Below are 57,671 nucleotides of genomic sequence, written 5' to 3' on the forward strand. Positions count from 1 at the left end.
CCCCGCGCCCCCCCCCCCCCCCCCCCCCCCCCCCCCCCCCCCCCCCCCCCCCCCCCCCCCCCCCCCCCCCCCCCCCCCCCCCCCCCCCGCCCCCCCCCCCCGCCCCCCCCCCCCCCCCCCCCCCCCCGCGGCGCCCCCCGCGGGGGGGGGGGGGGGGGCCCCTCGTCGCGAGATCACTGGCGCTTGTCGGCGGGCGACTGCGTTTCCTTCTCGTCGAGCTTGCGGAGCTGCTCGCTGAGGTAGCCCTTGAGGTTCGAGCGGTAGTCCGTCTCGAAGCCCTTGAGGCGGTCGATCTCGCCGGTGAGCGACGTGCGGCGGGTCTCGAGGTCGGCGAGGATGCCCTTACGGCGCTCCTCGGCCTCCGACACGAGGCTCGTCGACTTCTCGGTACCGGTGCGCACCAGGTCATCGTGCTGCTTCTGGCCCTTGCTCACGAGGTCGTCGTGCTGCTTCTGGCCCTTGCTGACCAGGTCGTCATGCTGCTTCTGGCCGGTCGTGACGAGCTCGTCGTGGCGCTTCTTGGCCGAGCTGAGGAGCTCTTCGCTCTTCGAGTTGGCCTCCCCGACGACCTTCTCGTGGTGGGCCTTCGCCTCGCTCAGCAGGCGGTCGCGCTCGTTCTCGCCGTCCTTGACGTGCTGGTCGTGCAGACGCTGGGCGAGGGCGAGGACGCCCGCGGCGTCGCCGGCACCCGCGTTTGCGCCGTTGTCGCTCGGGGCCGCCAAGGCGGCCGCGTCGCTCTGCTGCTGGTTCTTCGTCGAGCGCAGTTCGTTCTCGAGTTCACTGACCCGCTTGCGCGCCGCCTCGAGCTCGGACTGAGCCGTGGCCGCCTCACGACGAGCGGTCTCCGCAGCTTCCTTCGCCGCATCGCGCTCGCTCGTCAGGTCGCCGACCTGCTTGTTCAGGGCGTCCGAACCGGACCCGTCGTTCTTGACGGGCTGCTGCGACGTGGACGACGTCTCACGGGCCTTGGCGAGTTCGGCCTTGAGACGCTCGATCTCAGCCTTGTCCGCGTCGGACGAGCCCTGCCCCCCGGCAACCGGCGTGAGCGCCGGGACGGCTGCAGCACCGCGCGTAGCGGTCTGCCCGGCCATCGTGGCGTCGGACTCGGCCCCGCCCTGCCCGCGACGGCAGTCGTCGAGCTTGTCGCTCAGGGTGTCGTTCTCAGCGTTCAGTCGGCGCAACTCGACGACGATCTCGTCGAGAAAGTCGTCGACCTGAATCTCGTCGTAACCGCTGCGCCCGAAGCCCTTGGGTTTCGAGAACTCCTTCTTCACGACGTCTTCTGGCGTCAGCGCCATGTGTTCACCTCAGTAACGCTCGAGCCACGGGCACGCCCTGTGGCTACGGATCATGCCCGGCACGGAAGCCGGACAATCGACAATACTCCTACGCTCACCTTAGGAGATTCGCGGCCACTTGCACAGCCAGGGCCAGAATGATGAAGGCCAGATCGAGGGCGATGCCTCCCAAACGCAGGGGCGGAACCACCTTCCGGATGGCCTTCAGGGGCGGGTCCGTCAGCGTGTAGACGAACTCCGCGACGACGAGAACCGGTCCCTTCGGGCGCCATTCGCGCGCGAAGAGCTGGATCCAGTCGAAGACCAGTCGTGCGATGAGCACGACGAAGTACAGATCGAGCAACGTGGCCACGGAGTGGCGAACAACGTCCATGTTTCCTCCGCATGGTCATCGGGTCGATTGGGCCAACGTAAGAGCAGGGCCGCGCCTTCCCGGTTCGGGAAGACGCGGCCCCACCGACGTCGGACGCCGGGTGTCAGCTCTGGTTGAACAGGCCTCGCGTCGCCTTGGCGACCTCGGGGCCGGAGGTCGAGACCTCGACGTTCTCCGGGGACAGGAGGAAGACCTTGCTCGTGACGCGCTCGATCGAGCCGTGCAGGCCGAAGACGAGGCCGGCGGCGAAGTCGACGAGTCGCTTGGCGTCCGTGTCGTCCATGTCCGAGAGGTTCATGATGACCGGAACGTTGTCGCGGAAGGCCTCGCCGATCTCCTTCGCCTCGTTGTAGGTGCGAGGGTGGATCGTCGTGATGCGGCTCATGCTCGAGGCCTCCATGTCCGGGATGTCGTGGTGGGCCACCTCGGGCCGCAGCGGCGTGACCTCGGCGGGAGTGCGACGCTCGTACGCCTCGTACGTCTCCGGGTCACGCTCGTCGTAGGCGGCGTCGTACTCGTCGCCATAGGCGTCGACGTTCCGGGCTGCATGAGGGTCGGTGTCGGACAGGCCGAGGTATTCCATCGTCTTGCGCAGTGCGCCACTCATAACTTCTTGCTCCTTGGTCCGCCCTGGCCCCTGCGGAAGGGCACCACGTGCTCGTCGGTGTCGCGTTCGAAGTTACCTGGCAGCAGGGCGTGAACCGAGTATTGCGCTACCGACACGCAGGTGTGTCGCGCCGATTTTCACCGCGGCCTCCAGATCGCCCGACATCCCCGCCGACAACACGCGCGCCGCGGGGTGGTCTGCGAGGAAGCTCTCGCGCAGGGCGGCAAGCCGCTCGAAAGCGCGCTCAGGCTCCTCGCCGCGCGGGGCAACGGCCATGAGGCCGCTCAACGTCAACCCTGACGCCTGAGCCACCTCGTCGGCCAGAGCGGCGAGCTCAGCGGGCGCCACGCCCCCACGTCCTTGCGAGTTCTCCTCGAGATCAACCTGGAGGAGAACCTCGAGCGGCGTGTCGCGCTCCGCACCCGCAGCGTCGAGCAGCGGGACGAGCTTGGGCCGGTCGAGGGACTGCACGACGTCGACGAGCGAGGCGACGCGCTTGGCCTTCTTGCTCTGCAACTGGCCGATGAAGTGCCGGGTCGGAGCTTTGAGAAGATCGGGGCGCTCTTCACGCAGCGAGTCGACCTTCTCGTGCAGTTCCTGCTCGCGGCTCTCCCCGACGTCGGTGACGCCCAACTCGGCGAGCGCGACGAGATCCGAGACCGGGAAGAACTTCGTCACCACGACAAGGGTCGGCTCTTCGTCGCGCCCTGCGTCACGGGTGGCCGACGTGATGCGCTCACGCACCTGCTTGAGCCGGGTGGCGAGTTCCGCCCGACGCTCGTCGTCAACCTCGATCACGCCGCCTCCGATCCTTCTCGGCGGACGATGACACCGGCGAAGCGGCCCGTCCGACCGTCACGGCGGTAGGAGAAGAGCCGCTCGTCCTCGACGGTGCACCCGGCGATCCATTCGAACGGCACGTCGAGCTCGGCGAGTTGTGACGCCACACCGGAGGCGACGTCGATGGCCGGGGTGCCCCAACGCGTGATCGCAGCGCTCGTGGGGTACTGCGTCCGAGCACCGTCGCACATCTCCTGCGGCACCTCGTAGCAGCGTCCGCACACGGACGGGCCGAGCGTGGCGCGCACCGATGTGGCCCCCAGGTCACGCATGGCAGCAACAGCCGCGGGCACGACGCCTGCGAGCATGCCGGGGCGCCCGGCATGAGCAACGCCGAGCACACCTGCCTCGGCATCTTCGAGGAGAACCGGGACGCAGTCCGCCACCATGACCGCGAGCGCGAGATCCGACGAGTTGGTGACCATGGCATCGACGGCGTGGACCTCCCCGAGCGAATCGGGCGTCACCTCGACGACATCGCGTCCGTGAACCTGGTTCATCCAGGCGATGGGAACGCCCCCGAGTTCCGCGGACAGGAGATCACGGTTCTCGCGAACGTGCGCTTCGTCGTCACCGACGTGAAGGCCGAGGTTCAACGCCGAGAACGGCGCCTCGCTGACACCCGAGAGGGAGTCGGTGAAGCACCGTTCCAGGTTGCCTTGCGGCAGGTCACGCCGGTCGTGCCAGTAGAACATCGACCGGGGCCTTTCTCACTTGAGGAAGTCGGGGACGTCCAGGTCGTCACGGTCCTCGAAGGTGACCTCCTTGGGAGGACGCGCGACCTGCTGCTGACCCTGCGTCTGGGTGCCCGCTGCGGAGCTGCCCTGACGCTGCTCGGAGCCGGACTGACGCGAGTTGTCCTGACCGGCCTCCTGGCCGTGCTGCTGACGCGCCGGCGGAGCCGACACGCGCGTCGGGCCCGACGTCGTACCCGGCACCGTGGCCGGCTGGATCGTCTGGGGGGCCGCCGGCTGCTGCGTCTGCTGAGCCGGCGCCGCGGACGGCGCCTGCGTCAGCGACGACTGCTGCTGACGCTGAGCGCCGCCACCGGCGTTGCCACCGGAGCGCTGCGACTCGTCCGAGCGCTTCTGCGGAGCGCCGCCGTCGAAGCCCGCCGCGATGACGGTGACGCGGACCTCGTCGCCGAGGGCGTCGTCGATGACGGCACCGAAGATGATGTTGGCCTCCGGGTGGGCGGCCTCCTGCACGAGGCGCGCGGCCTCGTTGATCTCGAACAGACCGAGGTCGGAGCCACCCTGGACCGACAGGAGCACACCGTGCGCACCGTCGATGCTCGCCTCGAGCAGCGGGCTGGAGATCGCGAGCTCCGCGGCCTGGACCGCACGGTCCTCGCCGCGAGCCGAGCCGATGCCCATGAGGGCCGAACCGGCGCCTTGCATGACGGACTTGACGTCGGCGAAGTCGAGGTTGATCAGACCCGGCGTCGTGATGAGGTCCGTGATGCCCTGAACACCCGAGAGGAGAACCTGGTCGGCCGAACGGAACGCGTCGAGCATCGACACGGCGCGGTCGGATATCGACAGGAGGCGATCGTTCGGGATGACGATGAGGGTGTCGACCTCTTCGCGCAGCGCGTTGATGCCGAGCTCGGCCTGGTTGGCGCGGCGACGGCCCTCGAACGTGAACGGACGCGTGACGACACCGATGGTCAGCGCACCGAGGCCCTTGGCGATCTTCGCGACGACGGGGGCGCCACCGGTACCGGTACCGCCACCCTCACCCGCAGTGACGAAGACCATGTCGGCGCCCTTGAGGACCTCTTCGATCTCCTCGGCGTGGTCCTCGGCGGCCTTGCGGCCGACCTCCGGGTCGGCGCCGGCGCCCAGACCGCGCGTGAGCTCGCGGCCCACGTCGAGCTTCACGTCTGCATCGCTCATGAGCAGCGCCTGGGCGTCGGTGTTGATCGCGATGAACTCGACTCCCTTGAGCCCGACTTCGATCATCCGGTTGATGGCGTTGACGCCACCGCCGCCGATACCGACGACCTTGATGACGGCCAGGTAGTTCTGGGGAGTTGCCACGGGGAGGGGCCTTTCGAACGCGGGTGCGGGTATGCGAACTCGATGCTACGCGAACCGTCGACCACTTGGCGAACACTTCAACATCCCGTTGAACGTTACCCGCGGATTCCGGGTTCGCCCGCGCACGACAATGCGATCCGCCGCCGTGGCCCACTCCCCCGGACATTCGTGATGAAAACACCCTCTTTCCCCGTCACGACGGGGAAAGAGGGTCTCATCATCAAGTTGAGGGTTAGCGCCGCTCCAGGCTCTCGAGGATGCGTGGGCCGAGGTGCGTGATGTCACCGGCTCCGACCGTCACGACGAGGTCGCCCGAGCGAACTTCCTCCAGAAGCACGGCGAGCGCATCGTCGGCCGTCGGCGTGAACGTCGCGACACCCGACGTCATCGCATCGGTGATGAGGCGACCCGAGACACCCTCGACCGGCTGCTCACGAGCCCCGTACACGTCGAGGACGAGAGCACGGTCAGCACCGTCGAGCGCCTCCGCGAGACCGAGAGCGGCGTTCTGCGTCCGCGAGTACAGGTGCGGTTGGAACACGACGAAGAGCCGGCCCGACTCCTTGAGGGCGTCAGCGGTGCGCACGAGCGCTTCGAGCTTGCCGGGATTGTGGGCATAGTCGTCGACGACCTGCACGCCCGCGGCCTCGCCGCGGGGCTCGAAGCGGCGCGACGTTCCGCGGAAGGCACTGAGCGAGTGCGCCGCGCGCTCGGCATCGATGCCCAGCCCCTCGACGAGGGCCGTGAGGACGCCGGTGGCGTTGAGGACGTTGTGTGCGCCGGGCACCTCGAGAGCAAGATCGACCTCCCGCCCGCCGGGAAGTGCCACACGAGCACCCCAGGCGAATCCGGCACCGTGTTCACTCACGATGCGCACATCCGCGTCGTCGCTGCGCCCGTACGTGAGCACGCGCGCTCCCGCCTCGCGACGCTCGTCCGCCAGCGCGCGGCTGCCGTCGTCGTCGGCGCAGGCCACGAGAAGACCGTCGGTCGCGATGGTTGCCGCGAAGATCTCGTACGCCTTCGCGAGGTTCGCGGACGTGCCGTAGAAGTCGAGGTGATCGTCCTTGATGTTCGTCACGATCGCGACGTCCGGGTGATAGACGACGAAGGAACCATCGCTCTCGTCGGCCTCGACGACGAACACGTCGCCCTCCCCCGGTGCCGCGTTGACGCCGAGGCCGGCCACGTTGGCGCCGATTGCGAACGACGGCTTCTCCCCCAGCGCGGTGAGCGCTGCGGTGGCCATGCCACTCGTCGTCGTCTTGCCGTTCGCGCCGGCGACGGCGAGACCGCGGCGGCCCTGCATGAGCATGGCCAGACCCTGCGAACGGTGGAGGACGCGCAGCCCGCGGCGGCGCACCTCGACGAGTTCGGGGTTCAATTCGTTGATCGCGCTCGAGACGACGACCACGGCGCCGTCCGGCACCTCGGCGACGTTCGCTGCCGCGTACCCGACAGCGATACGAGCACCCTGGGCACGCAGGTCGTCGAGCACCGGGAGCTCCACGTTGTCGGATCCGCTGAGCTGCACACCATCAGCCAGGAAGAGCCTCGCAACGCCGGACATACCTGAGCCGCCCACGGCGATCATGTGCACGTGCGGGACGTCGGCGAGGTTGGGCAGGGACTCGGAGAAGTCGAACCTCTCGTTCACACCGTTGCCCATGCTCATGCCCCCTTCGACGTCGAGGCGGCGTCCTCAACGAGGTCGACGAGCTTGCCCGCGGCATCGGCGTGGCCCTGACCGGCGGCTGCGCGGCGCATTGCCGCGAGGCGCTCCTCGTCACGCACGAGCGGCACGAGGTTCTCGTCGATCCAGGCCGGCGTGAAGTCGTCGTTGTCGACGACGATGCCGCCGCCGGCCGCCACGACGTCGCGGCTGTTCAGCTTCTGCTCTCCGTTGCCGATGGGAAGCGGCACGTAGACGGCGGGCAGGCCGACCGTCGTCAGTTCGCTCACCATGCCGGCGCCGCTGCGCGTCACGACGAGATCGGCGACGCTGTAGGCGAGATCCATGCGGTCGACGTACTCGACGACGACGTAACGGGCACCGCCCGTCTGTTCGGGAACCTCGAAGCCCTTGCCCCGTCCGGTGACGTGGAGGATCTGGATGCCGGCGCCGGTGAGCTGCTCGACACGAGCGCGGAAGGCCTCGTTGAGGCTCACTGCACCGAGCGAGCCACCGGTGACGAGCACGGTCGGGCGGCCCGGCTCGAGGCCGAAGTGCTCGAGACCCTCCGCACGCAACATGGCCGGCTTGATCTCGGTGATCTCTCGGCGCAGCGGCATACCGACGATCTCGGCGTCCTTCATCGGCGTCGAGGGGAAGGTTACCGCGACGTGCTCGGCCCAGCGCGCGCCGAGCTTGTTCGCCAGACCCGGGCGGGCGTTCTGCTCGTGGATGACGAAGGGCACGCCGGCCTTGCGAGCCGCGAGGTACATCGGCGTCGAGACGTACCCGCCGAACCCGACGATCACCTGGGGGCGGTGCGTCTCGACGAGACGATCGGCCTCGCGCAGTGCGCCACGGAAGGCGGCCGGGAAGCGAAGGGCTGCGCCGTTCGGGCGGCGCGGGAAGGCCACCTTCGGCACGAACGCGAGCGCGAATCCACGTTCGGGCACGAGGCGTTCCTCGAGCCCACCTGGCGAGCCAACAGCCGTGACGACCGCATCGGGGTGACGGCGGGTGATCTCCTCCGCGGTGGCCAACAACGGAGAGACGTGACCGGCGGTCCCACCACCGGCGAGCAGAACGCGATCGAGGGTGGTCATGAGCGACCCTTTCGGTTGGGCAGGACCGCCATCGTGCGGCGGACGAGACGGGGCTTGGCGCGCAGGGCTTCGGCAGCCCGTGGTTCGCGGCGTGCGAACGACAGAAGGATCCCGATGCCCACGAGCGTCATGACGAGAGCGGAACCACCGGCGCTGACGAGGGGCAACGGCACACCGACGATCGGCAGGAGGCCGAGAACGGAGCCGATGTTGACGACGGCCTGGAAGCAGATCCACATCATGATGCCTGCGGTGGCGACGCGCACGAACATGTCGGTGGACTGCGCGATGAGGCGGTAGCAGGCGTACGCGAAGACGAGGTACAGCGCGAGGACGGCGAGCGTGCCCGGGAGGCCCAGTTCCTCGCCGATGATCGCGAAGATGAAGTCGTTGTGCGCCTCCGGCAGCCAGCCCCACTTCTCGCGCGAGGCGCCGGGGCCGAGGCCCCACAGACCACCGTCGGCCAGAGCCCAGGAGCCGTGGATCTTCTGGTAGCAAGCAGCGACATCGATGTCACTGGGAGCGTCACAGCCACCGAGCCAGGCACCGATGCGCGAGGTGCGGTTGCCGCTCGTCATGACCGCGACGGGAAGGAGCACCGCAATACCGAGGCCCAGCCAGGCGAACCAGGATCCCTTGGCACCCGCGGCCCACAGCATCCCCAGATAGATGACGGCGAAGACCATCGTCGTGCCGAGGTCGCGCCCGGCCATGACGAGACCGCCGAGCAGACCTGCGAACCAGAACGTGGGCAACACCGACTTCTTGAAGTCGTACAGCTGAGCCCGACGGTTGTCGAGGATAACGGCGACGACGAGGATCATGGCGATCTTGCCGATCTCCGACGGTTGGATTCGCAGCCCACCGACCTGAAGCCAGTTCCGGTTGCCCAGGACCTCGACTCCGACGCCGGGAATCATCACGGCGGCCTGCATCGCTGCGGCGAGCAGGAAGAAGATGCCGGCGACCTTCTTGAGGAACGGTGTCGGCAGCCGACTGAACACCGCCGCAGCCACGAGGCCGATGACGGCGAACATCAACTGGTTGGTGAACTGCGAGAAAACCGATCCACCGCGCATGTACGACTGGACGCTCGAGGCGGACAGCACCATGACGAGGCCCAGCACGACGAGCACCGACGTGGAGCCGAGCAGCAGGTAGTACGTCGCGAGAGGCGACTCGAGCCAGCCCAGTCGCCGTCGCAGTCGCTCACCCCACACGTCCTGTGAGGTCTCCTCACGCCAGGGTGTGCGGGTCGTCATGCGTCAGCGCCACCCAGGGATTCGACGATGCGGGTGAACGCGTCACCGCGCGCACCGTAGGAGGCGTACATGTCCAACGAAGCTGCAGCCGGGGCAAGCAGGACGGTGTCCCCCGACTGTGCCATGCCTCGCGCGTGTTCGAGCGCCTGCGTCATCGCGGCCTCGGGTTCGCTTTCCTCGACGATCGCCACGGGAACGTCGGGGGCGTGCTCGGCAAGAGCACGCGCGATGGCGTCCCGGTCACGTCCCATGAGCACAGCCCCGCGAAGACGCGTCGCGTTGTCGCGGACCAGTTCGCTCACATCGGCGCCCTTGAGCAGGCCGCCGGCGATCCAGACGACAGGTTCGTACGCCGTCAGCGACGCGGCCGCGGCCGGCGGGTTGGTGGCCTTGGAGTCGTTGACGTACCGCACGCCGTCGAGCGTCGCGACGAGCGCCATACGGTGCGGCTGCGGCGAGTAGTCCATGAGCCCCTTGCGCACGGCGGCGGGTGAGACGCCGTAACTACGGGCGAGCGCTGCTGCGGCCAGTGCGTCCGCGACGTAGTGCGGCGCCGCCGCGTTCGGGCCGAGATCACGCAGGACGGCCAGTTCCGCCGCGCTCGTGCGGCGTTCCTCGACGAAGGCGCGGTCGGCGAGCACGTCCTCGACGATTCCGACCATCGACGGAGCCGGTGTGCCGAGAGTGAAGCCGATGGCACGACAGCCCTCGACGACCTCGGCCTCCTCGAGGAGCGCCTCCGTCGTCGGGTCGTCGACGTTGTAGACGCAGGCAGCCTGGGTGCGCTCGAAAACGCGTCCCTTCTGTCGGCGGTACTCCTCGAACGAGCCGTGCCAGTCGACGTGGTCGGGCGCGACGTTGAGCAGGCACGACGCGAACGGCGAGACGCTGCGCGACCAGTGCAACTGGAACGTCGACAGTTCGACGGCGATGACGTCGAACGGCTGCGGATCGAGGATGGCCTCCATGATCGGCATGCCGACGTTGCCCGCGGCCACAGCGCGCAGACCTTGGGCCTGCAGGATCGACTCCAGCATCGTGACGGCGGTCGTCTTGCCGTTCGTCCCCGTGATGGTGATCCACGGGGCCGCGCCCTCACGCGGGCGCATGCGCCACGCGAGCTCGACCTCCCCCCAGACGGGGATGCCGCGATCCGCGGCGTCCGTCATGAGCGGATCGGTGGGAGGGACGCCGGGCGAGGTGACGACGAGCTGCGTGCCCTGGGGCGCACTCGTCATGTGCTCCGCACCGAACGCGATCTCGGCGCCGAGCACCTCGAGGATCTGGGCCCGTTCGGCCATGACGTCGGTCTTGTCGCGAGAGACGACGCGCACGTTCACCCCTCGTTCGAGCAGCGCATCGGCGGCGGCGAAGCCACTGACGCCGAGTCCGACGACGAGGACCGAGAGGCCGGACCAGTCGGCGTCACGATGCGTCAGATCACGCTCGCCCCCGAACGGTTCGTAACTCGGGTCGAGCGGCCACAGCTCGTTGTCGGTCACTGGTTGACGTTCCATTCCGCGTAGAAGATTCCGAGGCCGAAGGCCACGCACAGGCCGGCGATGATCCAGAAGCGGATGACGACGGTGATCTCGTTCCAGCCCACCATCTCGAAGTGGTGGTGCAACGGCGCCATCCGGAAGATGCGTTTGCGGCGCAATTTGAACGACCCGACCTGAAGGATGACCGAGAGGGTTTCGAGGACGAACAGACCCGCCAGGATGACGACGAGGAACTCGGTGCGCGTCGTGATGGCCAGGCCGGCGAGTGCGCCACCGAGGGCGAGCGAGCCGGTGTCACCCATGAAGATCTTGGCCGGTGTCGCGTTCCACCACAGGAAGCCGAAACAGGCACCCATGAGGGCTGCGGCGACGACGGCGAGGTCGTGGGGATCACGCACGTCGTAACACTTGGCCGCGTTGGAGGCGAGGCCGTTCTGGCAGTTCTGGTTGAACTGCCAGATCGCGATGAGCACGTACGCGCCGAACACCATAACGCTGGCGCCGGTGGCCAGACCGTCCAGCCCGTCCGTGAGGTTGACGCCGTTCGACGTCCCTGCGATGAGCAGGTTCGCCCAGATGACGAACAGAATGAGACTGACGACCGTGCCGCCGAGGGCGAGCGAGACGTTCGAGTCGCGTGCGAAGGAGATGTTGTAGCTGGCGGGGGTGAGGCCGGCATCGTTGCGGAACTGAAGGGCCAACACCGCGAAGATGACCGCCACGAGCGTCTGGCCGAGCAGCTTCTGCACGGACGTCAGACCCAGAGATCGCTGCTTGGTGATCTTGATCGCGTCGTCCGCAAAACCGACGAGCCCGAGGCCCGTCATGAGGAACAGCACGAGCATGCCGCTGGCCGTCACGGGCGTCATGGTGACGAGGTGGGCCATTCCGTAGGCGAGAAGGCTCGCGGCGATGATGACCGCTCCACCCATCGTCGGCGTTCCACGCTTCGTGTGGTGCGTCGTGGGGCCGTCGTCACGAATGAACTGGCCGTACCCCTTGCGCACCAGGAACTTGATGAACATGGGGGTGCCGAAAAGCCCGACGACGAGCGACACGATGGCCGCGATGAGGACGCCCTTCATGCGGTCACCTCCGTTGCGGGAAACGCGGACGTTCCGGCTTCCTCGACCAACCTATCGCCCAGCAGACGCAAACCCGAGTCACGACTCGACTTCAGCAGCAGGATGCGGCCCGCGCTCAGATCGCGCACGAGTGCGTCGTGCGCCGCGTCCGCGTTCTCGACCTCGTGGACGCGCTCGGCCGCCATTCCAGCCTCACGTGCCCCGACGGCGATGGGCGCGGCACCCGCGCCGATCACGTAGACCTCGTCGATCCCGAGGGCCGCGATCTCACGACCCACACCGGCGTGTTCGTCGAAGGAGCTCTCCCCCAGCTCACGCATCTCACCGAGCACGGCGATGCTGTGACGCTCGCGTCCCATGTGGGCCAGCGAGCGCATCGCGGCACGCATCGAGTCGGGGTTGGCGTTGTAGGCGTCGTTGACGAGCGTGATGTCGCCCGGCAGTTCGTGAACCTCCATGCGCCAGCGAGAGGTCGCTCCGGCGGCGGCCAGCGCCTCCACCACGGTGTCGAGATCGAGCCCCAGGCTGACAGCCGCTGCAATGACGCTGAGCGAGTTGCCGACCTGGTGCTCACCGAACACGGCAAGGCGCACACGCGCCGTACCGGCCGGGCACGTGAGGTCGTAGGAGGCGCGACCTGAGGTGTCGACCTCGACGTTCGTCGCGCGGTAGTCGGCGTCCTCTCCGAGACCGACGAGGACCACCGTGGCCTTCGTCCGTGACGCCATGGCGCGCACGCGCTCGTCGTCGACGTTGAGCACGGCGAAACCGTCCTCGGGCAGGGCTTCGACGAGTTCACCCTTGGTCTGCGCAATCGCGTCGACGGAGCCGAACTCACCCATGTGCGCCTTGCCGACGTTGAGGACGATGCCCACCTTCGGCGGGGCGATCTTCGTCAGGTACTCGATGTGACCGACGCCGGAGGCACCCATCTCGGCCACGAGGTAACGGCTGTTCGAACCGAGCCGGCACACCGTGAGGGGAACACCGACCTCCGAGTTGAGCGAGCCGTGGGGTGCCACCGTCGGGCCGAACCGGGCAAGGACGGCCCCGAGGAGATCCTTGGTCGAAGTCTTGCCGGACGACCCCGTGATGCCCACGATCTCGAGGTCGGCAATCGCATCCACGACGCCGCGTGCCAGTTTGGCGAAGGCAAGCTCCGAGTTCTCGACGACGACGGTCGGCAGGATGTCGACAGCACGCTCACCGAGCACGCCGACGGCACCGGCGTCCCGTGCGGCCGGGGCGTAATCGTGCCCGTCCGCGTGCTCACCGACGCGAGCGACGTACAGGCTGCCCTGCACGCACTCGCGGGAGTCCGTGACGACGGATGCGCTCACCGTGGCGTCGGCACCGACGAGGTGACCTCCGGTGATGCGTGCGATCTCGTCGAGCGAAAATTCGATCACTTGGACGTCGACTCCTCTGAGCGGTATTTGATCGGGAACGGAAGCTTGTCGCTCTTGTTCGGCGGTATTTTACGCTGGCGCAGCGCCTCGGCCATCACCTTGGAAAACACGGGGGCCGCTAGGTCACCACCGAACGTTCCCGCCTGCGGACGCTGCAGCGTCACCGACACGATGAGCTGCGGATCCTTGGCCGGCGCCATACCGATGAAACCTGCGGTCACACCGTCGTAGCCACCCTTCACCGAGTCGTAGCGCTCGGCCGTCGACGTCTTGCCGGCGACGTCGTAGCCCGGGACGGCCGCCTTCGGCGCGCTGCCGTCCTTCGTCACGACACCCTGCATCATGCCGACGAGTTCCTTCGAGGTCTTCGCGCTGAAAACGCGCGTCGACTTCCGCTCGTCCGTGTAGGGCTGCATCGCACCGTCGCCGCCTTGAACCTCGGAGACGAGCTTGAGCGGCTCACGCACTCCACCGTTGGCGATCGCCTGGAACAGGCCGACCTGCTGCACAGCGCTGCTCGCGAGCCCCTGACCGAACATGATCGTGTACCAGGTGTCGCCCTTCCAGGTCGAGACCTTCGGCACGATGCCCGTGGACTCGCCGGGGAAACCGATCCCGGTGGCCTCCCCGAGCCCGAACTTCTTCATGTAGGTGTACAGCTTTTCCTTGGGCAGCTTCTCCCCCGCGAGGATCGTGCCGATGTTCGAGGACTGCGCGATGACACCGGCAAGCGTCAGGTACTCGGTGGGGTGTGGGTGCGAGTCGTGGAAAGGACGTCCCGCGCGTTTCAGGCTCGGCGGCACCTCGACATGCGACTTCGGTGTCATGATGCCTTCTTCGAGGACGGCGCCGGCAGTCACCATCTTCTGCGTGGAGCCGGGCTCGAAGGTGTCCGTGAAGGCACGGTTCTGCAGGTTCTCGGACGTGGCCGTCGACATGTCGTTGTTGTCGAAGCTCGGATAGCTCGCCGCCACGAGAATGTTGCCCGCCTTGTCCGCGACGACGATCTCGCCCGAGACCGCCTTCGACGACTTCACCTGTGCGGCGAGTTCGTTCTGCGCGAACCACTGCAGGTCGCTGTCGATCGTCAGCTTGGCACCACGGCCCGCAACCGGCTTGCGGTCGAGGTTCTCACCCGTCGCGATCTCGGAGCCGTTGCGTGCACGCTCGACCTGGTGCAGGCCGGCCTTGCCCTGCAAGGTCGTGTTGAGCATCTGCTCGATACCGCCACTGGGCACGTCCTGTGCGTTGACCGAACCGAGCAACGGAGCGAGGGCCGTGCCTTGCGGGTACTCGCGCTTCTGCACCTGCTCGGACGTGATTCCGGGCAGGTCGAGCGCCCGGATCTGGCTCCACTGAGCGGGGCTGATGTCCTTGGCGAGGTAGACGAACCGACTGCCGCGGGCATCGGCGCGCTCGAACGTGGCCCGAATCTCGGCTGCGTCTCCCCCGAGGATGCGAGCCAATTCCTGGGAGACGCCGTCGATGCCCTTGGGCTTGCCGTTGGTCGAGCGCTCCCGGAACGACTTCGCGGCCACCGGGTCACCGGCGACGTCGCGACGCTCCACGCTGCGTGCGAGCACCGTCCCGGCAGAATCCGTGATCTCACCACGGGCTGCGGGGACCTTCGATGTCGTCAGACGGTTGTTGGTGGCCTTCTGCGCGATCTCGTCCGCCTGGATCCACTGAACCTTGACGAGCTGCCAGGTGAACAACGACAGGATGATGGCGAAGACGGCCAGCATCGTGCGGGTACGACGACGGGGGTGACCGACGGCGCGCAGACGCGCCTCGGCCGGTCGCGACATACGCACCGGACGCGCCTTCGAGGGCGCCGGCCTGCGACGTTGTTCCACGGATTCCCCTCGTCGCGGACGAAAGCTCCTGCTCTTACTTCCCGGTCGTGCTCGTGGCGTCGGACTTCGCGTCGCTGCCCTTCGCCTTGGCGTCCTTGGACTTGGCCTGCTTGGCCTTCGCATCCGCCTCAGCCTTCGCCTTGGCGGCGTCGGCCTTGGCCTTCGCGTCCGCCGCGGCCTTCGCCTTGGCCACCGGATCCGTGATGTGCAGTCCGATGGTGCCGCTGTCGAGCACGTCGGCCGCCGCCTTGCTCGCGGGGGTCGTCGACAGCGTGTTCACACTAAGACGCTGACCTGCCTGGCCCGAAGTCGCCACGCCGACCTGCTTGCCCGTGGTGCGGTTCACGTAGCGCACCTGCTCGGCCCGGACCATGCCGTACTCCTCGGCCTTCACCGCAAGGTGCTCGGGTGCCGAGACCGCGGAGATCTCGCTGTCGAGACCCTGCTGACGGTCATCGAGCGTCGCGACATCACTGCGCAGCTTGTTGAGCGTGAAGGACTGCTCCGCGCGCATCGTGTTGAGCAGGAGCAACGACAGCGCCGAAACGAACGCGAAGACGAAGACGAGCGCCATGAAACCCGAGACCGGACGCTTGCCCGCGACGGTCTCCGTCCGGGCACGCACCGGACGAATGGCCGCCGCGCGAGACGCGGGCGCCGGGCGCCTCGTCGTGCGTGCCGGTCGGGAACTCGCGCGCGTGGAACGGGGTGCGCGGGAGGGGGCGGCCAGTTGGCTCATGACTGGCTTCCTTTCGGTCGGGTACGACGGATGGCACGGAGTTTCACCGAGGCGGAACGCGAGTTGTGCTCCAGTTCGGTTGCTGAGGGAGTCGAGGCGCCACGCAGGAGCAGCTCGAACTCGGGAAGGTGCTCGGGCAGCTCCACCGGAAGCCCTGCCGGTGCGGTGGAACGGCACGCCCGAGCGAAGGCCTGCTTGGTGATGCGGTCTTCGAGGGAGTGGAACGACAGGACGGCGAGTCGACCGTCGACGGCGAGGGTGTCGAGCGCGGTGTCGACCGTGTTCTCCCAGCCACGCAGTTCGTCGTTGACCTCGATGCGCAAAGCCTGGAAGGTGCGCTTGGCGGGGTGACCGCTCTGACGCTGCGAGGCAGAGGGAATGACGGAGCGGAGCATCTCGACGAGCCGCGCGGAGGTGGTCCACGCCTGCTTCTCGCGTTCCTTGACGACGGCGTGAGCGATCTTGCGCGCATATCGTTCCTCGCCGTAGACGCGCAGGATGCGCTCGAGCTCGTCCTGCGAGTAGGTGTTGAGGACGTCGGCCGCCGTCTGCCCCGCGCTCGACTGGTCCATCCTCATGTCGAGGGGCGCGTCAGCGCGGTAGGAGAAGCCTCGCTCGAGTTCGTCGAGCTGGAAACTGGAGACGCCGAGGTCGAAGAGCATCGCGTCGGCCGGCCCGTCGAGGACGTCTGCGAGCTCCGTGTTGACGGCGTGAACGCCGCGAAAGCGCTCACCGAAGCGAGCCAGACGCTCGCCGGCGAGTTCAAGGGCCTGCGCGTCACGGTCGATTCCGACGACGCTTGCCTCGGGGAAGCGTTCGAGGACGGCTTCGGCGTGGCCGCCCATCCCGAGCGTGCCGTCGACGTACAGAGCTCCCGGACGCTCGAGGGCCGGGGCGAGAACGTCGAGAATCTCGGCGAGCATGACGGGAACGTGACGATCGGCGGCGGGCGCGAACTCGTCTCGCATGTTCACTCCCTCAGTGCTCGGGTCGTCGGACGTCGGTCCTCGTGCGTGGTGGTCGGGCCGCTGCGACTCTGCGTCCAGGGCCCCCGCCGCTACGCTCCGGCACCGGGGAAGGTGTGCCGGAAAGCAGCGGCCGGAGACCTGGACGCAGAGGGCTACAGCAGCCCCGGAACGACCTCTTCCGCCTGGTCGGCGAACGGCTGTTCCGCGCCGGCGAGGTAGTCGTTCCACGCCTGCGTGTCCCAGATCTCGATGCGGTTACCCGCACCGATCACCGTGCATTCCTTCGACAGACCTGCGTAGTCACGAAGCAGCTGCGGGATCGTCACGCGTCCTTGCTTGTCGGGGATCTCGTCGGAGGCCCCCGAGAGCAGGACGCGCTGATAATCACGCACCGCACGCGAGGTGACAGGCGTCGTGTTCATCGCCGTGGCGATGCGCTCGAACTCGGCCATCGGAAAGACGTAGAGGCAGCGTTCCTGTCCTCGAGTCATGACCAGCCCGCCGGCGAGACGTTCGCGGAACTTCGCCGGAAGGAACATGCGGCCCTTGTCGTCGAGTCGAGGCGAATGGGTACCCAGAAACACGGCTGGGCACCTCCCGTCACCGACACGTCGATCCGATGCCCCCCACTCTACTCCACTTCACCCCACAAAGTCTCCCCCCTTGCCCGGAATCGACCGGCGAGTTGGTGAAGCGCCCCAGTGATTGCAAGGAAGTTCACGAGTGGAGTGCGGTGGAGGAGAATCGTGCGCCAGACCCGGCAGAAGCTTGCCCCACGACGCTCCACGGCGAATGGACCGCACGGACTTCCGCGGAATTCCGCGATTTTCCACCAAGGACGAAGCGCGCTCCACAGCGGACTCACGCCTCGTGGGGCGAAGTGGGGAGCGCGGTGGAGGACGGGGTGGAGCAGGGTGGAGTGGCGTGGAAGGCTCACCTTCGACCATCCCCACGTGCCTGTGCAGGACAGGGGGCCGCCGTATTTGGCAAGATCGGTTTGTATGGACACCTCGTCACGCGATCACGGCTACCCCGCCCCCGCTTCCCGCCGCCGCTCGGGCGTCGACGTCATCGCGACGGCTGACGCTGTGCGACGCAACGTCGAGCAGGTCATCGAGGGCAAGCCGGACGTCGTCCGGGTGGCCACGACGGTGCTCTTCGCCGGCGGGCACCTGCTCGTCGAGGACGTGCCCGGCGTCGGCAAGACGGTGCTGGCCAAAGCCCTGGCCCGTTCTGTCGACGCATCCTTGCGCCGCATCCAGTTCACGCCCGACCTGCTTCCGAGCGACATCACCGGCGTGACGATCTACGACCAGACGAGCGGCGAGTTCCGTTTCCGTCCCGGCGCCGTCTTCGCCAACGTGGTCATCGGCGACGAGATCAACCGCGCGTCCCCCAAGACGCAGGCTGCGCTGCTTGAGGCCATGGAAGAACACCAAGTGACGATCGACGGCACGACGCGTGCGCTGCCCGACCCGTTCATGGTCGTCGCCACGCAGAACCCCGTCGAGATGGACGGAACCTTCCCGCTGCCCGAGGCGCAGCGAGACCGGTTCATGGCGCAGGTGAGCATAGGCTACCCCTCGCCCCGAGCCGAGTTCGACATGCTCGAGCACCACGGTGTCACCGATCCCCTCAGCGTCCTGCGTACGGTGTCGAGCGCCGCCGAGATCGCCGCCTGCGTGGGTGCGATCGCCCGTCTTCACACGAGTGACGCACTGCGGCAGTACGTCGTCGACGTCGTCTCCGCCACGCGCGAGCACCCGAGCGTCCGCCTCGGCGCCAGCCCGCGTGCGTCCCTGCAGCTGTTGCGCGCCGCGCGCGCCCACGCCGCACTCGCCGGCCGCGACCACGTCATCCCCGAGGACGTCACCGCGATGGCACCGGCCGTGCTCGGCCACCGCGTGCTTCTGCGCCGCGGCCGCAACGACCTCAGCGCAGGCGAGGTCGTCGCCGACGTCATCGCCGGCGTGCGCGTGCCGACACAGCGCGCCTCCCGGTGAAGTCGCTGCCGCGCCCCACCCGCCGAGGTTTGCTCGTCTTCGTGGCGGGGGCACTCCTCGTCGTCGTGGGGGCGGCCTCAGGCTTCACCGATGTGGTGCGTGCAGGCATCTTCGTCCTGGTGCTGGCGCTGCTGGCCTTCCTCATCGCCGTCGCCGCTCGGACCGGTCGGGTCGACGTGACCCGTCACGGCCCCCCGGAGCGCCTCAGCGTCGGTGACGAGGGGCAGATCACGCTCGGCGTGAAGGCCCGGCGTGCGGGATGGATCGAGACGACGCTCGAGGAGCCACACACGTTCACCCGCCACGGCGTGGCGAGGTGGCCCCTTTCGCAGGTTCAAGGGGGTCGGGCGGCCTACGACGTCACCGCACGTCACCGTGGCTCCTTCACGAGTGGACCGGCGCGACTCGTCGCGTCCGATCCCTTCGGCCTCTTCGAGACGTCGCTCGAGCAGGGCCGTGCCTCGACCTGGCTCGTGCGCGCCCACACGGTGAGTCTCGAGACGCCGCAAACCGTCGCTCAGGGTGACGGCGACGACACCGTCATCTCCGCTCACGCGACCCACGCCGGGCGACCCGGCGCCAGCATCCGCGAGTACGTCCAGGGCGACGACCTGCGCACCGTGCACTGGCCCGCCACGGCGCACCGGGGCGAGCTCATGGTGCGTCAGTTCGACCCGCCGGCCCAGCCCCGCATCCATGTGGTCGTGCTCGGCAACGTGCCACGACCCGGTACCAACGAGTCGTGGGAGTGGCTGATCAGCGCAGCGGCCTCGGCATGCACCGAGCTCGAGAACCACAACCTCGCAACCCTTGCGACCGTCGGCGAGCGCGAGTACGACAACCATGACGACATCCTCGACGCCCTGGCTCGCGCCGGTGAGAGTCTGCCCGACCGTTTGACCATCGAGGAGAGCCCCACCTTGCTCTTCCTGCACACAAGCGCCGATCACTTCCCCCCGGCCCCACACCACTCCCCGGCGTTCGCCTGGGTGGGCGGCGCGAGCGCGGAGCACGGCGCTAACGAACTGACCCGGTTGGGTTGGGACGCCGTCGCCATCTCCCCCCACGACTCCATCGCCGAGTCCCTGTACCCCGCGATGTCCGGAGGTGATCTTCGATGAAGAGTCGTCAACTCCCCTCCGACGTCGCCCTCCTGCTCCTGGCGCTGGCCGCGAGTTGGCCGCTGGTGGAACTGACGAGCAGCTCTGCCCTCGTGGGGCCCGCACTCGCCGTCGTCGCTCTCGTGTGGTTCGTCGGTGCTCTGTGCCGCTTCACACACCGCGCACCGGCTTTCATCGTGACGGCACAGCTCGTCGCACTCGCCGTCGCCACCCTGGGAGTCTTCGTCGCCAAGGGAGGGTCACTCACTGCGGCGTCCGTGAAGGCAACGGCCGCCTCTGCCCAGGAAGCGGCGAACACCTCCGTCGCTCCGTTGCCGGCGATGCTCGGCGTCCTCGTCATGCTGGCTCTCGCCGCGGGTCTCGTCACGCTCGTCGTCGACTACGTGGGCGGCACCGCACGTATGCCCATGCTCACGGTCCTTCCGGTGGCGGCGCCCTTCATCCTGGCCACCACCGCACTCGGTGACACCCTTCGCGCGCGCTACTTCGTCGCGGCGGCGATCGCCTGGGCCCTCGTCGTCCTGGCAGCGTCCTTCGCCGAAGGCTCGAGCTTGCGCACCGGCCTCATGCGCTCCCTGCCGGTGTTCGCCGCCATGACGGCGGTTGCCGTACTCACGGCTCTCGTCCTGGCCCCCTCAGTGCCACAGCGAGCCACCCCCGCGCTCGCCGAGGGCGGAGCACAGGGCGTCAACAACTCGGTCGACTTCTCCGAGACGCTCGACCTCAGCAAGAGCCTGAACTCTCGCAACGCCGCGCCCGTGCTCACCTACACGACCCAGGCAACCACTCCTGCGCCGTTGCGTGCCACGACGAGCTCTTCCTACGCTGACGGCGTCTGGCGCGCCGAGTCGTCGGGCCCGTTCACCGATGCCCGCCCCAACACCGAGTTGCCGAACCCCGGCGCCGAGGATTCGATGCCGGCGCGCACGGAACGCATGTCCGTGACCCTCAACGGCATGCGACCGCCGTTCGTCGCGGCGCCCGCTCAGCTGCGTGCGGCCAATTTCGGTTCCGCGAACCCGACCTTCCGTGTCGGCACGAACAACGGTGTGCCGTTCCTGTCGCAGCCCGCGCCCGCCTACTCGGTGCTCTACCGCGAGTACACGGCGGCCACACGACCCACGAGCAACGAGCGCGCGGGAGTCGGTGGCAGTGTCACGGCGAAGGATCTCGACACCGCAACGCTGCCGGAGGCTGCGAAGCAGCGCATCACTCGGCTCAATCAGGCCTCCGGGGCCGCCGACGCGGGAACACCGTTCGAGCAGGCCGTCGCGCTGCAGCGCTATCTGCGTACCGACCCGTCGTTCACGTACTCGCTCAGGTTGGCCCCGACCCGTTCGGAGAACGGTCGCGAGCTCGATCCGCTGTCGAACTTCCTGGAGACGCGACGGGGTTACTGCACTCAGTTCGCGACGGCCATGGTCATGGGAGCGCGGCAGATGGGGCTGCCCGCGCGTGTGGCCATCGGCTTCCTGCCCGGCACGGAGCGCAGCGGCACGTACGAGGTGCGAGCTGCGGACGCCCACGCCTGGGCGGAGGTCTACTTCCCCGGTATGGGGTGGACGCGCTTCGACCCGACGCCCGGCCTGCGTTCGGGTGCGCCGCCGCCCTACGCGCCGGACACCCCCACCGGCGACTCGTCGGCGTCCTCGTCCTCGAGTGCGCCCACGAGCTCGACGAGCACGTCCTCGTCCACCTCGAGCGTGCGCCCGTCGAGCGAGACGAGCACCTCGTCGAGCACGACCCAGCCGGCCGAGCCCGACTCGGGCTCCTTCCCTTGGGCCCGCCTGCTCGCGGTGCTGGGGGGTCTTGCCCTGGTCGCGCTGCTCGCGTCGGTCCTGCCCCTGGCGGGTCGACGTAAGCGGCAGGAGGTCACCCGTACGGCATCGACGGATCGCGAACGTGACGAAGGAGCGTGGCACGCCATGCTCTGGTCGCTGCGCGATCTCGGTTACACGACGCCGGAGGGCTTGTCGCCACGAGCCACCGCAGAGGCGTTCACCCGGGACAACCCGGAGTCGGGCACCACGGTGCGTGAGGCCCTCGAGCGAGCGTGTTCAGGTATGGAAGCCTCGCGCTACGCGCCGTCGACGGGCCGGTCTCAGGCGTCAGCGTGTGACCGGGTGGTCCGGGCTGCACGGGACGAAGCATCGTGGGGTGCGCGGGTGAAGGCCCTCCTCGTCCCTGCCTCGGGTCGCGCCTACCTCACGGCACTCGGCCGCCGGAACCGCACCTGACGCCACACGAGATGCCCCCGGCTCTCCCCTGGCGGGTGGAGCCGGGTTCGTCCGTTTTCGCGCCGATCCTCCGTCCGACGCCACGCGGGCGAACGCTGGTGCTGGGTTTGGCCGAAGATGCGACCGATATCCCTGCCACCTTCAGCCAAACCCACCATCCTTCGGCGTGAAGGGTTCCGACGACGTTCACCGCCGAAGGGCGCATCCCCCATGGGATGCGCCCTTCGGCGGTGAACGCCGCTACTCAGTCGAGGTAGTCGCGCAGAACCTGCGAGCGCGACGGGTGACGCAGCTTGCTCATCGTCTTGCTCTCGATCTGACGGATACGCTCACGCGTCACGCCGTAGACCTTGCCGATCTCGTCGAGCGTCTTCGGCTGACCGTCGGTGAGACCGAAGCGCATCGAGACGACGCCCGCTTCGCGCTCGCTCAGCGTGTCGAGCACCGAGTGCAGCTGCTCCTGCAGGAGCGTGAAGCTCACGGCGTCGGCCGGAACGACGGCCTCGGAGTCCTCAATGAGGTCACCGAACTCGCTGTCGCCGTCCTCGCCGAGCGGGGTGTGCAGGGAGATCGGCTCGCGACCGTACTTCTGGACCTCCACGACCTTCTCGGGGGTCATGTCGAGTTCCTTGGCCAGCTCGTCCGGGGTGGGCTCGCGGCCCAGGTCCTGGAGCATCTGGCGCTGGACGCGGGCCAGCTTGTTGATGACCTCGACCATGTGCACCGGGATGCGGATGGTGCGCGCCTGGTCGGCCATGGCGCGGGTGATGGCCTGACGAATCCACCACGTCGCGTAGGTCGAGAACTTGTAGCCCTTGGTGTAGTCGAACTTCTCGACCGCACGGATGAGGCCCAGGTTGCCTTCCTGGATGAGGTCGAGGAAGAGCATTCCGCGACCGGTGTAGCGCTTGGCGAGCGACACGACGAGACGCAGGTTGGCCTCGAGGAGGTGGTTCTTGGCGTTCTTGCCGTCCGAGGCGATCCACCACAGCTCACGCTTGAGCTTCATGTCGATCTTGTCGCCGGAGTCGAGCTTCTGCTCCGCGAACAGGCCGGCCTCGATGCGCTTGGCGAGCTCGACCTCCTGCTCGGCGTTGAGCAGCGCGACCTTACCGATCTGCTTGAGGTAGTCCTTGACCGGGTCGGCCGTGGCGCCTGCCGTGACGACCTGCTGAGCCGGGGCGTCGTCCTCGTCACCCTGACGCAGGACGAAGCCGCCCTTCTCGTCCTCCGGCTCGGAGGCGTCTCCGGCCTTGCTGTCGGAGACCTGCTCGGGCGTCTCGACATCGTCGCCGGTCTCGGCCGCGATGTCGACGGGCTCGACCTCGTCGACCTCGGGCTCGTCGGCGGCCTTAGTCGCCTTCTTTGCAGCAGACTTCTTCGCCGTTGCGGTCTTAGCCGTCGTGGCCTTGGCCGTGGCCGTCTTGGCGGCAGCCTTCTTGGCCGTCGTCTTCTTCGCAGCGGCCTTCTTGGCCGTCGTCTTCTTGGCGGGAGCCTCGTTGGCGGTCTCGTCCGCCTCGCTCGGCTCCTCGACAGCCGCAACCTTCGCGGTCGCGGTCTTCGACGTCACCTTCTTGGCGGTCCTCTTCTTGGCCGCAGTGGTCTTGGCCGCAGCGGACTTCGCGGTGGCCCTCTTGGCCGTGGTCTTCTTCGCGGCCGTCTTACGACGTCCGGCTGTGGTGGCCACGGCCTGCTCGGCGTGGGCCTGGTCGAGGACGACCTCGATGTTCTCGGCGGCCAGCGCCTTCAACACGGACTTCTGCTTGGCGGACGACACCTGTGCCTCTTCGATCGCGTCCTTCAATGCGACGCTGTCCACCGAGCCCGTCTCACGACCCGATTCGAACAGAGCTGCCAGAGCCGGGTGGTCGACATCCGCGGGAAGTGCGGGGGGCTGCGTGGTCTTCGACACTGTCGTCACCAACTACCTTCCGAAAGTGATGCGTCGCCGTCGTCGGCCGCAGGGCAGCGACGATCGAAGCGACACCGGAACGAGGAGTGCGATCACGAAACCCCGCGCTTGGCGCTCCGGGTGGTGACCGCTTCTTCACCCATTATAAAACTCGACGGCCGAAACCGCAGAATCACGGGGTTCAACGAGCTTCGATTGACGTTCATTCCCTGCCCCGGATCGGCCGCCATCTCAGCAACTGAAGGGCGTTCGGGAGCCTCAGGGCTTGACGGCGAGCACGGGGCACGGGGCGTCGAGCAACAAGCGCTGAGCACTCGTGCCCAGGATCAACTTGCCGACAGGGGTGCGCCTGCGCAGCCCGATGACGAGCAGGGCGGGCTGCACTCGGGAAATCTCCTCGAGGATGGATTCCACGGCGTCGGCGCCGTCCTGCACATCGACGACCTGTGCGCCGGTGTACTCCTCGGCCGCCTTGCGGGCCGCGGTGCGAGCCTCGTCCGAGGGCACCGTGCACACCACGATGAGCGGGCGACCCAGATCCTTCGACTGGCGAGCTGCCTCGGCGAGGGCGGCTTCGCCCTCGGGGCCGGGCGCGAAACTGACGATGACGGACATGGCGACCTCACTCGCGAAATTCGGAATCTGCCGTCACGCTACCCGAGGCCCCTGCGGTGGGCCACTCATGCGACGCCGCGCACGAGCCGCGGTGTTCCGCGCAACGGTCGCTGGACGAGTTCATGCACGAGCGACGCGATCTGGTCGGCCTCGATGAGGAATCCGTCGTGGCCGTAGGGCGAGTGGATCATGCGCAGTCGTCCGCGACCGTGGGCGCGCACCATCCGCGTCGATGCGCTCACGGGAAAGAGTCGATCGGAGTCGACTGCGGCCACGAGGAGTTCTCCTTCGTACGCCTCCAGCACCGCGTCGAGCCCGCCGCGTCCTCGCCCGATGTCGTGGGTCGCCATGGCCTGCGTCAGGCGCACGTAGGCCAGCGGGTCGAAGCGTCGCGCGAGTTTGGCCCCGTGGTGGTCGAGGTAGCCCTCGACGCTGAAGCGACCGCCCTCGAGCGGGTCCTCACCTGGCTGGGGCTCGGCGCCGAACCGTGCCTCGAACTCGCTTGCGCTGCGATACGAGGCGTGAGCGATCTGGCGGGCCAAGGCGAGGCCGTTCGTGGGAAACGTGCCGTGACGCAGGTAGTCGCCGTCGCGGAACTCCGGGTCGGACGTGATGGCGACGACCTGGGTGTGGCCCCAGGCAATCTGGTCCGCGGTCGCGCAGCCACTGCTCGCCACGACCAATGCCCGCTCGACGCGGTCCGGGAACCCCGCGACCCACTCGGCCGTGCGCATCCCCCCGAAGGAGCCTCCGATGACGGCGTGCAGGCGTCGCACACCGAGCGCTTCGAGGCACGCCGCCTCGGCGCGGACCTGGTCTCGGACGGTCACCTGCGGGAAACGTCCGCCCCAGGGTTCGCCGTCCGGAGCGAGCGAGATGGGGCCGGTACTGCCACGGCATCCACCGAGAACGTTGATGGCGACGACGAAGTACTCGTCGGTGTCGAGTGCTGCGCCGGAGCCGATGATTCCTGGCCACCAACCCGGGGTGGGCTGCCCGTCGCCAGTATCGCCGACGACGTGCGAATCACCCGTGAGCGCGTGCTCGACGAGGACGACGTTCGACGCGTCGTCGTTCAACTCGCCCCAGCACTCGTAGGTCATGACGACGTCCGGCAGCGTGCGGCCACTTTCGAGAACGACGTCTCCCAGAGCGACGGCTCGTGCCTGCGCGTTGAACCCACTCGGCGCCTGCACAGGACGCGTAGCGGCCGGTGCGACGTGCGCTGAATGAGAGCTCGCCATGTGTCCTCCTCGAAGGACTCGCCGAAGCGACTGGCGAGTCCGCGCTTGCCGCAGCGTTCACGGCCCTGTCGTCACCCGGGGCACCCCACCGCGGTGGAGGGTTGCCGCTCAGTCAGCCGGGGCTTGTGTGACCGAGACTCTTGACGCTTCGAGACTAGGGCGAGTGCAGCGAAGGCGCCAGGAAGGCCCCTGCTGATGTCCACGATGTGAAGCGCCGGCCCGGTGGCTGCCCGCACTCTCCCGCCTCGTCGCCACGACGTCAGCGACGGCGCCGCGCCGCATGATTCGGCCTCGCCGGCCGCAGGAAGTCCTCGTACGCCATGCCGGAGGAGGTCATCCTCACGACGAGGTCGACGAGAGGTAGGCGCGCGCCCCGTTCCTGGGCCTCGGCGGCGGCGAGCACAGCGCTGGGCCGCTCCCCTTCCCGCCAGCGCGCGAGCGCCACGAGACACAGCCAATGGGCTCGCGCCGGCTCGGGCACGGCGACGAGGATCTCCAACAGCCGCTGCGAACTCACCGGCTCGGACCAGCACTGCCGAGTGGTACGGGCTCCCGCGGCCAGTTCGGGCACGACGCTCCACACCATCTCGTCGCGCAGGAGTGGATCGGGCATGGCGTCGACGACGAGCGCCAGAGCCTCACGGTCGCGAGTGCTGTGGGGGTGCCCGGAGCCTGAGGCCACCTCACGCCAGGCCGCGCGCACCCGGCCGGTCTCGCCCGGTAGCCCGACGAGCAGGTCGGCGACGGCCCGTTGGGCCAGTGGCGAAACCGCGTGGAGGGCGGCCACGGCTTCGTCACGTGATGACGCCGGTTCGAGGCGTCCCTCGAGGGCCGATGCGAGGGAGGGCACATCGGCGGCAGTCGGCACTGGGGCCAGTGCACCGTCACAACACCCTTTGGTGCACGTCGTTGCCCACCAGACGTCAGGGGCCACGATGAGGGCGTGCTCCACCTCGACGGCCGGTGCGAGAGCCCGCGTGACGAGGTCGAGATCGACGTCGGGACTGCACTGGTAGGCCGTGACGACGACGCCACTCGTGCCGAGACGATTCGACGCCTCGACGACGCGATCGCGCACGTGGTGAACGTGCTCCGGGGTGACGACGGCTTCGTCGAAGCGGGCAGCCCCCGCAACTCGCCCGCCGTCCATGAACGTGACGACGAGGGACGCCGTCGGAGCGAAGCCGAACTCGTACGGCATGAGGGCGAGCAGCGGGCCCATGCCCGAGAGATGAAGTGTGGTCATGGCTTCACGAAGCCATGACCACACTTCTCACGACCAGTGCGAGGCGCTGGCGCCTGTGGACAAGGGCGTCCTCAGCGCACGCGCTCCCCCGCCAGCGTCACACCTGTGCGCTTCTCCCAGTCGAGGAAGTCGTCGGTGACGTGCACGAGCGAGCTCGCCAGCCACGTGAGGACGGCGGCGTCGTCCGCAAGACCCACGACTCCCAGGAGCGCCTCGGGCAGCAGATCGACCGGCGAGGCGACGTAGGCCGCAGCAGCCGTGAGCAGCGCGAGCTGCGCGGTGCTCACGCCCCGGTACGAACCGGAGCGCACAGCGCGAGCCAGGCGCGGAAGTGCGCTGAGGCGGGTCGTGAGCGAGGGACCTCCGGCGGCGGACGCCGCCGTCACTGCAGCAGCGAGGGATTTCAGGCCGGCGAGTCGGGTGACGCGGCGACCGAGCGAGGTGGGACGTGCCATCGAAGTGCCTCCGGTTGACGAGCGTTCAGGTGAATAAAGCGACAACGCCGACGCCACGCGGTGCATTCCGCGGGCGCGGGCGTCGTCACGATCGGCGGAGCGTCAGGCCGTGGGCGGCACGGCCGCGATGAAGTCCTTGCGCGCCGCGTCGGCGATCTTGCGCAGGAGCATGACGTCGAGCCCCGCACCGATGAAGCCACCCGCAACCGGGATGACGCGCGGGATGCGCGAGAGGAACTTGCGCCCGACCTGCGTGCCCAGGCGGAACGCGACGGACTTGTTGACGACCGCGAGCGCCGCCGGGGGCAGACGACGGGTCGCAACGTTCGTCGCGACACCGCCGCTGAACGCACCCATGCCCTTGAGAACCTGCGTGGCATCGGCGCCGATGAGGTCGAGCAGGATGGCCGAACGGACCGACTCGTCGCGCAGGTTGTGGCCGTACAGGTGCGCGATGGAGGCCACCATGCGCGTGGCAACGGTGTAGAAGCCGACGATGTTGGCGGGCAAAGCCACGGGCATCGTGATGAAGCCACCGAGGTTGGTGACGAACCCGTTCGCACCCGCGAGCTTCGTGTGTGAACGCACGATCGCGTCGACCGCGGCTTCGCGTGAACCGACCTTGTTCAACGCCTCGTCGGCCACCGTCGCCGCGGAGTCGAAGGTGGCGACGCCGCCGATGCCGGTGGAGATGAGGTGCTGGGCCAGGGAGTTGGCGGCGCGATCGAAGGTGCCGTTCGAGCCCTGAGCCGGCTCAATTTGCTTGTCGACTTTGTCTTTACCGAATCCGAACATGGGCTGATCCTTGCAGCGCACCGATGACTGGGCAACCGGTACCGCGAACGCGGGCCTCGTCAGTCGGCCTGGGGGCGATTCGGCGAACCGTCGGAGTCGTCCGAGTCGTCGGCGTGGTGGGCGGCGCCACGCTCGCCGCCGGGCGTGTCCTCGTTCTCGTCGCTGCCCGAACGCAGGAACTGCTCGAGTTCCTCGCCGATCTCGTCGGCGCTGGGCAGTTCGTTCATCTCGGCCGCGAGCAACGACCGGCGCCGGCGGCCCTCGGTGAACGTGTCGTACTGCTGCTCGAGGCCGGAGACTACCTCGGTGACCTCGTCGTTCTCCCCGACCTGCTTGGCGATGTCGGCCCGGTGCAACCCGGCGATGGCGGCCAGCTCCTGCGCCGGAATCGCGAGACCGGTGAGCCCGGTGACGCACTCGAGAGCCGCGATGGCGGCGTCGCCGTACTCGACCTGCACGAGGTAGTGCGGCACGTGGACGGCGAATCCGGCCGTGTCGATGCCGGCCTCGGCGAGACGAATGTGGAGCAGCCCCTCGGCGCTGGCCGGGATCTGGACGTTGCCGAACAGCGGCTCGTTCTCGGTGAGGTAGCGCTGGTTCGAGGCGTAGCGCGTGAAGCCGATGGGACGCGTGTGCGGCACCGCCATCGGGATGCCGTGCGCGCTCACCATGAGACTGACGCCGAACATCGAGGCGAGCATGCGCGTGGCCTCGGCGACGCGCTCCCACTGGTAGTCGGGCTCAGGGCCGGTGAGCAGGAGGAACGGCGTGCCCTCGGCGTCGATGACGCGGTAGAGCACGAGCGACGGGTCGTCGTACTCGCTGAAGCGGTCGCGGTCGAACGTCATGACCGGACGACGGCCGCGGTAGTCGAGCAGCTGGTCGAGGTCGAACGACGCGACGACCGTGTGCTCGAGGGTGCCGAGGATGTGCTGGGACATGAGCTTCTGAGCGAAGCCCGCATCGATGAAGCCGCCGAGGGCGACGACCATCGTGCTCGCACGCAGGTCGTGCGAGGTCGTGTCCGTCTCCAGACGAAACAGCTGAGCCGGGTCGAGCACTGGCCTCTCCTTCGATTCGATGTGCCTGGTGCAACGTCCCCGTCACACGGAAGATTCCCGCATCGCTGCGGGCGAACAACCGACTCGCGGGACGCTCAGTTCGCGGCCGCGTCCACGACGTGCTCGCCGTGACCGGCGCTGCGCAGGCTCTCGCGCAGCTTCTGCGCGTTGGCTGCGAGGATCTGCTGGTCCTGGCCGTGAACGACGTCGTGCGGGTCGAAGTCCGCAGGCGACTGCGTCGGCCACACGTGCAGGTGCAGGTGGGCCACCTCGTAGCCCTCCGCGAGCAGGCCGATGCGCTTGGCCGACCAGGCCTCCTGCTGCGCCTGCCCGATCTTCTGCGCCACGTCCATGAGGTGCGAGAGCACCTGCGGGTCCGCGGCCGTCCACTCCTCGATCTCCTCGCGGGGCACGACGACGATGTGCCCGTCGGTGATCGGGTCGATCACGAGAAAGGCCACGCACGTCTCGTCCTGCCAGACGAAGTGACCGGGGATGTTGCCGTCGATGATCTGCGTGAAGATGCTCGCCATGTCTCCAACCTAGAGGAGATCAGAGCGCTTCGGCAGCGTCCATCGCCTTGTAGATGCGCTGGGGCGAGACAGGATGAGCCGTGCCGAGGCGCTGCGCGAACAGGCTCACGGCGAGTTCCTCGATCATCCAGCGGATGTCGACGACGTCGGCGTCGGTGCGGCGTTCGGGGCGCAGCGCCGCGAGCATGTCCTCGTACTCGGCGCGCACGGTGGCGAGCTGATCGGCTCGGTCGGCGTCCCGCGCGGTGTCGGTGACGCCCTTCGTCACACGCTCGAGCAGCGCGCGGACGTAGACGTCGAGGCGCGGCAAGCGAGCCATGCCGGTCTGCGCGACGAAACCCGGATGGATGAGCGCGACGAGGTGGGCTGCGACGTCGTCGTGCAACGCCTTGGCAGCCGGCGACGTGAGTTTGCCCAGCGCGAGCTCCACCTCGTGCGCGTGCTCGAGCACCGGGGCGAGCTTCTCCGACGCCTCGAGAACGAGCGGTGCCACCTGCTGACGGACCGTGCGCAGCGCCTCCTCGAATTGTTCGGGCGTGCGCACCTCGTGGTTCGGCATCCCCGCGACGACGGAGTCGACCGCCGCGGCGAGCACGTCGTCCATGAGGGCCGTCATCGAACCGTGCGGGTTGTTGCCCAGGGCCAGCTTCTGGCGGTTCGACATCAGACCGAGGATCCGTTTCCACGGCACCTGGGTGTTGAGCAGCAGAAGTCGACGCGTGCCGAGGCGGCTCGCCTGCGTCGCTTCGGAGCGCGTTCCGAGCACCTCGACGGCCACGCTCTCGCCGTGATCGACGAGGGCCGGGTAGCCGGTGATGCGCTGGCGGCCCGTGGTCTTCGTGAAGGTGGACGGCAGGTCGTCGAGGGTCCAGGCGGTGAGGCCTTTTTTCTCGAGGTCGCCGGCGGCCTTGGACATCGACTGACGCAGACGCCCCGCGAGCGCGTCCTGAAGCTCAGCGAGGTTCTTGCCCTCACGCAGTCGTTTGCCCCGAGCGTCCTCCACCCTGAAGGTGACCTTGAGGTGATCGGGAAGGCGGTCGGTGTCCCAACTACCCTCGGGCACACGCACTTTGGCGAGGTCGAACAGGGCGTCGGCGAGCTCGTCGGTGAACGGACGCTCGCCCGCCGCGCCACCCGCGTCCATGAGTGCGAGCGCCCGGCGCGCATGATCCGGCGCGGGCACGAAGTTGCGGCGCACGTTCTTCGGCAGCGACTTCACAAGGGCGGTGGCGAGTTCCTCACGCATACCGGGCACGAGCCAGTCGAAGCCCTCGTCACTGACCTGGTTGAGCACCGGCAGTGGGATGTGAACGGTCAACCCGTCGGCGTCCGCGCCCGGCTCGAACTGGTACGTCAACCTCAGCTTGAGCTTCCCCTGGCGCCACGACTTCGGGTAGGCCGTCTCGTCCACGGCCTTCGCGTCGTCGGCGACGAGGAAGTCCTCGGTGAAGGTGAGGAGCTCGGGCTCGGTGCGCCGCTTCTCCTTCCACCACCTGTCGAAGTGCGCACCCGAGACGATGGATGCGGGCAGGCGCTCGTCGTAGAAGTCGAAGAGCGTGTCGTCGTCGACGACGAGATCGCGGCGGCGAGCGCGCGCTTCGAGGTCGGCCATGCGGGCCATGAGGCGGGCGTTGTCCTTGAGGAACGCGTGCTGCGCATCCCAGTCACCCTCGACGAGAGCGTGACGGATGAACAGGTCCCGGGCCGTCTCGGGTTCGAGCGGTCCGAGCGCCACCCGGCGCCCGACGACGAGCGGGACGCCGTAGAGCGTGACGCGTTCGAGCGCGACGGCGGACGCCCGCTTGCGCTCCCAGTGCGGCTCCGCGTGCGAACGCTTGACGAGATGCGCGCCGGCTTTCTCGACCCACAGCGGGTCGACGACGGCGTTGGTGCGCGCCCACATCCGGGTGGTCTCCACGAGTTCGCCCGCCATGACCCAGTCGGGCTGGCGGCGGAAGAGCGTCGATCCGGGCTGGATGGCGAAGCGCGCGTTGCGGGCACCGAGGTACTCACGCTTCTCCCGATCACGCACACCAACGTGACTGAGCAGTCCCGTGAGCAGCGCTTCGTGGATGGCGTTCTCGCTCGCGGCGTTGTCACTCATGAACAGCTTCGCCTGCTTGCAGGCCGCCTTGAGCTGCGCGTGCAGGTCCTGCCACTCCCGAAGGCGCAGATAGTGCAGGTACTCGCGCTTGGCGAGGCGGCGGAAGGCGCTCGAGGAGAGCTCCCGCTGCTGCTCACGCACGTAGTTCCACAGGTTGAGGTAGCCGAGGAAGTCGCTCGATTCGTGCTTGAACCGGGCGTGCTGCTGGTCGGCCTGGGCCTGCGCGTCGGCCGGTCGCTCCCGCGGATCCTGGATCGACATGGCAGCAACGATGATGAGCACCTCGCGCAGCGACCCGTTGGCCGCGGCGGCGACGAGCATCCGCCCCATGCGCGGGTCGACGGGCAGGCGCGCGAGGGTGCGGCCCGTCGGTGTGAGCTTCTTGCGCTGCCCGCTCGCCTTCGTGTCGAGCGCGTGCAGCTCCTCGAGGAGCGCCAGGCCGTCCTTGATCTGACGGGCGTCGGGCGCATCGACGAAGGGGAAGCGCGCGATGTCGCCAAGGCCGAGCGACGTCATCTGCAGGATGACGCTCGCGAGGTTGGTGCGCAGGATCTCCGGGTCGGTGAACTCCGGACGCGACTCGAAGTCCTCCTGCGAGTAGAGGCGGATGCAGATGCCGTCGGCCACACGTCCGCAGCGTCCGGCGCGCTGCCGGGCCGACGCCTGCGAGATCGGCTCGATGGGCAACCGCTGGACCTTCGTGCGTTGGCTGTAGCGCGAGATGCGAGCCGTGCCGGTGTCGATGACGTAGCGGATGCCCGGCACCGTCAGCGATGTCTCGGCGACGTTCGTCGCGAGGACGATGCGTCGGCCGTTGTGCGGCGCGAACACCTTGTGCTGCTCGGCCGCGGAGAGTCGGGCGTAGAGCGGAACGATCTCGACGTCGTGCCGGGCGCGACCCCAGTCGGCGCCGCGCAAGGCGTCGGCTGCGTCGCGGATCTCGCGTTCACCGGAGCAGAAGACGAGGATGTCCTGGCTCGAACCGTCGCCACTGCCGGAACGCCAGAGCTCCTGGGCGGCCTCGACGATGCCGGTGACCTGGTCGATGTCCTCGACCTTGGGCTCGTCCTTGGGTGACGAGGGCGCGATCTCGCGCACGAGCGGGCGGTAGCGCATCTCCACCGGAAACGTCCGCCCGGAGACCTCGATGATGGGCGCCGGGCCCTTGTCGCTCGCGAAGTGCTCCGCGAAGCGCTCCGGGTCGATCGTCGCCGACGTGATGATGACCTTGAGGTCGGGCCGGCGGGGAAGCAGCTGCTTGAGGTAGCCCAGGATGAAGTCGATGTTGAGGCTGCGCTCGTGCGCCTCGTCGATGATGAGGGTGTCGTACTGACGCAGGTCGCGGTCGCGCTGCATCTGCGACAGGAGGATGCCGTCGGTCATGACGCGCACACGCGTCTTCTTCGACGACTCGTCGACGAAGCGCACCTGGTACCCGACGACGTCACCGAGCTCGACCGCGAGTTCCTCGGCGAGACGTTCCGCCACCGAACGGGCAGCGATGCGTCGTGGCTGCGTGTGCCCGATGGCGCCGCCGAGGCCGCGGCCGAGTTCCAGGCAGAACTTCGGCAACTGGGTTGTCTTGCCCGATCCGGTCTCACCCGCGACGACGACGACCTGGTGGTCTCGGATCGCCTCGATGATCTCCTCACGAGCCTCGGCGACGGGCAGGTGCGCCGGGTAGTTGAGGACGAACGGGGCGCTCTCCTGCGTGTCAGGTGCGGGAGCCTCGGATACGGCGGACGGGGACGGATTCACTGAACTGGTCACAGTCCTTCCAGTCTCTCACGGCTCGGCAAGGCGATTTCGGTGGTCAACCCTGCGGGAGAACCGTCAGAGCACCGCTCAGTGCGCCGGTACCTCGAGGAACTTGGGGCGTCCCTTGCGCGGGTCGGCCAGGAGGTCGGCGAACGACTCGGTGTTGCGCGAGAGCGTGACGAGGAGGTCTCCACTCGGCGTCGCGAGTTCCGGATGCGCGAGCGGCTGGTAGGCGACGACGCCGTCACCTTGGGAGTACGGCTCGGCCACGGCCCGTTCGCCCCGCCAGGGACCCGACGGTATGGGCGCGCTCCACACCCCGATGTTCTGCCCGAACTCACCGCCCTGCTTCGACACGAGCACGAAGCGCTCGCCTCGGCGCACGACGGAGAAGGTCTGTGAGACACCCTCGTGCGCGAGAAGGAACGGACGGGCAGCCCCCGCGTCGGTGACGAACGTGCGGCCGTTCCAGAACTGCCACTCCGGGCCGTCGGACAGCTGCGCGAGTCGGGTTCGCGCCACGTACGCGCCCTTTCCGGTGCTGCCCTTGGGCTGCTGGCTGCCGTAGACGTAGACCCAGCCCTCGTCGCCGACGAGCGCCGAACCCCAGTTGATCTGCTCGGCATCGGCGTTGTCGGGCGTCACGTCGAAACGGGTGACGGGCTGCGGCGCGCCGCCACGCTCGACGGCGTAGGCGGCCATCGTCATGCCGCGGTAGGAGAAGTCGAAGAGGCCCTCCTTTCCCGGTTCGATCCGGGAGCACCCGACGAGGACGATGTCGGCACCGCGCATCGGCACCGTCATGGCGCTGTTGGGCCAGCACACACGGCGTCCCTCGAATCCGCCGATGACCGGGCCGTTTCCCGGAGCGCGCACCTCGTCGAAGCACCGCCCCGTCCCGACGAGCATGCTGTTGGCGACCACACGTGGGTTCGTGCCCTTCGCCCGTGTGGTGTCGCCGAAGATCCAGAGCACCCGTCCATCGCTGAGCGGGGTCGTCACTCCGACGTCGCCGCTGCGCCAGGTCGCGAGCGACAACGAGGCCATGTCGCTTCCCCGCTCGGCGGCCGACGCCCGCGTGACTGCACGTTTCTCGGCGCTGCACTCGCTGCGCACGAGCGCGTTCGGTGCGGCCGCGAGCGCCTTGTCGGCCCTGTCGAGAAAGGGTCGCGACCCGATGCGATCGGTGGAATCGGGGACGCTGAGCGTACAGCCACCGAAGGCGAGCGTGAGGCCGGTGGCCCCCACGAGTGCGACACGGCGACGTCGCACTCGTGTTGGCCTGCTCCGGCGCGGCGTCATCGTCAGGGAAGCAGCTGCGAGACGGCGTGGATGAAGAGGCCGACGAGGCCACCGACGACGGTGCCGTTGATGCGGATGAACTGCAGGTCGCGCCCGACGAACGTCTCGATGCGATCCGACGCGTCCTGGGCGTCCCAGCGCTCGACCGTCGAGGAGATGAGGGTCGTGATCTCGTGGCCGTAACTCGTGACGAAGCTGGCCGCGCCCGACTCGAGGCGTCGCTCCACGGTGGCGCGCAATGCCTCGTCGTGCTGGAGCCGGACGCCGAGGGCGCGCAGGTGTTCGACCATCCGCTCGCGCAGGGCACCCTGCTCGTCGAGGAGCGCGTCAGTGAGCATGCGGCGTACCGACCCCCACAGGGCGATCGCCGAGTCGGCGACGCTCGGGTGGTCGAGGAAACGCTCCTTGAGGTTCTCCGCCTGCTCCTGCGTGCGCTCGTCGTGCTGCAGGTCGTGGGCGGCGCGGGCGAGGAAGGCGTCGATGGCCTTGCGCATGTTGTGGTTCGGGGTGTCGCGCACCTCGGCGAGCCACTTGACGATCTCGAGGTGGATGCGATCGACGACGGCGTCGTCGAGCCACTGCGGTGACCACCAGGGGGCCTTGGCGCCGACGATGCGGGAGACGGCTTCCTTGTTCTGGCTCACCCACACGTGCATCTCGGTGACACACACGTCGACGAAACCGTGGTGGGTGCCGTCGGCGACGATGCCCTCGAGCAGGTGGCCGGCGAGTTCACCGATGGGTTCGCGGCGCAGTCGCGGCAGGAGGACGGTGTCGAGGAAGTGACGCACCTCGTCGTCGTCGAGGGTCTCGACGGCGCGGCACAGGGCCGGGGCTGCGTCGGCGACGACGCGCTCGGCGTTGCCGGGACGCTCGATCCACTCCCCGAGCCGGCGCGGGATCTCGGCCTGGCCGATACGTTCCGTTACGAGCTCGGGCGTGAGGAAGTTCGAGCCGACGAACTCCTCGAGGCTCTTGCCGAGCTGGTCCTTGCGCGTCGGGATGATGGCGGTGTGCGGCACCTTGAGGCCGAGCGGGTGACGGAACAGCGCCGTCACGGCGAACCAGTCGGCGACGGCACCCACCATCGCGGCCTCGGAGGCGGCGTTGACATAGCCCCATACGCCGTCTCGACCGTGCGTCAGGACGAAGACGAGCGCCGCGAACGCCAGCAGGCCCGTGGCCACGAAGCGCATGCGGCGCAGGGCGGCTCGGCGCTGTTCGTCGGATTCGGGAAGGGCGAGGCTCGTCGACACCCCGACAGAATAGCGAGCGTGCGTCAGGCGGCGAGACGCCTCACGGTATCGGCAAGGGAATCTAGCAGTTGCTGGATCTCGGGCCAGGTCTGTTCGAGGTCGATGTGGCGCGCGTGGACGTCGGTTCCGGTGCCGGGCATCCGGATGCGTGAGGCCGGACGGCGCGCCGCGTGGGCGTAGACGACGAGGGCGTTCGCGAGACCGAGGGACGAGGCCTGGACAACGACGGGGAAGAACGTGGCGGCGTCGTTCGCGATGGCCGTCATCGCCGAAGCGGCCGCTCCGCGGGATCGGGTGCCGGTCGTGGCGCCGAACGATGGCGGCATTGCGCTGCGTTGCAGGGCGCGGGCCGTCACGTCGGAGGTGACGGCGTCCGGCGTGCCGAGGTGGTAGCAGGTGCCCAACACGAGCACCGGACCGCGCGGGCCACTGACGAGAACGTCGGCGTTGGCCTGCACCCCACTCGACTCCCCCGGGTCGAGCTGTTCGGTCTGTTCGACACGCAGCCCGGGCCACAGACGCGAGCGCAGCTCACCGGCCACGAAGCGCAGGAAGACGTACTCGACGTCGAGCAGGAACGCGTGCGCCTGCTGTACGCCCTCCTCGTGCCGGATGGCGAAACCGTCGAGCGCGAGACGCGCGAGGTCGAGCGCCTGTTCGTAGTGCTCGTTGAGTCGCGTGATGACGATGTCGGTTGCGCGTTCGGCGGCGGACGGCGAGCCGACGCCCTCGAAGCGGGCGAGCAGTTCGACGGCCCGACGCCGAGTGGACGGCGACAAGCCGTGACCCGTGAGGATGACGCGCACCGCGGCGGCGAGGACGCGGTTCTCCTCGACGTCGGCCGTGAAGTCGTCGTAGCGGCACTCGGGCTGCGCAGCGGTCCACGGACGTCGGGCGATCTCCTCGACGAGCAGGCGCCCACGGATCGTGGCGAGTGGTTCCTGACGCGACTGGTAACCGTGCAGAAGGCCGCGACGGGTGGCCGCTTCGATGGCCCGCAGGACCGCGAGCGCTGACCCGTCGAGCAGTTCGTCACTCGCGAAACCGCTCGTGCCCTGCCCCCAGACGACCTCGTCGCCGAGGCCGGCCAGCATCGCGAAGAGCGAGTGCATCGGCGCGGCCGGAGTAATACGGATCTGCAGGCCCGGCACGCTGATCGATCCGACCCATGACGTCGTCTCGAGGACGACGGTCTGCGGGTCGGCGGTGGCGAGCACCTTGACCTTGTCATCGGCGACGGCGAAGAGGGCGCTGCGCCCTTCGGCGCTCAGGCGGACCGGTGCGGAGCGGGCATGCTCACCGACGACGACCGTCTGCACCTGTTCGCCGGCCACCGCCTCGGTCATCCGCCGTCGCGCGCCGTGGCGCTGTCGGAAGCGGCCTCCGCACGAGCGGCTTCGCCGTGGCGCGCCTCGACGGCGTCCCACGTGAACGTGGCGAGCACGTCCTCGCGGCCGTAGAGCTGGTCCTCGATGAACGGGTAGATGCCGTACTGCCACACCCGGCGCAGCTTCTCGTCGTCGAGATCGGTCGACATGAAATGGCTGTGACCGATCTGCAGGTGCGGGCCGCGCAGGATCTGACGCAGTTCGTCGTTCACGCGGTCGACGAGACCGGCCACCCACACGGGGCCGTCGTTCTTGACGAGCCAGCGCGCGAGCAGTCCCTCCATCGGACCCTCGTGCGGCATGAACGGCAGGAAGTGGAAGCGACGACGCAGGGCCGCGTCGACGAGCGCGATGGACCGGTCGGCCGTGTTCATCGTGCCGATGAAGTACAGGTTCGCCGGCAGCTGGAAGCCTTCGTCGGGGCGGTAGCTCGTCATGACCGAGTGGGAGCGGTACTCGAGCAGGAAGAGCAGTTCACCGAAGACGCGCGGCAGGTTGGCGCGGTTGATCTCGTCGATGATCATGACGTGCGGCGTCGTCGGGTCGGCCTCGGCCGCCTCGGCGAGCAGCGCCAGCGGGCCCTTGCGCAGTTCGTAGACCATCGCGCCGCCGGCGTCGAGGCGCGGGCGATAGCCCTCGAAGAAGTCCTCGTAGGAGGTCGAGGGGTGGAACTGGACGATGGCGCGCTTGGCGGGGTCCGGCTGGAGCGCGGCGGCGAAGCGCTGCGCCATGAACGTCTTGCCGGTACCGGGCGGACCGTAGAAGATGACCTGCTTCTTGTCCTTGAGAAGTCCGTCGATCTCGCGGACGAACTCCTCGTCGACGAGCAGGTCGGCGGCGGCCTCGGCGAGCAGGTCGCGCTCGGGGTCGATGCTCGATTCACCAGTGCGCAGCAGCCAGTGGGCGAACTGGGCCTGACCCCACGGATCGGCGGGCAGGAGGGGCTCAAGCTTGGCACGCAGACGATCGCCCGCGAGGACGTGCAGGCGTCCGCGCGAGAGCTCACGGCGGCGCGGCAGCGACACGTCGAGGGCCTGCGCCATAGCCACCTTGCCGTCGCGTCCGGCCATCGCGTAGACGGGCAGGTAGCGGTGCGGGTGCGCGATGGCGAGCAGCTTCATGACGACGGACTCGTCGAGTGCCACGTCGTCGGAGTTCGTGGGCGCGAGGGCCGCATCGATGCGGTCGGCGTCGTCACCTTCGCCCCACAGCAGGTGCGTCAGGGTGCGCGAGAGGTTCTCCAGGCCCTGCGCGTCCAGCGCGGCGAGGCGGGCGTCGAGGACCGAGTGCGTGCCGGTGGAGCCGTACGCTCCCCCGGCGATGATGCGCCGGAACGTCGCGAGGTCGAACGCCGCGAGCGCCTCGGGCTCCAACGACGCGGCGAACTCACGGCGTCGTTCGATGTGCCACTGGTCGCGCTCGGCCGGGTACGGACGCTCGGCGAGGAACGTGCCCAGGGCGACGGCGAGTTCCTCGTCGACGCCGGCGCCGCGTGTGTCGGCGCCACGCATGATGTCGACGAGCGGCATGAGACGGCGAACCGTCTCCTCGATCTCGTCGCCGAAGTCGATGCGTCCCACTCCTTCGGGATGCGGGAACCAGCGCCCCACGAAGACGTCGCCGCCCTCGTAGGTGTCGCCCGTCGGACGCAGACGGTCCGACGACGAGGTGGGCGCCACATGAATGAACTCGAGGCCTTGGGGTAGGGCACCGTCGAGGCGCGTGCCGAGCGCTTCGTGACGCGCGGAGCTCGAGGCGCCCTCCCACCCGGAGACCAGACCGACGGCGATGCCGGAGCGCGTGAGCCAGACCCGGATGCCGGGTGCGCCACCGCTGCTCGCAGGCAGCAGCCACGTCGTGTGCGAGTCACATCGGTACGCGGCGCGTGCCGTCGTGTCGGTACGAGTCTGCAGGCTCGTCTCCGCGAGGTCGACGCCGGTGACACGCTCGAGCGCCTTGTGCAGGGTGCGCGCAACGAGAGCGGCGTGACCACGCAGCTGCAGCGCAAGGGATGCAGCGCGTGCCTCGTCCTCGGCGGCGGCGTAGCCGACACCGGGGGTGTACGTGGCGTGCAGGCGAGCGGCTTCCTCCGTGAGGGCGGGCAGTGCCTCGCCGAAGCCGACGAACGAGGGGTCGTCACCGAGGTGGCTGACGACACGCTGGGCGATGTGCGACTGCCCGGGCGCGAAGGCACGTGCGAGGTCGACGAACGCGACGTAGCGCTCCGCGTGGGTGAGATGACGCCCCATCCATCCCAGGGTCTGGAACGTGTCCGATCCACCCGGCCACAGGATCGGCCAGTCGGCCTCCGTGTCCGTGGCCCACATGAGCGACAGCACCGACGGAATGCGTGAAAGGTCCGGGCCTGCTCCCCCCACGGTCTCCTCGACGAGACGGATCGCGGCCGTGGCTTCGTCGTAGGACGTGGGCGTGTGCAGCGCCCAGGCAAGTGCCGCCTCGAGTTCACTGCGTCGGCCCTCACAGTGGGCAACGACGCGCGGCAGCCAGTGCCGTGCCAGCGACACGGCAGCCGAGTACGGGCCGGGACGAGCGGCCCACTCCTCCAGACGGGACGTGAAGAGGTCGACGTTCGGCGAGCGCATCATGTCGGCGATGAACTCACGCGCCTCGCCGCACCGCACGGGAGCGAGGGCGTCGAGCTGGTGCCAGGACCCGACGAACACCGGATCCGCTTCGGCCCGAGCTCGCATGAGGTCGAACGTGCTCGCCCACCGGGCGAGGTCGAGCCGACGCTGAGCGGCTTCCGCTTCGTCAGGCTGCGGCGCGTGCACGTCCATCGGCTACCTGTCGTCCGTTCGTCGTGAAGGCTTCGTACGCGGCCTCGAGGTGAGGTCTCGTCACCGAGGCAGCGGAATCCATCCTACGTCGCAGCACGACATGGAACGCCCGTCCGACTCCTCCGGTCCTCGGGCGTTCCCCGGGCGCTTCGCCGCACGGCGGAAGGCCCGGGGCGCCTCGTCAGGCTCCTCAGTTGACGACGCGCAGACGGATCGTCTCCGGCATCGACCGCAGCTGGTCGAGCAGCGCCTCGGGCAGCTGGGAAACGACGTCGGTGACGACGTAGCCGCTCTCGGCCGAGGTGTCGAGCATCTGGCCCTCGATGTTGACGCCGTGCTCGGCGAGGATGCCGTTCATCCGGGCCAGGACGCCGGGGAGGTTCTGGTGGAAGTGGATGAGGCGGTGCTGGCCGGGACGCTCGGGCAGGTTGAGCGAGGGCAGGTTGACGTTGAGCGTCGTCGAACCGCGCTGGATGTAGTCGCGCAGCTTCGCGGCGACGAAGCGACCGATGTCCTCCTGCGCCTCCTCGGTCGAGCCGCCGATGTGCGGTGTGAGGACGACGTTCGCGAGGCCCTGCAGGGGCGAGCTGAACGGTTCGCCCTTCGACTTGGGCTCCTCGGGGAAGACGTCAACGGCCGCACCGGCGATGTGACCGGACTCGAGGTGCGTCTTGAGCGCGTCGTAGTCGACGACGAAGCCGCGCGAGAGGTTGAGGAACAGCGCCCGCGGACGCATGGCTGCGAACTGCTCGGCGCCGAAGAAGCCGGCGTTGCCGGAGCGACCGTCGACGTGGAGCGTGACGACCTCGGCGACCGACAGCAGCTCCTCGAGGGAGCTGCACCGCGTGGCGTTTCCGAGCGCGAGCTTGTCGTCGGTGTCGTAGAAGTAGACCTTGAAACCGAGCATCTCGGCGACGACGGACAGCTGGGAACCGATGTTGCCGTACCCGACGATGCCGAGGCGGCGACCGCGCACCTCGTGGCTGCCCTTGGCGTCCTTGAACCAGACTCCGTCGTGCAGCGCGCGGTCCTTCTCGGTGAGACGGCGGGCCATGATGATGATTTCGGCGATGGCGAGCTCGACGACCGAGCGCGTGTTGGAGAACGGCGCGTTGAACACGACGACGCCCTTCTGCGCTGCCACGGCGAGGTCGATCTGGTTCGTGCCGATGCAGAAGGCTCCGATGGCCTCGAGGCTCGGCGCGTTCTCGAGGACGCGGGCCGTCACCTCGGTCTTGGAGCGGATGCCGAGCAGCTGAACCCCCTCGAGCGCCTCGATGAGCTCGTCCTCGTCGAGAGCCCCGACGCGGGTCTCGACCTCGAAACCGGCATCACGGAGCAAGGACTCTCCGAGGGGGTGGACGTTCTCGAGCAGCAGTGCCTTCACAGGGAGAGTTCCTTTCCGGTGTGGCGGTTGCGCCCGCCAATGAGATCGCGGGCTGCTCACATCATGAGACAGCACCGGGCGCCGCGGACGCCGACGCATCTCACGAAATAAGACGAGCGCGGGGCGCCGCCCCGAAGGACGACGCCCCGCACTCGATCAGGGCTGAGCGATCAGCTGCAGCCGGAGGTGCTTCCGCAGCCCTCGCAGACGTAGCAGGAGCCGGCGGGACGCATCTTCGTGCCGCAGGTCATGCACATCGGGGCGTCGGCTGCCTTGCCCTGGAACTTCTCCATGAGCTCGGCCGAACTGTGGATCTCGGAGCCGACCTCACGGGCGGAGGCCGCACCGGAACCGGACTTCACCTCGTCGGCGTGCTCCTCCGTGGAGGTGGCAGCTACCGGACGCTCACCGCGTGCCGCCGCCGGGGCGACGGACTGCGAGTTGGACTCGGCGTCGAACGGCTCGTCGTCGCTCTCGATCGGCGTGTAGGAGCCGGTCTCGAGCTGGCGAGCGCGCTCCTCGGCCGTGTGGATGCCCATGAACGAACGCGTGTCGAAGTCGAGGTAGTCGAGCGCCAGGCGGCGGAAGACGTAGTCCATGATCGACTGCGCCATACGCACGTCCGGGTCGTCCGTCATACCGGCCGGCTCGAAGCGCAGGTTCGTGAACTTCTCGACGAACGTCTCGAGCGGCACGCCGTACTGCAGGCCGATCGACACGGCGATGGAGAACGCGTCCATGACACCGGCGAGCGTCGAACCCTGCTTACCGAACTTGAGGAAAAGCTCACCGAGATCGCCGTTCTCGTACGTGCCGGCGGTGAGGTAACCCTCCGCGCCACCCACGGCGAACGACGTCGTCTGCGACGAGCGACGCTTCGGCAGGCGCTTGCGCACGGGGCGGTACTCGACGATCTTCTCGACCGGCGTCTCGGCGACGGTCTCCGTGGCCGTCGCGGGCTCGGAGCTCTTCTCGTTCTTGCCCGACGAGAGCGGCTGGCCGACCTTGCAGTTGTCACGGTAGACGGCGATGGCCTTGAGACCGAGCTTCCAACCCTCGAGGTGCACCTCGGCGATGTCCTCGACCGAGGCCGACTCCGGCAGGTTGACCGTCTTGGAGATAGCACCCGACAGGAACGGCTGGCAGGCGGCCATCATGCGGACGTGGCCCATCGGGGAGATGGCGCGCGCACCCATGGCGCAGTCGAAGACCTCGTAGTGCTCCGGCTTGAGGCCGGGAGCGTCGATGACGTGGCCCTTGTCGGCGATGTGCTCGACGATCGCCTCGATCTGCTCTTCCTGGTAGCCGAGCTTCTTCAGCGCGCGCGGAATCGTCTGGTTGACGATCTGCATCGAACCGCCGCCGACGAGCTTCTTGAACTTCACGAGCGAGAAGTCCGGCTCGATACCGGTGGTGTCGCAGTCCATCATGAAGCCGATGGTGCCGGTGGGCGCGAGGACGGAGGCCTGCGCGTTGCGGAAGCCGCCCTTCTCACCGTTCTCGACGACGTCGGCCCAGGCCTTCGTCGCGAGCGCGTGGATGTCGCTGGCCATGGCGCCCATGTCCTTGTGCGAGGCGAGCTCGTCGTTCGCGGCACGGTGCTTGCGCATGACGCGGTTGTGAGCGTCGGCGTTGCGGGCGTAACCGGCGTACGGGCCGACCACGGAAGCCATCTCGGCGGAGCGCTTGTAGGCGGCGCCCGTGAGCAGCGACGTGATGGAACCGGCCAGCGCACGGCCGCCGTCCGAGTCGTAGCCGTGGCCGGTGGCCATGAGGAGCGCACCGAGGTTGGCGTAACCGATGCCGAGCTGACGGTAGTCGACCGTCGTCTTGCCGATGGACTCCGTCGGGAAGTCGGCGAAGCAGATGGAGATGTCCATCGCCGTGATGACGAGCTCGACGACCTTCTGGAAGGTGACGGCGTCGAACGTGTCGTCGTCCTTGAGGAACTTCAGGAGGTTGAGCGAGGCCAGGTTGCAGCTGGAGTTGTCGAGCGACATGTACTCCGAGCACGGGTTGGACGCCGTGATGCGGCCCGTCTCCGGGTTCGTGTGCCACGCGTTGATCGTGTCGTCGTACTGCACACCCGGGTCGGCGCACTCCCACGCGGCCTTGTTGATCTTGTCGAACAGCTCGCGGGCGTCGACCGACTCGATGACCTCACCCGTGTCACGGGCACGCAGGCCGAAGGTTGTGCCGTCCACGACGGCCTTCATGAACTCGTCGCTGACACGAACGGAGTTGTTCGCGTTCTGGTACTGCACGGAGACGATGTCGCGGCCACCGAGGTCCATATCGAAACCGGCGTCACGCAGCGCACGGATCTTGTCCTCCTCGCGCGCCTTCGTCTCGATGAACTCCTCGATGTCCGGGTGGTCGACGTCGAGGACGACCATCTTGGCCGCACGACGCGTGGCGCCGCCGGACTTGATGGTGCCTGCCGAGGCGTCGGCGCCGCGCATGAACGAGACCGGGCCGGAGGCGGTGCCACCGGAGGACAGCAGCTCCTTCGAGGAACGGATACGCGAGAGGTTGAGGCCGGCACCGGAGCCGCCCTTGAAGATGAAGCCCTCTTCCTTGTACCAGTTGAGGATCGAGTCCATCGAGTCGTCGACGGACAGGATGAAGCACGCGCTGACCTGCTGCGGGCTCGCCGTACCCACGTTGAACCACACCGGCGAGTTGAACGAGAAGACCTGGTGCAGCAAGGCGTACGTGAGCTCGTGCTCGAAGATCTCGGCGTCGGCGTCGGACGCGAAGTAGCCGTTGTCCTTGCCGGCCTTCGTGTACGTGAGCACGACGCGGTCGATGAGCTGCTTGAGCGACTTCTCGCGAGCGTCCGAACCCAGCGCGCCACGGAAGTACTTCGTCGTGACGATGGTGGAGGCGTTGAGCGACCAGAAGTCGGGGAACTCGACACCACGCTGCTCGAAGATCGTCTCGCCGGTCTTCCAGTTCTGCTGGACGACGTCACGCAGCTCCCAGGTCACCGCGTCGTAGGGGTGGACGCCCGGGGTGGTGAAGATCCGCTCGATCGTGACGCCGTTGTTCCGGCGACCCGACTTGGCTCGAGCCTTCGTGGTCTCGGTCATGACCGCATGCCTCCTGGCACTTCTCGTGGGTTTGGTGTGGTGTGTCGTGAAGTAGTGGGTGAGCCGGTGGAGCTCAGCCGGTGGAGCTCAGCCGGCGTCGCGCAGAGCGTGCCTGCGCAGGTCGGCGACGGCGTCCTCGAAGTCAGTCAGTGACTCGAAGGCCTGGTAGACGGACGCGAACCGCAGGTACGCGACGTGGTCGAGTTCGCGCAGCGGGCCGAGGATCTCGATGCCGACATCGTGGGCGTCGATCTCCGCAGCCCCCTTGGAGCGGATCGACTCCTCCACCTGCTGAGCGAGGACGGCGAGCTGATCGTCGGAAACCGGGCGGCCCTGGCAGGCCTTGCGCACGCCCGACATGACCTTGTCGCGAGAGAAGGGTTCGCTCACACCGGAGCGCTTGACGACCGTGAGGCTCGCGGTCTCGACGGTGGAGAAACGCTTGCCGCAGTCGGGGCACTGGCGGCGACGCTTGATGCAGGTGCCGTCCTCGGTCGAACGGGAGTCGACCACACGGGAGTCGGCGTTGCGGCAGAAGGGACAGTGCACGTGCCACGCCTCTCGATCGCAGGATTCCACCGCCTCGTGACGGTATGAACCCCAACACCGGCATCGCGGGAACTCTTCCGCAAACAACCACATGTTGGGGGCATTAGGGCGCCTGTGCCCTACATCTAGGAATCCTAGGTTGCGTTGGCGACCGCTCGCAACCGTGTCGGCAAACCCGGCGCACCAACCCCAGCAATGACGCGGAAAAGATGTGCGGCTCGCCCCAGCGACACGCCGAGGGGGCCGCTCAGCCTGCCGGAACGAGAATTCGCTGGCCGGCCTGAACGTGCATCGAGCTCATGTTGTTGGCCTCCTGGATGGCCACCACACCACGGTCGTTACGCAAGGACGGCAGCTCACGAGCGGCGATCTGAGAAAGGGTCTCCCCGTCCTTCACCGTGACCGACGTCGCGCCACCGGCAGGGTTAGCTTCGGCCACGGCCTTGGCCGCAAGGAGGCCACCGCCGACGAGAACCAGAAGCGCCAGAAGGGCAGCGAAGCGACGGCGAGCGAGAACGGCACGACGCGTCAACGGGGCGCGCCGCGTGCTACGACCACCCTCGAGGGAATCGACGACCGCAGGCCCCGACGGAACGAGGTGCAGGTGACGACGGGGGCTCGGCGCGACCGCCGGGACGTCCAGACTGGGCACAGCACTCATGTTCATTCCTCCTGACTCGGCGCGGATGCATCGAACATCCGTGCGATAGAACAACTGTACGACACAAACGTTCGAAAGCAAGGCCGTCGGCGGCGTGTTTCTCGTACATGTTTGCGAAAACTGTGTACGGTGGTGCCTACGTTGATCCCGAACGCTCACACCGAATCAGCGGCCACCGACAACCCCGGAATTCCGGGGAGAATCAGGGCTCCGCACCGAGGTCCGCGTCCGCGAGATCACTGTTTTCGTCGATGTGAGGAGACGCCATGGGTGAGGTCCACTCCATGAACAACCGCGCGAAGGGCAAACTGACCCCGCGCCAGCAGAAAGTGCTCACCGTCATCCGGCGCTCGGTCGACGAGCGCGGCTACCCGCCGAGCCTGCGCGAGATCGGTGAGGCCGTCGGGCTGACGAGCCCGAGCTCCGTCGCACACCAGCTCGCCACGCTCGAGCGCAAGGGTTACCTGCGTCGCGACCCCAACCGCCCTCGCGCCATGGAGGTCGTCTCCCCCGACGACGGCGCCGACACCCGCGGTTACCGCGGAGGCACCTCGGTGCGTGCAGCGTCCGAGAGCACGTACGACGAGACCGACTCGGGCAACGAGCGTCCGCAGGCCTCCTTCGTCCCCGTCGTCGGACGCATCGCCGCCGGCGGGCCGATCCTGGCCGAGCAGGCCGTCGAGGACGTGTTCCCCCTCCCCCGTCAGATCGTCGGTGACGGCGAACTGTTCCTGCTCAAGGTTGTCGGCGACTCGATGATCGAAGCCGCCATCTGCGACGGCGACTGGGTCGTCGTGCGCCAGCAGCCGGAGGCGTCCAACGGTGAGATCGTGGCGGCGCTGCTCGACGGCGAGGCCACCGTGAAGACGTTCAAGCGCACGAACGGCAAGACGTGGCTCCTGCCCGCGAACGAGAACTACGAGCCGATCGACGGCGACGAAGCCAGCATCATGGGCAAGGTCACGGCGGTGCTGCGCAGCGTCTGACTCTCGCCCACCCTCACGTCGTCGCGTTCGCCTCGGTCTGCACCTGCAGGCCGAGGCGTTCGCATGTCGCGGTGAGTGTGGCACCAAGCGGTTCGTGTAGCACGAGATCGGCGCGCTCCGAACCGCGCATGCTTCCCAGACCGACCAGGGCCACGGGCTTGCCCGCCTTGAGCGCCGCCGAGACGAACCGGAAGCCCGACATCACCTTGAGCGAACTTCCGAGAACGAGAACCGCCCGTGACAGTTCGAGCTGCGCGTAGCAGTGCTCAACCGTCGCGGTGGGCACGCTCTCGCCGAACATCACGACGTCGGGCTTGACGACGAGCGAACCACAGTGCGGACAGGCCACGAGAACGAACGCATCCTCTGCACTCCGGGCAACCTCGGCGTCTCCGTCGGCCAACAGGGCCACGTCGCGCGGGAGGTTCGGGTTGGCGTCGCGGATGCGCCCCTGGAACTCGGCTCGATCCGAGCGGCTGCCGCACTCGACGCACTGCACCGAGGAGAGCGAACCGTGCAGTTCGAGGGCGTCCGCTCCGGAGGCCGCATGAAGACCGTCGACGTTCTGCGTCACGAGGTGTTGCACGAGACCTGCGCGCTGCAAGGCTGCAACAGCGTGGTGGCCGCCGTTGGGCCGAGCCGCGGCGAAACGTTCCCACCCGACGGCGCTGCGAACCCAGTAGCGTCGGCGCGCGTCGTCCCCGCTGAGGAACTGCTGGAACGTCATGGGAACCGTTCGGCGGGTGCCGTCAGGCTTGCGGTAGTCGGGAATGCCCGACTCGGTCGAGAGACCCGCCCCGGTGAGCACGAACAGGTCGCCCTGCGCGACGAACTCCGCCAACTCTGCAGTCACAGGTGGCCCCTCTCATTCGACAATCGATAGAAACTACAACATCCGATAACGCCGGGTTATTCTCTACGGATGATCGACGCCGCCGGCCTTCGGGTCATGAAAGCCATTGCCCAGGAGGGTAGCTTCACCGCTGCCGCTGCTTCCCTGGGCTACTCCCAGCCTGCCGTGTCCCAGATGGTGCGCCGCTTGGAGGACAAGACGGGAACGGCTCTCGTCGAGCGCCTCGGACGTTCGGTGCGTCTGACCGAGGCGGGCCACGTGCTCGCCCGCACAGCCACTCCGGTGCTCGCCGCTCTCGAGGCGGCGGAGGGCGAAGTGGCCTCGATCGCCGGCCTGAGGGCGGGACGAGTGCGCCTCATGGCCTTCCCCTCGGCCTCGTCGACCGTCGTCCCACGAGCGCTGTCGCTCGTCAAGCAGCGCTACCCCGACGTTCAGGTCACCTTCGCGGAAGCGGAGCCGCCGGAGTCACTCGCGGCGCTTCGGGCGGGAGATTGCGATGTTGCAATCGCGTTCTCCTACGACGGCGACGAGATCGCGGCACACGCGGAGGATCTCGAGGGGCTCACCACGCTCGACCTGCTCGAGGACGAGGTGCGCCTCGCCGTGCCGGCCGATCACCCGTTTGCCGGAAGGGGCTCCGTGTCGATGGAGGAGCTCGAGTCCGCGTCGTGGATCGCCGGATGCCCGCGCTGCCGGGGCCACCTGCTCTCGCTCGCCACCTCGGCGGGTTACACCCCTGACGTCGCGTTCGAGACCGAGGACTACGTCACCGTGCTCGGACTCGTGGCCGAGGGGTTGGGCGTGGCCCTCATCCCGGAGCTCATCCTGCGTTCGACTCAGCACCCCCGCGTGGCCACCATCGCCATCGAGCCGGCGAGCCGTCGTTCGGTTCAGGCTGTCACCACGCCCGACCTCCAGCGTGTGCCGGCGGTCAAGGCCACCCTCGACGCGCTGCGGGAAGCAACCGACGCTCTGCCGAACCTGTCGCCGGTTCCCTCCGGCTCGCGACTGGAATCTCCTACGACTCTCAACGGTGTCATCTCTGCGGTTCGACCGTGAGCGATCTACCGACGGGTACGACGTCGAGGTCTCCTGAAAGGTCCGTTCGGTAGACGGCTGTTCCGCTCTGGGCGAGTAACGACAGGAGCGATTCCTTCGGGTGTCCGTAATCGTTGCCCTCCCCCACCCCGATGAGGCCGACCCGCGCCGAAGCCGCCCGATAGAGCCCGGCACTCTGGTTCGCGCTGCCGTGGTGAGCAACCTTGACGAGGTCGTAGGGACGCGACGCTGCTCGGCGCGTCACCTCCCCGATGCACGCGGCCTGCGCCTCCCGTTCGACGTCGCCGAGCATGAGCGCATGCACGCTCGGCGTCGCCACATCGAGCACGAGGGAAGCATTGTTGACCGGCGAACCCGCCGCCAACGCTCGGCGCGGCCAGAGGACGTCGAGCACGGCGTCACCGACACGGACCTGCTGACCCGGTGCGAGGCGTTGCGCAACCTTCCCGTAACGGCGCAACACCTGCCTCGTCTGGGCATCGGCATCCCTCTCCCCTCGGCCACCACGAGGGCTCGAGCTGTGGCTCGTCAGCCACGTCACGAAGACCTCGACCGACGGCTGCCGCTCGAGTACGGCCCCGAGACCATCGACGTGGTCGGCATGCAGGTGCGTGAGCACGACGGCGTCCACACGCGTCACGCCGTGACGATCGAGGCACCCGGTGACGTCGCCTTCCTCGGGTCCGGTGTCGACGAGGATCGCCGCCTGCTCACCGGTGCGTACCAACGCGGCATCTCCCTGCCCGACGTCGCACTGGGCATACAGCCACCCCGGATCTGCGCGTCCCTCTCCGGGGATCGGAAGCCACAGGGCCGCAGGGACGAGCGCCACCAACGTGACGGATGCCCACCCTCGAAGGCCGAGCCACGGGACGATTCGCCACCCGAACAGGAGCGCCGCGAGGAGGACGACGGCCAGCACGATGCCGGGCGCCCCGCTCGGCCACGGCAACGAGCCCCCTGGCACGGATGCGGCGACGTGGGCAATCGTGGAAATGACCCAGGCGGGAAGACCCGCCGCCCACACGAGCAGATCGGCCAGAGCCGGGACGAGTGGTGCCACGAGCAGAACGACCATCCCCGCGAGCGTGGCCGGTGCGACAAAGGGCTCCGCGAGAACGTTCGCCGGCAGGGAAACGAGCGACACGGCACCACTCAGCGCCACGAGGATGGGCAAGCACAGCGCCTGGGCGGCGACGGGAATGAGACACAGTTCGATCGCGTGGGTCAGCTTCGACGACGGCGTTTGCGGCAACCGTTCCGTCAGGGCGTTCGCCCATCGCTTCGCGAAGAGCACGAGGCCGAGCGTGGCGAGCGCCGAGAGCGCGAACCCCGCACTCACGGCGAGCCACGGATCCCACATGAGGAGCAGCGTGATGGCCGCCCCGAGCGCCGGGCAGGCAGCTTTCGGTCTGCCCCACGACGTGCCGAGCAACCCGACGATGCCCATCGCTCCGGCACGGACAACGCTCGGATCCGGATGGCACACGAGCACGTAGAGGAGGACGACAAGAAGAGCCGCCACTGTGCGGGCGCGCCGACGCAGACCAGACCAGGACAGACACCACGACGCCGCGACGAGCACAATGGTGACGTTCGACCCGCTCACCGCGTTGAGGTGCGACATGCCCGTGACGCTCATGTCGTCGTTCAACTCGGCCGGGATCGCGGCGACGTCACCGACGACGAGAGCCGGCACGAGGCCGCGCGGGTCGTCCGGGAGGTTTCGAGCCGCGTGCGACAGACCCCGGCGCAAGACTTCGAGTTGTGCGATGACCGGTGGCGACCCGTCAAGGACATGAGGTCCACCGCGCGCCACGAGCAGCGCCTGGGCAGACCCGAGCCGTTCCGAGGGCGCGAGTCTGCCCTTCACATCGAGCCGAGCTCTCCACGGCACGGTCCGCCACCGTCCGTCACCGATCAGGACGACCGGCGTCGCCACGTCGACCCGCGTTCCGCGGGCCTGGACTCGGTGCACGGTGAGGGGAACGAGATACCGGTCCGCAGCGCCCGGCCCCTTAGGTTCAAGGGCGCGGGGTTGCCCCGTGACGACGGCCTCGAACGTTCCGCTGGCTCGTTCGGCCGCCAACTCGGCGAGCGGCCCCTGACGTTGGTGAGCGAGTTGTCCTCCGGCCGCCGTGGCGATCAGCGCCGTGACGACCGCACAGAAGGCAACGCCCACGACGAGCGCGCGCCGAACCCGCGACAGGAACAGCGCTCCCCCCAGCGCTGCGGCGGCGAGCGCCACCACGACGACCTCGGTGGCCGAGGCTCGTAGTGCGAGCAACACGGCGAGCACGCCCCAGCCACAACATGCCGCGCCGAGCAGCCGGAGGTCGTGCTCGCTCCTCACACCGTGACCTTGGAGCGCAGCCGCTCCAGGGCCTTGTCACCGATGCCGCTGACCTCACCCAACTCCTCGACGCTCGAGAATCGGCCGTGTTCCGTGCGCCAGTCGAGGATTCTCTGCGCGAGGACCGGCCCCACTCCGGGCAGGGTGTCGAGCGCGGCCGCGTCGGCCGTGTTGAGATTGACCAGGGCGGACGCCCCTGCAGAGGCCCCCGGGGTTCCCGGTGTGATGGCCGCTGCACCCGATGACGGTTGAACACGCGCCGGAGCCGCGGGCGGGCTGGGAACCGGCGGGGACTCCCCCGGCCTCGGCACGATGACCTGCTCTCCGTCGGCGAGTGGCCGCGCGAGATTGATGCCGGAAGCATCGGCTCCCTTCAGCCCACCGGCTGCCCTGACGGCGTCCTCGACCCTGGCGCCCGGTGTGACCGTGACGACGCCGGGAGTGCGCACCGCCCCGACGACGTGGATGTTGAGCACCGAGGGCGACGCCGCAGCGGCGGGGGTGGCCGCTGTCGAGGCAGCGTTCGTGGGCGCCGCGGCAGCGCCCGATGGGGCGCTCGACACCGTGGCACGACCCGCGACCTGCAGCGGTTTGGCTGAAGAGCCTGTTGCGGCGCTCGATGTGTCCGGCGTGAGCATGACACGCACACCGAAGACGAGAGCAGCGAGCAGTGCACACAGTGCAACCACGACAACGGCCGTGCGTGACGGCGCCCAGCGAGCCTCGTCGAGCGGAGCAGGAGGGCGGATGAGCCGTCGGGGCGTGCGCTCCGGCTCAGGGGTCCACGCGGGTTCGCGACGTGCCCGTTCGATCTCCGCGAGCACTTCGTCGAGCCGGTCGTCGCTGTCGTGTCGAGTCGTCATGGCGTGACGCTACGAAGGCCTCCGGAGTGAACACCATCCTGCGCCGCTTGAGCCTGTGGAAGCGCCTGCTGCGACAGTTCGGGGTCATGCGCAGGCATCACGCCTGTGGAGGAAGCTCGGACACGGCGCACCGGGCCCACGACGGAATCAGACCGTCACGCGGCGTCGGTTTCCCCGTTCGGGTCGGCCCCCGACGAATCCTCCGGCATCCGCGCCACGGCCACGCCGATCGCCCCGCTGCCGATGTGCGCCGTGACGGCGGCGGCCAGCGGTGCCTGCACGATGGGTTCTGCCCAGGTCACCGGCTCTGCTCCGTCAGTGTCCTTCTCCGCCGATTCCGTGAGGAGCCCCGTGAGTCGCTCGGCAAGGTCCTGTCGCGTCACGGAGTGCACGGCGCAGACGACCGGGCCCGGTCCGAGGGCCCGCGCCTCCGCGAGCGCCCACCGCCCCAGGCGTTCGATGGCCTTGCCCGTCGTTCGCACGCGTGCCAAGGGCTCGATCACCCCGTCCTCGAGGCGCAGCAGCGGCTTGATCGACAGCGCGGAGCCGAGAAGGGCACCGGCCCGACCGACGCGACCACCGCGGCGCAGCGGTTCCAGCGAGTCGACGTAGAGCGCCGTGCGCGACGTCGTCGCCACGGAACGGATGACCTCCTCGACCGCGGCGAAGCCTTCACCGCGCACGGCCGAACGAGCCCCGGCGAGCGCCGCAAAACCCATCGCCATGCCCATCGTCGTGGAGTCCACGACGGAGACGGGCACAGACGATTCGGCCGCCGCGAGGCGCGCCGAACTCACCGTGGACGACAGCTGGGCCGCCGCGTGAACGGAGACGATCTTGGTGCAGCCCTGACCCGCGAGGTACTCGTACGCCTCGACCATGCGCGCAGGCGCCGGCCGGGCCGTCGACAGTTCCCGCTCGTTCTGTTCGGCTTGGGCCACCGTCTCCCCGGTGACGCCCTCACCCTCGACGAGCGAGCGCCCGTCGATCGTCACGGTCAGCGGCACGACGGCGAGCGTCCCGCCGAGCGCCGCCACGAGCTCGTCCGGCAGGCACGCCGTCGAGTCCGTGACGACACCCACGCGAGGGGCGTCCCGTCGTCGCGCAGCCATCAGTTCGCGACGATGTTGACGAGCTTGGGAGCTCGGACGATGACCTTGCGAACCGTCTTGCCCTCGAGGAACGACTGCACGCGCTCGCTCGCCATGGCTGCGGCCTCGAGGTCGGCCTCGCTGATGTCGGCGGCGACGTCGAGGCGATCGCGCACCTTGCCGGCCACCTGGACGACGGCAACAACGGTGTCCTGCACGAGGAACGCCGGGTCGGCGACCGGGAACGGCTCGAACGCCAGCGTCGTGTCGTGACCCAGGCGCTTCCACAGCTCCTCACCGATGTGCGGGGCCAGCGGCGCCGTCATGAGCACGAGCGCCTCGGCCGCCTCGCGCGGCACGGCGTCGAGCTTCGTCAGCGTGTTGTTGAGCTCGATGAGGCGAGCGACCGCCGTGTTGAAACGCAGGTTCTCGAAGTCGGCGCTCACCGCGTCGATCGTCTGGTGGAGTGCGCGCTTCGTGGCGTCATCCATCGGCGCATCGGTGACGGTGACCTCGCCGCTGCCCTCGTCGACGACGTTGCGCCACAGACGCTGCAGGAAGCGCTGCGAGCCGACGGCGGCACGGGTCTCCCACGGACGCGACGCGTCGAGGGGGCCCATCGACATCTCGTAGACGCGGAAGGTGTCGGCGCCGAACGCGTCGCACATCTCGTCCGGCGTGACGACGTTCTTGAGCGACTTGCCCATCTTCCCGTACTCACGGGTGACGCGCTCGCCCTGCCACTCGAACACCGTCTCGCCGTCGACCTCGCGCTCGGTGACCTCGGCAGCCGGCACCGGCTGGCCGCGCCCGTCACGGAACGCGTAGGCCTGCACCATGCCCTGGTTGTAGAGCTTGCGGAACGGCTCCTCGCTCGAGATGAGGCCGAGGTCGAACAGCACCTTGTGCCAAAAACGCGCGTACAGCAGGTGCAGGACGGCGTGCTCGGCGCCGCCGACGTAGAGGTCGACGCCGCCCGGGTCGTTCGCGACGCCCTTGCCGAAGCCGCGGCCCTTGCCGAGCCAGTACTCCTCACAGCCCGCGTCGACGAATCGTTCGTCGTTTGCGGGGTCTGCGTAACGCAGTTCGTACCAGCACGAACCGGCCCAGTTGGGCATCGTGTTCGTCTCGCGCGTGTACGTCTTGCGACCGTCACCGAGGTCGAGCTCGACGCTCACCCACTCGCTCGCACGCGACAAGGGCGACTCCGGCATGGACTGGGCGTCCTCCGGGTCGTAGGTCTTCGGCGAGTAGTCCGCGACGTCGGGCAGTTCGACCGGCAGCATCGACTCCGGCAGGGCGTGCGCCTCGCCGTTCTCGTCGTAGACCACCGGGAAGGGCTCGCCCCAGTAGCGCTGGCGGCTGAACAGCCAGTCGCGCAGGCGGTAGGTCGTCGTGCCGCTTCCGCGCTCGTTCGCCTCGAGCCACTCGATGATCTTGACCTTGGCGTCCTCGATGCCGAGCCCGTCGAGGCTGAGGCCCGAGGTGGCCGAGTTGATGGCGACGCCCGCGCCGGTGAACGGCTTGTTCTCCGGGTGGCCCTCGGACGGCTGCACGGTGCGGATGACGTCGAGGTCGTACGCGGCCGCGAAGTCCCAGTCGCGCTCGTCCTGCGCGGGCACGGCCATGATGGCGCCGGTGCCGTAGCCCATGAGGACGTAGTCGGCGACGAAGACGGGCATGCGTCGACCTGTCACCGGGTTCGTGGCGAAGGCACCGGTGAAGACACCGGTCTTGCCCTTCTCGCCGGTCTGACGCTCGAGGTCGCTCTTGCGGGAGGCCTCACGACGATAGGTGTCGACGGCCTCGCGCGGGCTTGTCGCGCCCCCGCTCCACGCGTCCTTCGTGCCCTCGGGCCACGTGTCGGGCACGAGCGTGTCGACGAGCGGATGCTCCGGGGCGACCACCATGAACGTCGCGCCGAAGATCGTGTCGGGGCGCGTCGTGAAGACCTCGAGCTGAGCGCCCTCGTGGTTCTCGACGTCGAAGCGGATGCTCGCGCCGTTGCTGCGACCGATCCAGTTGCGCTGCTGCAGCTTGATCGACTCCGGCCAGTCGAGGCGCTCGAGGTCGTCGACGAGGCGGTCGGCGTAGGCGGTGATACGCATCATCCACTGCGGCAGATTGCGCTTGAAGACCGGGAAGTTGCCGCGCTCGGTGCGGCCGTCGGCCGTCACCTCCTCGTTTGCCACGACGGTGCCGAGGCCGGGCGACCAGTTGACCGGAGCGTCCGACTTGTACGCGAGGCGACGGGCGTTGACGGCAGCGGCGCGCTCGGTGGCGTCCAGTTCGGCCCATGCGCGGCCGTCCGGCGTGGCGACGCGACCACTTTCGAGGGCTTCGACGAGCGTGTCGATCGGACGGGCCTTACCCGCGTCCTCGTCGTACCAGGCGTTGAAGATCTGCAGGAAGATCCACTGCGTCCACTTGTAGTAGGACGGCTCGATCGTGGCGAAGGTGCGACGCATGTCGTGCGACAGCCCGAGCTGACGCAGCTGGCGACGCATGTTGACCATGTTGTCCTCGGTCGTCTTGCGCGGGTGCTGGCCGGTCTGGACGGCGTACTGCTCCGCCGGTAGGCCGAACGCGTCGTAACCGAGGGTGTAGAGGACGTTCTTGCCCTGGGTGCGCTGGTAGCGCGCGTAGACGTCGGTGGCGATGTAGCCGAGCGGGTGCCCGACGTGCAGTCCCGCACCGGAGGGGTAGGGGAACATGTCCTGGATCATGACCTTCTCGCGCTCGGCCACGCCCTGCGGGTCGGCCCACGGCCCCGTGGGGTTGGGGGCCTCGAAGGTTCCCTGCTCCTCCCACACGTCCTGCCACTGCTTCTCGATCTGCCCCGCCAGTTCGGCGGTGTAGCGGTGGCCGTGCTCGGTGTCGCTCAAGGAAGTACCTCACTCGCGTCGTACGGCGTCAGCGCGACGCCGGATTGTTCGCCCGTCATTATGTCAGCAGCCGCCGTCGCCGCCCGGGCACCGGGCTCTGGCGACCTTCGATGTTGCCTCGGAAACGCGGCACCTGTGCCGCGGTCCCCGCTCAACATCGAAGGGCCGTCACCGCGGACGGTGACGACCCTTCGTCGTGCTGAGTCCTCGTGAGGACTCATGGAAGAACTCAGAGGTTGTTGAGCTGCTTCGCCATGGCCGACTTCTTGTTGGCGGCCTGGTTCTTGTGGATGACTCCCTTGGAGACAGCCTTGTCCAGCTTCTTCGAAGCGGCAGCAAGGGCCGTGGTAGCGGCGTCCTTGTTACCGGCTTCGACCTCGGCGCGGAACTTGCGGATCCAGGTACGCAGCTCAGCCTTGTAGGACTTGTTGCGCTCCGTACGAACAGCGTTCGTCTTGATCCGCTTCATCTGCGACTTGATGTTTGCCACGAAAACTCACTTCTTCGGTCGAATGATTCTGTCGTGAGGGCGACAGTCGGCCTCTCGGATATGGCGTGGGGACACCTGGCGATGAGAGACCGCTGGTTACTGCTTGCGTGTGCGCACGACCTGAGCCCACACGCACTCGTCCAAACTTACCAGCCGGACCCCGCGGGCACGCAATCGGCCGAAGCGCTCGGCGTCCGACCAGCTTCAGCCTCGCTCGGGCGGCGCGTGACGCTGTTTGCAGATCTCGAGCACGGCGTGCTCGACGGCGTACTGCGGATCGCGCCCGCCGCCCTTGACGGCGAAGTCGGCCGCAGCCACGGTCTGAATCGCGCGGCCCAACCTGACGCCGTCCCAGCCGCGCGACGCGCCGCGGGCACGATCGATCTGCCACGGGGGCATACCGAGCTGCTTGGCGAGTTCAGCGCTGCGTCCTCCCCCGGCGGTGGCCACCTTGGCAACCTGCCGCAGCTGTGAGGCGAGGACCGCCACGACCGGAACCGGGTCGAGCCCGGAGGCGAACGCGTGACGCAGGAGTCGAAGCGCTTCGGGAGCATTGCCGGCGATGGCGGCGTCGGCAACCCGGAAGCCCGTGGCCTCGACCTTGCCCGAGTGATAGGTGGCGACGACGTTCTCGTCGACGACGCCCGTCGTGTCGTCGACGAGTTGCTTGCACGCCGCGGCCAGCTCCGACGTGTCCTTGCCCGCTGCCTCGAGCAACGCCCGCACGGCCTCGGGGGTGATCTTGCGGCGCGCGATCCGGAATTCGTTCGTGATGAAAGCCGACTTGTCGCGGTCCGACTTCATGGCCGGCGCCTCGA

Annotated in this window: 45 protein-coding genes and 1 riboswitch (1 of these 46 running past the window's edge); of the genes, 5 read left to right on the top strand and 40 right to left on the bottom strand. The window is 68.4% G+C overall.

The window, feature by feature from the left end; translation table 11 throughout:
• Window positions 1-173: 173 nt before the first annotated feature.
• From K9D12_RS10970 to mraZ, 16 genes are all read right to left on the bottom strand, one after another.
• Window positions 174-1,298 carry a DivIVA domain-containing protein gene (locus tag K9D12_RS10970; RefSeq protein WP_223060218.1) on the bottom strand — a complete coding sequence of 375 codons (1,125 nt, stop codon included), beginning with the start codon at window positions 1,296-1,298 and terminating at the stop codon, window positions 174-176.
• A 94-nt stretch (window positions 1,299-1,392) separates the two neighbouring features.
• Window positions 1,393-1,671 (bottom strand): YggT family protein, encoded by a 279-nt coding sequence (locus K9D12_RS10975; protein ID WP_118913123.1) that lies wholly within the window; start codon window positions 1,669-1,671, stop codon window positions 1,393-1,395.
• A gap of 103 nt (window positions 1,672-1,774) precedes the next feature.
• Window positions 1,775-2,278, bottom strand: a complete 504-nt coding sequence (locus K9D12_RS10980) for a cell division protein SepF (protein WP_118913122.1) — start codon at window positions 2,276-2,278, stop codon at window positions 1,775-1,777.
• A 72-nt stretch (window positions 2,279-2,350) separates the two neighbouring features.
• Window positions 2,351-3,076: a YggS family pyridoxal phosphate-dependent enzyme gene (locus K9D12_RS10985; protein ID WP_223060219.1), complete on the bottom strand. Its 726-nt coding sequence runs from the start codon at window positions 3,074-3,076 to the stop codon at window positions 2,351-2,353.
• A complete protein-coding gene (gene pgeF / locus K9D12_RS10990; protein ID WP_223060220.1) occupies window positions 3,073-3,813 on the bottom strand; it encodes a peptidoglycan editing factor PgeF in 741 nt (246 codons plus the stop codon). The genes K9D12_RS10985 and pgeF overlap by 4 nt, the downstream gene beginning before the upstream one ends.
• Window positions 3,814-3,828: 15 nt before the next feature.
• On the bottom strand, window positions 3,829-5,160 hold the full coding sequence (gene ftsZ / locus K9D12_RS10995; protein WP_223060221.1) for a cell division protein FtsZ: 1,332 nt from the start codon (window positions 5,158-5,160) through the stop codon (window positions 3,829-3,831).
• 232 nt (window positions 5,161-5,392) lie between these two features.
• Window positions 5,393-6,829, bottom strand: a complete 1,437-nt coding sequence (gene murC / locus K9D12_RS11000; protein WP_223060222.1) for a UDP-N-acetylmuramate--L-alanine ligase — start codon at window positions 6,827-6,829, stop codon at window positions 5,393-5,395.
• Between the two features lie 2 nt (window positions 6,830-6,831).
• Window positions 6,832-7,935, bottom strand: coding sequence for an undecaprenyldiphospho-muramoylpentapeptide beta-N-acetylglucosaminyltransferase (gene murG / locus K9D12_RS11005; protein WP_047311438.1), 1,104 nt, complete (start codon window positions 7,933-7,935; stop codon window positions 6,832-6,834).
• Window positions 7,932-9,197 carry a putative lipid II flippase FtsW gene (gene ftsW, locus K9D12_RS11010; RefSeq protein ID WP_223060223.1) on the bottom strand — a complete coding sequence of 422 codons (1,266 nt, stop codon included), beginning with the start codon at window positions 9,195-9,197 and terminating at the stop codon, window positions 7,932-7,934. Before ftsW ends, murG begins: the two co-directional genes overlap by 4 nt.
• On the bottom strand, window positions 9,194-10,699 hold the full coding sequence (gene murD, locus K9D12_RS11015) for a UDP-N-acetylmuramoyl-L-alanine--D-glutamate ligase (protein ID WP_370633496.1): 1,506 nt from the start codon (window positions 10,697-10,699) through the stop codon (window positions 9,194-9,196). Before murD ends, ftsW begins: the two co-directional genes overlap by 4 nt.
• Window positions 10,696-11,784, bottom strand: a complete 1,089-nt coding sequence (mraY, locus tag K9D12_RS11020; RefSeq protein WP_047311435.1) for a phospho-N-acetylmuramoyl-pentapeptide-transferase — start codon at window positions 11,782-11,784, stop codon at window positions 10,696-10,698. Before mraY ends, murD begins: the two co-directional genes overlap by 4 nt.
• Window positions 11,781-13,193 (bottom strand): UDP-N-acetylmuramoyl-tripeptide--D-alanyl-D-alanine ligase, encoded by a 1,413-nt coding sequence (murF, locus tag K9D12_RS11025; RefSeq protein ID WP_223060225.1) that lies wholly within the window; start codon window positions 13,191-13,193, stop codon window positions 11,781-11,783. The genes mraY and murF overlap by 4 nt, the downstream gene beginning before the upstream one ends.
• On the bottom strand, window positions 13,190-15,001 hold the full coding sequence (locus K9D12_RS11030; RefSeq protein ID WP_225911188.1) for a penicillin-binding protein 2: 1,812 nt from the start codon (window positions 14,999-15,001) through the stop codon (window positions 13,190-13,192). Before K9D12_RS11030 ends, murF begins: the two co-directional genes overlap by 4 nt.
• Before the next feature lie 82 nt (window positions 15,002-15,083).
• On the bottom strand, window positions 15,084-15,788 hold the full coding sequence (locus tag K9D12_RS11035) for a hypothetical protein (protein ID WP_205744834.1): 705 nt from the start codon (window positions 15,786-15,788) through the stop codon (window positions 15,084-15,086).
• Window positions 15,785-16,756 (bottom strand): 16S rRNA (cytosine(1402)-N(4))-methyltransferase RsmH, encoded by a 972-nt coding sequence (gene rsmH, locus K9D12_RS11040; RefSeq protein ID WP_225911182.1) that lies wholly within the window; start codon window positions 16,754-16,756, stop codon window positions 15,785-15,787. Before rsmH ends, K9D12_RS11035 begins: the two co-directional genes overlap by 4 nt.
• A gap of 152 nt (window positions 16,757-16,908) precedes the next feature.
• A complete protein-coding gene (gene mraZ, locus K9D12_RS11045) occupies window positions 16,909-17,340 on the bottom strand; it encodes a division/cell wall cluster transcriptional repressor MraZ (RefSeq protein WP_118913114.1) in 432 nt (143 codons plus the stop codon).
• 417 nt (window positions 17,341-17,757) lie between these two features.
• On the opposite strand from mraZ, the gene K9D12_RS11050 reads away from it, so the two are divergent.
• The 3 genes from K9D12_RS11050 to K9D12_RS11060 are packed head-to-tail and all read left to right on the top strand — an operon-like array spanning window position 17,758 to window position 22,117.
• Window positions 17,758-18,759: a MoxR family ATPase gene (locus K9D12_RS11050; RefSeq protein ID WP_223060227.1), complete on the top strand. Its 1,002-nt coding sequence runs from the start codon at window positions 17,758-17,760 to the stop codon at window positions 18,757-18,759.
• A gap of 41 nt (window positions 18,760-18,800) precedes the next feature.
• A complete protein-coding gene (locus tag K9D12_RS11055; RefSeq protein WP_223060228.1) occupies window positions 18,801-19,880 on the top strand; it encodes a DUF58 domain-containing protein in 1,080 nt (359 codons plus the stop codon).
• Window positions 19,877-22,117, top strand: coding sequence for a DUF3488 and transglutaminase-like domain-containing protein (locus K9D12_RS11060; protein WP_223060229.1), 2,241 nt, complete (start codon window positions 19,877-19,879; stop codon window positions 22,115-22,117). The genes K9D12_RS11055 and K9D12_RS11060 overlap by 4 nt, the downstream gene beginning before the upstream one ends.
• 244 nt (window positions 22,118-22,361) lie before the next feature.
• On the opposite strand, the gene K9D12_RS11065 is transcribed toward K9D12_RS11060, so the two are convergent.
• From K9D12_RS11065 to K9D12_RS11145, 17 genes are all read right to left on the bottom strand, one after another.
• Window positions 22,362-24,029: an RNA polymerase sigma factor gene (locus tag K9D12_RS11065; protein WP_223060230.1), complete on the bottom strand. Its 1,668-nt coding sequence runs from the start codon at window positions 24,027-24,029 to the stop codon at window positions 22,362-22,364.
• Window positions 24,030-24,287: 258 nt separating this feature from the next.
• The gene (locus tag K9D12_RS11070; RefSeq protein WP_047311427.1) at window positions 24,288-24,644 is read right to left on the bottom strand and encodes a universal stress protein; all 357 of its coding nucleotides are present in this window, start codon (window positions 24,642-24,644) and stop codon (window positions 24,288-24,290) included.
• Window positions 24,645-24,709: 65 nt separating this feature from the next.
• On the bottom strand, window positions 24,710-25,888 hold the full coding sequence (locus K9D12_RS11075) for a homoserine O-acetyltransferase (protein WP_223060231.1): 1,179 nt from the start codon (window positions 25,886-25,888) through the stop codon (window positions 24,710-24,712).
• A 36-nt stretch (window positions 25,889-25,924) separates the two neighbouring features.
• A riboswitch (SAM riboswitch) is annotated at window positions 25,925-26,034 on the bottom strand.
• A 113-nt stretch (window positions 26,035-26,147) separates the two neighbouring features.
• Window positions 26,148-27,134 (bottom strand): DUF4192 family protein, encoded by a 987-nt coding sequence (locus K9D12_RS11080; protein WP_223060232.1) that lies wholly within the window; start codon window positions 27,132-27,134, stop codon window positions 26,148-26,150.
• Window positions 27,135-27,205: 71 nt separating this feature from the next.
• Window positions 27,206-27,589, bottom strand: coding sequence for a YkvA family protein (locus tag K9D12_RS11085; RefSeq protein WP_047311425.1), 384 nt, complete (start codon window positions 27,587-27,589; stop codon window positions 27,206-27,208).
• A gap of 102 nt (window positions 27,590-27,691) precedes the next feature.
• Window positions 27,692-28,384, bottom strand: coding sequence for an EcsC family protein (locus K9D12_RS11090; RefSeq protein ID WP_223060233.1), 693 nt, complete (start codon window positions 28,382-28,384; stop codon window positions 27,692-27,694).
• A 59-nt stretch (window positions 28,385-28,443) separates the two neighbouring features.
• Complete coding sequence (locus K9D12_RS11095; RefSeq protein ID WP_082128765.1) at window positions 28,444-29,445, bottom strand: PAC2 family protein; 1,002 nt, start codon at window positions 29,443-29,445, stop codon at window positions 28,444-28,446.
• 95 nt (window positions 29,446-29,540) lie between these two features.
• Window positions 29,541-29,978 carry an HIT family protein gene (locus K9D12_RS11100; RefSeq protein WP_118913106.1) on the bottom strand — a complete coding sequence of 146 codons (438 nt, stop codon included), beginning with the start codon at window positions 29,976-29,978 and terminating at the stop codon, window positions 29,541-29,543.
• Between the two features lie 19 nt (window positions 29,979-29,997).
• Window positions 29,998-33,852: an ATP-dependent RNA helicase HrpA gene (gene hrpA / locus K9D12_RS11105; protein ID WP_223060234.1), complete on the bottom strand. Its 3,855-nt coding sequence runs from the start codon at window positions 33,850-33,852 to the stop codon at window positions 29,998-30,000.
• A 75-nt stretch (window positions 33,853-33,927) separates the two neighbouring features.
• Window positions 33,928-35,112 (bottom strand): DUF4185 domain-containing protein, encoded by a 1,185-nt coding sequence (locus tag K9D12_RS15310; RefSeq protein ID WP_223060235.1) that lies wholly within the window; start codon window positions 35,110-35,112, stop codon window positions 33,928-33,930.
• 32 nt (window positions 35,113-35,144) lie between these two features.
• Window positions 35,145-36,398, bottom strand: a complete 1,254-nt coding sequence (locus tag K9D12_RS11115; RefSeq protein ID WP_370633497.1) for a DUF445 domain-containing protein — start codon at window positions 36,396-36,398, stop codon at window positions 35,145-35,147.
• Between the two features lie 23 nt (window positions 36,399-36,421).
• The gene (locus K9D12_RS11120) at window positions 36,422-37,744 is read right to left on the bottom strand and encodes an McrC family protein (protein ID WP_223060236.1); all 1,323 of its coding nucleotides are present in this window, start codon (window positions 37,742-37,744) and stop codon (window positions 36,422-36,424) included.
• Window positions 37,741-40,584, bottom strand: a complete 2,844-nt coding sequence (locus tag K9D12_RS11125; protein ID WP_223060237.1) for an McrB family protein — start codon at window positions 40,582-40,584, stop codon at window positions 37,741-37,743. Before K9D12_RS11125 ends, K9D12_RS11120 begins: the two co-directional genes overlap by 4 nt.
• Window positions 40,585-40,774: 190 nt before the next feature.
• The gene (gene serA, locus K9D12_RS11130; protein ID WP_322612543.1) at window positions 40,775-41,971 is read right to left on the bottom strand and encodes a phosphoglycerate dehydrogenase; all 1,197 of its coding nucleotides are present in this window, start codon (window positions 41,969-41,971) and stop codon (window positions 40,775-40,777) included.
• 170 nt (window positions 41,972-42,141) lie between these two features.
• Complete coding sequence (locus K9D12_RS11135; protein ID WP_223060239.1) at window positions 42,142-45,063, bottom strand: vitamin B12-dependent ribonucleotide reductase; 2,922 nt, start codon at window positions 45,061-45,063, stop codon at window positions 42,142-42,144.
• Between the two features lie 87 nt (window positions 45,064-45,150).
• Window positions 45,151-45,612 (bottom strand): transcriptional regulator NrdR, encoded by a 462-nt coding sequence (gene nrdR, locus K9D12_RS11140; protein WP_047311683.1) that lies wholly within the window; start codon window positions 45,610-45,612, stop codon window positions 45,151-45,153.
• A 247-nt stretch (window positions 45,613-45,859) separates the two neighbouring features.
• Window positions 45,860-46,273, bottom strand: a complete 414-nt coding sequence (locus tag K9D12_RS11145) for a LysM peptidoglycan-binding domain-containing protein (RefSeq protein ID WP_197078972.1) — start codon at window positions 46,271-46,273, stop codon at window positions 45,860-45,862.
• Window positions 46,274-46,539: 266 nt separating this feature from the next.
• On the opposite strand from K9D12_RS11145, the gene lexA reads away from it, so the two are divergent.
• On the top strand, window positions 46,540-47,259 hold the full coding sequence (gene lexA / locus K9D12_RS11150) for a transcriptional repressor LexA (protein ID WP_047311416.1): 720 nt from the start codon (window positions 46,540-46,542) through the stop codon (window positions 47,257-47,259).
• A 13-nt stretch (window positions 47,260-47,272) separates the two neighbouring features.
• Here the strand turns inward: lexA and K9D12_RS11155 are convergent, their stop codons facing one another.
• Window positions 47,273-48,112, bottom strand: coding sequence for a Sir2 family NAD-dependent protein deacetylase (locus tag K9D12_RS11155; protein ID WP_223060240.1), 840 nt, complete (start codon window positions 48,110-48,112; stop codon window positions 47,273-47,275).
• Between the two features lie 69 nt (window positions 48,113-48,181).
• Between K9D12_RS11155 and K9D12_RS11160 the strand changes: the two genes are divergently transcribed.
• Window positions 48,182-49,171: a LysR family transcriptional regulator gene (locus K9D12_RS11160; protein WP_223060241.1), complete on the top strand. Its 990-nt coding sequence runs from the start codon at window positions 48,182-48,184 to the stop codon at window positions 49,169-49,171.
• Here the strand turns inward: K9D12_RS11160 and K9D12_RS11165 are convergent.
• The 6 genes from K9D12_RS11165 to holA all read right to left on the bottom strand — a co-directional run.
• Entirely contained in the window at window positions 49,149-51,524 is a 2,376-nt protein-coding gene (locus K9D12_RS11165; protein ID WP_223060242.1) for a ComEC/Rec2 family competence protein, read from the bottom strand. The two genes, K9D12_RS11160 and K9D12_RS11165, sit on opposite strands and share 23 nt — an antisense overlap.
• Window positions 51,521-52,387, bottom strand: a complete 867-nt coding sequence (locus K9D12_RS11170; protein WP_225911183.1) for a ComEA family DNA-binding protein — start codon at window positions 52,385-52,387, stop codon at window positions 51,521-51,523. The genes K9D12_RS11165 and K9D12_RS11170 overlap by 4 nt, the downstream gene beginning before the upstream one ends.
• Window positions 52,388-52,542: 155 nt before the next feature.
• A complete protein-coding gene (locus K9D12_RS11175) occupies window positions 52,543-53,469 on the bottom strand; it encodes a DegV family protein (RefSeq protein ID WP_223060243.1) in 927 nt (308 codons plus the stop codon).
• A gap of 29 nt (window positions 53,470-53,498) precedes the next feature.
• The gene (gene leuS, locus K9D12_RS11180; protein WP_223060244.1) at window positions 53,499-56,363 is read right to left on the bottom strand and encodes a leucine--tRNA ligase; all 2,865 of its coding nucleotides are present in this window, start codon (window positions 56,361-56,363) and stop codon (window positions 53,499-53,501) included.
• Window positions 56,364-56,592: 229 nt separating this feature from the next.
• Window positions 56,593-56,853, bottom strand: a complete 261-nt coding sequence (rpsT, locus tag K9D12_RS11185; RefSeq protein WP_047311410.1) for a 30S ribosomal protein S20 — start codon at window positions 56,851-56,853, stop codon at window positions 56,593-56,595.
• 204 nt (window positions 56,854-57,057) lie between these two features.
• Window positions 57,058-57,671, bottom strand: the 3' portion of a protein-coding gene (gene holA, locus K9D12_RS11190) for a DNA polymerase III subunit delta (RefSeq protein ID WP_047311409.1). The gene runs 367 nt beyond the window's last position; the window shows 614 of its 981 coding nt (coding positions 368-981); its start codon lies beyond the right edge, outside the window — the gene reads right to left on this strand; its stop codon occupies window positions 57,058-57,060.

The sequence above is a fragment of the Dermacoccus sp. Tok2021 genome, assembly GCF_019895135.1.
GTDB lineage: Bacteria > Actinomycetota > Actinomycetes > Actinomycetales > Dermatophilaceae > Dermacoccus > Dermacoccus abyssi.

Coding starts and splice junctions, on each gene's coding strand:
- K9D12_RS10970 (WP_223060218.1), bottom strand. CDS start 1,298: ATGGCGCTGACGCCAGAAGACGTCGTGAAGAAGGAGTTCTCGAAACCC.
- K9D12_RS10975 (WP_118913123.1), bottom strand. CDS start 1,671: ATGGACGTTGTTCGCCACTCCGTGGCCACGTTGCTCGATCTGTACTTC.
- K9D12_RS10980 (WP_118913122.1), bottom strand. CDS start 2,278: ATGAGTGGCGCACTGCGCAAGACGATGGAATACCTCGGCCTGTCCGAC.
- pgeF (WP_223060220.1), bottom strand. CDS start 3,813: ATGTTCTACTGGCACGACCGGCGTGACCTGCCGCAAGGCAACCTGGAA.
- murC (WP_223060222.1), bottom strand. CDS start 6,829: ATGGGCAACGGTGTGAACGAGAGGTTCGACTTCTCCGAGTCCCTGCCC.
- murG (WP_047311438.1), bottom strand. CDS start 7,935: ATGACCACCCTCGATCGCGTTCTGCTCGCCGGTGGTGGGACCGCCGGT.
- ftsW (WP_223060223.1), bottom strand. CDS start 9,197: ATGACGACCCGCACACCCTGGCGTGAGGAGACCTCACAGGACGTGTGG.
- mraY (WP_047311435.1), bottom strand. CDS start 11,784: ATGAAGGGCGTCCTCATCGCGGCCATCGTGTCGCTCGTCGTCGGGCTT.
- K9D12_RS11030 (WP_225911188.1), bottom strand. CDS start 15,001: ATGTCGCGACCGGCCGAGGCGCGTCTGCGCGCCGTCGGTCACCCCCGT.
- K9D12_RS11035 (WP_205744834.1), bottom strand. CDS start 15,788: ATGAGCCAACTGGCCGCCCCCTCCCGCGCACCCCGTTCCACGCGCGCG.
- rsmH (WP_225911182.1), bottom strand. CDS start 16,756: ATGCGAGACGAGTTCGCGCCCGCCGCCGATCGTCACGTTCCCGTCATG.
- K9D12_RS11050 (WP_223060227.1), top strand. CDS start 17,758: ATGGACACCTCGTCACGCGATCACGGCTACCCCGCCCCCGCTTCCCGC.
- K9D12_RS11060 (WP_223060229.1), top strand. CDS start 19,877: ATGAAGAGTCGTCAACTCCCCTCCGACGTCGCCCTCCTGCTCCTGGCG.
- K9D12_RS11070 (WP_047311427.1), bottom strand. CDS start 24,644: ATGTCCGTCATCGTCAGTTTCGCGCCCGGCCCCGAGGGCGAAGCCGCC.
- K9D12_RS11075 (WP_223060231.1), bottom strand. CDS start 25,888: ATGGCGAGCTCTCATTCAGCGCACGTCGCACCGGCCGCTACGCGTCCT.
- K9D12_RS11080 (WP_223060232.1), bottom strand. CDS start 27,134: ATGACCACACTTCATCTCTCGGGCATGGGCCCGCTGCTCGCCCTCATG.
- K9D12_RS11085 (WP_047311425.1), bottom strand. CDS start 27,589: ATGGCACGTCCCACCTCGCTCGGTCGCCGCGTCACCCGACTCGCCGGC.
- K9D12_RS11090 (WP_223060233.1), bottom strand. CDS start 28,384: ATGTTCGGATTCGGTAAAGACAAAGTCGACAAGCAAATTGAGCCGGCT.
- K9D12_RS11100 (WP_118913106.1), bottom strand. CDS start 29,978: ATGGCGAGCATCTTCACGCAGATCATCGACGGCAACATCCCCGGTCAC.
- K9D12_RS11120 (WP_223060236.1), bottom strand. CDS start 37,744: ATGACCGAGGCGGTGGCCGGCGAACAGGTGCAGACGGTCGTCGTCGGT.
- K9D12_RS11125 (WP_223060237.1), bottom strand. CDS start 40,584: ATGGACGTGCACGCGCCGCAGCCTGACGAAGCGGAAGCCGCTCAGCGT.
- K9D12_RS11135 (WP_223060239.1), bottom strand. CDS start 45,063: ATGACCGAGACCACGAAGGCTCGAGCCAAGTCGGGTCGCCGGAACAAC.
- K9D12_RS11145 (WP_197078972.1), bottom strand. CDS start 46,273: ATGAGTGCTGTGCCCAGTCTGGACGTCCCGGCGGTCGCGCCGAGCCCC.
- lexA (WP_047311416.1), top strand. CDS start 46,540: ATGGGTGAGGTCCACTCCATGAACAACCGCGCGAAGGGCAAACTGACC.
- K9D12_RS11160 (WP_223060241.1), top strand. CDS start 48,182: ATGATCGACGCCGCCGGCCTTCGGGTCATGAAAGCCATTGCCCAGGAG.
- K9D12_RS11170 (WP_225911183.1), bottom strand. CDS start 52,387: ATGACGACTCGACACGACAGCGACGACCGGCTCGACGAAGTGCTCGCG.